Source organism: Micromonospora marincola (genome assembly GCF_056150385.1).
The window spans coordinates 55394-97495 of record NZ_JAXCFT010000021.1 but is presented as its reverse complement, the minus strand read 5'-3'; the positions used below and the strand labels follow the sequence as shown (position 1 = coordinate 97495).

The 42102-nt window shown below is 71.8% G+C and carries 40 protein-coding genes and 1 tRNA gene; 24 read left to right on the top strand and 17 right to left on the bottom strand.

What is annotated here, in order from left to right:
• Nucleotides 1-218: 218 nt before the first annotated feature.
• The 4 genes from SM450_RS27915 (at nucleotide 219) to SM450_RS27900 (ending at nucleotide 3420) form a co-directional block, all read left to right on the top strand.
• Complete coding sequence (locus SM450_RS27915) at nucleotides 219-350, top strand: hypothetical protein (protein WP_474622758.1); 132 nt, start codon at nucleotides 219-221, stop codon at nucleotides 348-350.
• A gap of 33 nt (nucleotides 351-383) precedes the next feature.
• The gene (locus tag SM450_RS27910) at nucleotides 384-590 is read left to right on the top strand and encodes a helix-turn-helix transcriptional regulator (RefSeq protein ID WP_474622757.1); all 207 of its coding nucleotides are present in this window, start codon (nucleotides 384-386) and stop codon (nucleotides 588-590) included.
• Nucleotides 587-2008 carry a tyrosine-type recombinase/integrase gene (locus SM450_RS27905; protein WP_474622756.1) on the top strand — a complete coding sequence of 474 codons (1422 nt, stop codon included), beginning with the start codon at nucleotides 587-589 and terminating at the stop codon, nucleotides 2006-2008. The genes SM450_RS27910 and SM450_RS27905 overlap by 4 nt, the downstream gene beginning before the upstream one ends.
• A 101-nt stretch (nucleotides 2009-2109) precedes the next feature.
• Nucleotides 2110-3420 (top strand): hypothetical protein, encoded by a 1311-nt coding sequence (locus tag SM450_RS27900; RefSeq protein WP_474622755.1) that lies wholly within the window; start codon nucleotides 2110-2112, stop codon nucleotides 3418-3420.
• Nucleotides 3421-3654: 234 nt separating this feature from the next.
• On the opposite strand, the gene SM450_RS27895 is transcribed toward SM450_RS27900, so the two are convergent.
• Nucleotides 3655-3741 (bottom strand) — tRNA-Ser (locus SM450_RS27895).
• Nucleotides 3742-3813: 72 nt separating this feature from the next.
• On the opposite strand from SM450_RS27895, the gene SM450_RS27890 reads away from it, so the two are divergent.
• Nucleotides 3814-4788 carry an NAD(P)H-quinone oxidoreductase gene (locus SM450_RS27890; protein ID WP_474622754.1) on the top strand — a complete coding sequence of 325 codons (975 nt, stop codon included), beginning with the start codon at nucleotides 3814-3816 and terminating at the stop codon, nucleotides 4786-4788.
• A gap of 4 nt (nucleotides 4789-4792) precedes the next feature.
• On the opposite strand, the gene soxR is transcribed toward SM450_RS27890, so the two are convergent.
• Nucleotides 4793-5236 (bottom strand): redox-sensitive transcriptional activator SoxR, encoded by a 444-nt coding sequence (soxR, locus tag SM450_RS27885; protein WP_474622753.1) that lies wholly within the window; start codon nucleotides 5234-5236, stop codon nucleotides 4793-4795.
• A 46-nt stretch (nucleotides 5237-5282) separates the two neighbouring features.
• Here soxR and SM450_RS27880 point away from each other — a divergent pair, with 46 nt between their 5' ends.
• Together SM450_RS27880 and SM450_RS27875 are read left to right on the top strand one after the other, a co-directional pair.
• Entirely contained in the window at nucleotides 5283-5981 is a 699-nt protein-coding gene (locus SM450_RS27880; protein ID WP_474622752.1) for a transketolase, read from the top strand.
• 10 nt (nucleotides 5982-5991) lie between these two features.
• A complete protein-coding gene (locus tag SM450_RS27875; protein WP_474622765.1) occupies nucleotides 5992-6876 on the top strand; it encodes a transketolase family protein in 885 nt (294 codons plus the stop codon).
• Nucleotides 6877-7015: 139 nt separating this feature from the next.
• On the opposite strand, the gene SM450_RS27870 is transcribed toward SM450_RS27875, so the two are convergent.
• The 6 genes from SM450_RS27870 to SM450_RS27845 all read right to left on the bottom strand — a co-directional run bounded on the left by SM450_RS27870 (nucleotide 7016) and on the right by SM450_RS27845 (nucleotide 12437).
• A complete protein-coding gene (locus SM450_RS27870; RefSeq protein WP_474622751.1) occupies nucleotides 7016-7726 on the bottom strand; it encodes a glycosyltransferase family 2 protein in 711 nt (236 codons plus the stop codon).
• 79 nt (nucleotides 7727-7805) lie between these two features.
• The gene (locus tag SM450_RS27865) at nucleotides 7806-8405 is read right to left on the bottom strand and encodes a hypothetical protein (protein ID WP_474622750.1); all 600 of its coding nucleotides are present in this window, start codon (nucleotides 8403-8405) and stop codon (nucleotides 7806-7808) included.
• A gap of 56 nt (nucleotides 8406-8461) precedes the next feature.
• Nucleotides 8462-9910, bottom strand: a complete 1449-nt coding sequence (locus SM450_RS27860; protein WP_474622749.1) for a sensor histidine kinase — start codon at nucleotides 9908-9910, stop codon at nucleotides 8462-8464.
• Entirely contained in the window at nucleotides 9903-10589 is a 687-nt protein-coding gene (locus tag SM450_RS27855) for a response regulator (RefSeq protein ID WP_474622748.1), read from the bottom strand. The genes SM450_RS27860 and SM450_RS27855 overlap by 8 nt, the downstream gene beginning before the upstream one ends.
• A 69-nt stretch (nucleotides 10590-10658) precedes the next feature.
• Entirely contained in the window at nucleotides 10659-11171 is a 513-nt protein-coding gene (locus SM450_RS27850) for a hypothetical protein (RefSeq protein WP_474622747.1), read from the bottom strand.
• Between the two features lie 93 nt (nucleotides 11172-11264).
• The gene (locus tag SM450_RS27845) at nucleotides 11265-12437 is read right to left on the bottom strand and encodes a thiolase family protein (protein WP_474622746.1); all 1173 of its coding nucleotides are present in this window, start codon (nucleotides 12435-12437) and stop codon (nucleotides 11265-11267) included.
• A gap of 190 nt (nucleotides 12438-12627) precedes the next feature.
• On the opposite strand from SM450_RS27845, the gene SM450_RS27840 reads away from it, so the two are divergent.
• Nucleotides 12628-13062, top strand: coding sequence for a PH domain-containing protein (locus tag SM450_RS27840; RefSeq protein WP_474622745.1), 435 nt, complete (start codon nucleotides 12628-12630; stop codon nucleotides 13060-13062).
• A gap of 587 nt (nucleotides 13063-13649) precedes the next feature.
• On the opposite strand, the gene SM450_RS27835 is transcribed toward SM450_RS27840, so the two are convergent.
• Together SM450_RS27835 and SM450_RS27830 are read right to left on the bottom strand one after the other, a co-directional pair.
• Complete coding sequence (locus SM450_RS27835; RefSeq protein WP_474622744.1) at nucleotides 13650-14591, bottom strand: rhomboid family intramembrane serine protease; 942 nt, start codon at nucleotides 14589-14591, stop codon at nucleotides 13650-13652.
• Nucleotides 14592-14616: 25 nt separating this feature from the next.
• Nucleotides 14617-15147: a peptidylprolyl isomerase gene (locus tag SM450_RS27830; RefSeq protein WP_474622743.1), complete on the bottom strand. Its 531-nt coding sequence runs from the start codon at nucleotides 15145-15147 to the stop codon at nucleotides 14617-14619.
• Between the two features lie 59 nt (nucleotides 15148-15206).
• Between SM450_RS27830 and SM450_RS27825 the strand changes: the two genes are divergently transcribed.
• Nucleotides 15207-16052: a hypothetical protein gene (locus SM450_RS27825; protein WP_474622742.1), complete on the top strand. Its 846-nt coding sequence runs from the start codon at nucleotides 15207-15209 to the stop codon at nucleotides 16050-16052.
• Between the two features lie 133 nt (nucleotides 16053-16185).
• Here the strand turns inward: SM450_RS27825 and corA are convergent, their stop codons facing one another.
• Nucleotides 16186-17334, bottom strand: coding sequence for a magnesium/cobalt transporter CorA (gene corA / locus SM450_RS27820; RefSeq protein ID WP_474622741.1), 1149 nt, complete (start codon nucleotides 17332-17334; stop codon nucleotides 16186-16188).
• Between the two features lie 297 nt (nucleotides 17335-17631).
• Entirely contained in the window at nucleotides 17632-18726 is a 1095-nt protein-coding gene (locus SM450_RS27815; RefSeq protein WP_474622740.1) for an aminotransferase-like domain-containing protein, read from the bottom strand.
• A 195-nt stretch (nucleotides 18727-18921) separates the two neighbouring features.
• On the opposite strand from SM450_RS27815, the gene SM450_RS27810 reads away from it, so the two are divergent.
• Both SM450_RS27810 and SM450_RS27805 read left to right on the top strand, forming a co-directional pair.
• Nucleotides 18922-19800, top strand: a complete 879-nt coding sequence (locus SM450_RS27810; RefSeq protein ID WP_474622739.1) for a 3'(2'),5'-bisphosphate nucleotidase CysQ — start codon at nucleotides 18922-18924, stop codon at nucleotides 19798-19800.
• 104 nt (nucleotides 19801-19904) lie between these two features.
• Nucleotides 19905-21485: a glycoside hydrolase family 26 protein gene (locus SM450_RS27805; protein WP_474622738.1), complete on the top strand. Its 1581-nt coding sequence runs from the start codon at nucleotides 19905-19907 to the stop codon at nucleotides 21483-21485.
• An 80-nt stretch (nucleotides 21486-21565) separates the two neighbouring features.
• Here the strand turns inward: SM450_RS27805 and SM450_RS27800 are convergent, their stop codons facing one another.
• From SM450_RS27800 to SM450_RS27785, 4 genes are read right to left on the bottom strand one after another with little or no spacing between them, the layout of a single operon-like run.
• Entirely contained in the window at nucleotides 21566-22480 is a 915-nt protein-coding gene (locus SM450_RS27800; RefSeq protein WP_474622737.1) for a glycosyltransferase family 2 protein, read from the bottom strand.
• Nucleotides 22477-23475, bottom strand: a complete 999-nt coding sequence (locus SM450_RS27795) for a sulfotransferase family protein (RefSeq protein WP_474622736.1) — start codon at nucleotides 23473-23475, stop codon at nucleotides 22477-22479. The genes SM450_RS27800 and SM450_RS27795 overlap by 4 nt, the downstream gene beginning before the upstream one ends.
• Entirely contained in the window at nucleotides 23472-24050 is a 579-nt protein-coding gene (locus SM450_RS27790; RefSeq protein WP_474622735.1) for a glycosyltransferase, read from the bottom strand. The genes SM450_RS27795 and SM450_RS27790 overlap by 4 nt, the downstream gene beginning before the upstream one ends.
• Nucleotides 24050-24526, bottom strand: a complete 477-nt coding sequence (locus SM450_RS27785; RefSeq protein WP_474622734.1) for a UDP-N-acetylglucosamine--LPS N-acetylglucosamine transferase — start codon at nucleotides 24524-24526, stop codon at nucleotides 24050-24052. Before SM450_RS27785 ends, SM450_RS27790 begins: the two co-directional genes overlap by 1 nt.
• 499 nt (nucleotides 24527-25025) lie before the next feature.
• On the opposite strand from SM450_RS27785, the gene SM450_RS27780 reads away from it, so the two are divergent.
• The 9 genes from SM450_RS27780 (at nucleotide 25026) to SM450_RS27740 (ending at nucleotide 38422) form a co-directional block, all read left to right on the top strand.
• Entirely contained in the window at nucleotides 25026-26840 is a 1815-nt protein-coding gene (locus SM450_RS27780) for a Wzz/FepE/Etk N-terminal domain-containing protein (RefSeq protein WP_474622733.1), read from the top strand.
• Nucleotides 26837-27844 (top strand): DUF3048 domain-containing protein, encoded by a 1008-nt coding sequence (locus tag SM450_RS27775; protein ID WP_474622732.1) that lies wholly within the window; start codon nucleotides 26837-26839, stop codon nucleotides 27842-27844. The genes SM450_RS27780 and SM450_RS27775 overlap by 4 nt, the downstream gene beginning before the upstream one ends.
• Entirely contained in the window at nucleotides 27841-29328 is a 1488-nt protein-coding gene (locus SM450_RS27770; RefSeq protein ID WP_474622731.1) for an O-antigen ligase family protein, read from the top strand. The genes SM450_RS27775 and SM450_RS27770 overlap by 4 nt, the downstream gene beginning before the upstream one ends.
• A complete protein-coding gene (locus SM450_RS27765; RefSeq protein WP_474622730.1) occupies nucleotides 29328-30536 on the top strand; it encodes a hypothetical protein in 1209 nt (402 codons plus the stop codon). The genes SM450_RS27770 and SM450_RS27765 overlap by 1 nt, the downstream gene beginning before the upstream one ends.
• Nucleotides 30537-30553: 17 nt before the next feature.
• On the top strand, nucleotides 30554-31417 hold the full coding sequence (locus tag SM450_RS27760) for a sulfotransferase family protein (RefSeq protein ID WP_474622729.1): 864 nt from the start codon (nucleotides 30554-30556) through the stop codon (nucleotides 31415-31417).
• Nucleotides 31414-32997, top strand: coding sequence for an oligosaccharide flippase family protein (locus SM450_RS27755; RefSeq protein WP_474622728.1), 1584 nt, complete (start codon nucleotides 31414-31416; stop codon nucleotides 32995-32997). Before SM450_RS27760 ends, SM450_RS27755 begins: the two co-directional genes overlap by 4 nt.
• 29 nt (nucleotides 32998-33026) lie before the next feature.
• A complete protein-coding gene (locus SM450_RS27750) occupies nucleotides 33027-33959 on the top strand; it encodes a sulfotransferase family protein (RefSeq protein WP_474622727.1) in 933 nt (310 codons plus the stop codon).
• A 143-nt stretch (nucleotides 33960-34102) separates the two neighbouring features.
• Complete coding sequence (locus tag SM450_RS27745; RefSeq protein ID WP_474622726.1) at nucleotides 34103-35149, top strand: glycoside hydrolase family 26 protein; 1047 nt, start codon at nucleotides 34103-34105, stop codon at nucleotides 35147-35149.
• A 216-nt stretch (nucleotides 35150-35365) separates the two neighbouring features.
• Nucleotides 35366-38422, top strand: coding sequence for a malectin domain-containing carbohydrate-binding protein (locus tag SM450_RS27740; RefSeq protein WP_474622725.1), 3057 nt, complete (start codon nucleotides 35366-35368; stop codon nucleotides 38420-38422).
• A gap of 69 nt (nucleotides 38423-38491) precedes the next feature.
• On the opposite strand, the gene SM450_RS27735 is transcribed toward SM450_RS27740, so the two are convergent.
• Nucleotides 38492-38884, bottom strand: coding sequence for a CBS domain-containing protein (locus SM450_RS27735; protein ID WP_474622724.1), 393 nt, complete (start codon nucleotides 38882-38884; stop codon nucleotides 38492-38494).
• Between the two features lie 113 nt (nucleotides 38885-38997).
• On the opposite strand from SM450_RS27735, the gene SM450_RS27730 reads away from it, so the two are divergent.
• From SM450_RS27730 to SM450_RS27715, 4 genes are all read left to right on the top strand, one after another.
• Nucleotides 38998-39447 (top strand): NUDIX domain-containing protein, encoded by a 450-nt coding sequence (locus SM450_RS27730; protein WP_474622723.1) that lies wholly within the window; start codon nucleotides 38998-39000, stop codon nucleotides 39445-39447.
• A gap of 85 nt (nucleotides 39448-39532) precedes the next feature.
• A complete protein-coding gene (locus SM450_RS27725; protein ID WP_474622722.1) occupies nucleotides 39533-40264 on the top strand; it encodes a phosphocholine cytidylyltransferase family protein in 732 nt (243 codons plus the stop codon).
• A complete protein-coding gene (locus SM450_RS27720) occupies nucleotides 40252-41319 on the top strand; it encodes an iron-containing alcohol dehydrogenase family protein (RefSeq protein ID WP_474622721.1) in 1068 nt (355 codons plus the stop codon). Before SM450_RS27725 ends, SM450_RS27720 begins: the two co-directional genes overlap by 13 nt.
• The gene (locus tag SM450_RS27715; protein ID WP_474622720.1) at nucleotides 41294-42013 is read left to right on the top strand and encodes a CDP-alcohol phosphatidyltransferase family protein; all 720 of its coding nucleotides are present in this window, start codon (nucleotides 41294-41296) and stop codon (nucleotides 42011-42013) included. Before SM450_RS27720 ends, SM450_RS27715 begins: the two co-directional genes overlap by 26 nt.
• Nucleotides 42014-42102: the final 89 nt, after the last annotated feature.

Sequence of the window (42102 nt, the reverse complement as noted above, 5' to 3'; positions counted from 1 at the left end):
GCCGCCCCACCCCGCGCAGCACCCACACACCGCACCGCGCGCCGACCTTCCGCAGAACCGCCCCCTGAGAGCCACAGAGACGAATCAATGCATGGCCCAACACCAACCGTGCCGAGATCTTGCCTCTACAGCGCTCTCAGCGGGCCGCCCTACGTCCTTCTGCCGCAACGCCTTCCCCACCCACGTCAGACCCGCCCGCCGACCGAGAGGACGCCAGCATGCGAATCAGGCTGCACGGCACCCCCGCCGAAACCGCCGCCACCCTCTCCGCGCTCGCCCACGTGCTCACCATCCGCCAGGTCAGCAAGCCCTACCCAGACCGACCTCCGTCGACTTGGCGCCACATCTAACTCGACGCCGCCCCGAGGGAGGACAACCCGCTCATGACCGCCCTGAAGCGCACCACCTCGACTGGGAACCTGCTCAGCCTCGCCGAAGTCTTGGACGAACTGCGGGTGCCTCGGTCGACTTTCTTCCGCTGGAAGGCGACCGGCCGCGCTCCGCGAACCATCAAGTACCCGAACGGCAGCCTGTACGTCCGCCGCCGCGACCTCGACGCCTGGCTCAACGATCACGAGGAGGCCGCTTGAGCAGTTACAGCGTACGGATTCACGCGATCCTGACGAACGAACTTGCCGGCAAAAAGAAGTCCTACACCGTCCGATGGAAGGTAGCTGACAAGCCCTTCCGGAAGACGTTCGCAACCCGGGCACTCGCTGAGAGCTTCCGATCGAAGCTGGTCGTCGCACAGCGCGAAGGAACGGCGTTCGATGAGAAGACCGGGCTGTCTGAACCGATGGCCCGGCAACTGAACAGCCGGAGTTGGTACGACCTGGCGGTTGCGTTCGTGGACATGAAATGGCCGCGTGCCGCCGCGACTCAGCGCAAGAGCATTGCCGACGCGCTCACCACCGTCACGCCCGCGCTACTCGCCACGTCACGTGGGGCACCCGACGAAGCGGAGCTACGCCATGCTCTCTACACCTGGGCCTTCAACAAGCAGCAGCGAGACCGGGATAAGGCCACGCCGCCGGACAACCTCGCGCCGATTGTCCGATGGCTCAAGGCGAACACGCTGCCGCTGACGGACGTAGCGAATCCGGCGACCATCCGGAAAACGCTCGACCTGTTGACCACCCGGATTGACGGTGGCCCGGCCGCCGCTAACACGGTGGCGAGAAAGCGCGCAGTCTTCTACAGCGCGTTGAAATACGCCGTTGAACTGCGGCATCTCGACGCGCACCCGATGGACTTCATTCAGTGGCGAGCGCCGAAGAACACCGATCAGATAGACCGGAAGGTGGTGGTGAATCCCGAGCAAGCCCGGTCGCTGCTCGCTGCGGTTCGGCAGCGGGACCCGCACTTGGAAGGCTTCTTCGCCTGCATGTACTTCGCCGCGCTGCGCCCGTCGGAGGTGATCCACCTACGCGCCGACGAATGCGAGTTGCCCGACGACGGATGGGGGTGGTTGCACCTCAGCGGGTCGACGCAGCAGGTTGGTGAGGATTGGAGCGACGGCGGCACGTCGCTCGAAGACCGGGAACTTAAGCACAGAGCGAAGAAGGCGACCCGCGACGTCCCGGTCTGTCCCGAACTAGTTCGCATCCTGCGACACCACCTACGGGAGCACTGCCGGAGCGCCAACGGTCGGATGTTCAACGCCGCTGGCGCGCGGGTGGCCCCCGTGTCGAAAAGCACCTACCTGCGCGCCTGGCGGCAGGCCCGAGAGACAGCCTTGACGCCCGCGCAATACCGGTCACCACTGGCGCACCGGCCGTACGACCTGCGGCACGCCGCCGTGTCGCTGTGGCTCAACGCTGGTGTGCCGGCGACGCAAGTAGCTCAGTGGGCCGGGCACAGCGTGCACGTGCTCTTGAAGGTTTACGCCTCGTGCATCGACGGCCAAGACGAAGCAGCCCGAAAGAGGATCGAGGGCGCGTTAGGTACCACCCAGCAAGCCGTGGGTAGGGCTGGCACTACGGCGTCATTCTTCGATCAAGAGAACTGACGGATATACGACTTAATGATTGAACCCTCGACACCACTCTCTATCCTTTCGCGACGCCATCCGGACAGATGTAACTCAGGAAGATTGGTAGACGGCGAAGCATGGAGCCTCTTGAGGTAATCAAAGTAAGAGCAGAGAAGGTGGGCTTCTCATATCAGGAGAGGATGCTCGATGTCTATTATTCGGCCGATAATCCGGTAAAAGAAAATTTCTTAGAACTGGCAATACCGAACGGCAGAAAATCGCGTACCATCACGATCGGCCATAGAGATGCCTCAATAATCAACGCGGCAGATTTTGAGAACTGGATCTTCCTTGGCGAATATGCTGCCCTGTTCGACAAAAAGACAGGCGTGATCGAAGCGCTATTGCGGAACTTTGGAAGCCCAGGCATAGGGTTCGCGATAGATCGACTGGCCCGAGCAGCTAAAGTAGAGAATTTGTCGACCGATGAAGTAATCGATGCTTCCGAAGTAAACGACGACTCCGCCGATCAGTCTATCAGCATACGATTTGTCAGTGACTCACATAGAACAAGCCGCATTACCGCCGAGATCTGTCAAGCATCTCCAAGCCTAGTAGCCGCAGAGCGAGGTGGCGCAAGAGGCTACGCACTTAGAATCACCACGAGCGGCTTGAATGGACACGACCAAGCGCTAAGGTTTCTCAAGGAATTTTCGACCGCGCTCTTCCTCGAACTGGACCTAACGCAGCAAGTCTCCCTAGGACTCCACGTTAGCCGTTACGTCACGCTAGCTCGTCGCAAAAGGGCGAAGCGGAAGCAACTCGATGAGCGCCCCTTGCGTTTACCCAAGCTCCAATACTCGCTAGAGGCGGCCTCACTTTACACGTATGGCCGGTCTGCGACCGGCATGCCTCTCCTAGAATTTCTTGCGTACTATCAGGTAATGGAGTTCCACTTTCCGATCTATGCTAAACAAGAACTTATGCGACGTGCGCGTCAGGAGCTATTGGATCCCAGATTCGATGCGACGAACGACTCTCAGCTTGTAAGAGTCTTGTCCATTATCGGCGGCGGCCCTCGCGGGCTTGCCGAATCGGAACAGTTGCGCGCGACCCTGCGGAGTTGTGCCGACGATAAGGGAATCGAAGAATTCATCAAGCAAGACCCCGAGATGGAACAATTCCTTACAGGAAAGCAAGAAATTAGAGGCGCAAAGTCGATTAACTTCAACAACACGAATCACAAGCTGACAGATCAGGTAGCTGACCGACTTTATCAGATTAGATGCCGAATTGTGCACAGCAAGGAGGACGGCGGCGGCCTAGGGGCAGAACTTCTTCTACCATTCGGGGAGGAGGCAGGAAAGCTCTCGGTCGATATCACTCTCGCGCGGTACCTGGCCCAAAAGGTCCTAATAGCGGGGGCTCACGCTGCCAGCTGGAGCTGATGGCTGACCCCGCGTTGACGCGGCCTACGCATCGACGGCGAAGGTGAAGCGGCCCGGAAGCGCATCGAGGGAGCGTTGGACACCCGGGAGGCTGGTTAGTGCCGACACGGATACGACACGACCAGTGAGACGCGGCGGCCCCCAACGGGACGAAGTGAGACTCCCTCGGAGACGCGAGAACGCTCCCTGACCGGCCTTCGCGCTGGTCAGGGAGCGTTTCTACTGCTCGGGATGCGGAGGGTGTGGGATTCGAACCCACGAAGACATCGCTGCCTTACCGGTTTTCAAGACCAGCGCCATCGGCCACTAGGCGAACCCTCCCGGCGCGCTCCCACGAGGGGTACGCGACCGCGCCTAGTCTGCCATGAACCGCGGATCGGGTAAGACTGTGCCATGCGTGCGATCACGATCAGCGAACCCGGCGGACCCGAGGCGCTCGTCTGGGCCGAGGTCCCCGATCCCGAGCCCGGCCCCGGCGAGGTGGTCGTCGACGTGCGGGCCAGCGCGGTCAACCGGGCCGACCTGCTGCAACGGCAGGGCCACTATCCGCCGCCGCCGGGCGCGCCCGCGTACCCCGGGTTGGAGTGCTCGGGGACGGTCCGGGCGCTCGGCGCGGACGTGACCGGCTGGTCGGTGGGCCAGGAGGTCTGCGCGTTGCTTGCCGGCGGCGGGTACGCCGAGCGGGTGGCCGTGCCGGCCGGGCAGTTGCTGCCGGTGCCCGAGGGGGTGGACCTGGTGGACGCGTCGGCGCTGCCGGAGGTGGCCTGCACGGTCTGGTCGAACGTGGTGGACCTGGCCCGGCTGGCCGAGGGGGACACGCTGCTTGTGCACGGCGGCGGCAGCGGCATCGGCACGTTCGCGATCCAGCTCGGGGTGGCGCTCGGCGCCACGGTGGTGGTGACCGCGCGGGCGGCGAAGCACGAGCGGCTGCGGGAGCTGGGCGCCGCGCACACCGTCGACTACCGGGAGCAGGACTTCGTGGCGGAGGTCCGCCGGGTGACCGACGGGCGCGGCGCGGACGTGATCCTGGACATCATGGGCGCGTCCTACCTGCCCCGGAACGTGGCCGCGCTGGCGACCGGCGGGCGGCTCGTGGTGATCGGCATGCAGGGCGGTCGCAAGGGTGAGCTCGACCTCGGGATGCTGCTGGCGAAGCGGGCCTCGGTGCACGCAACCGCGTTGCGGTCCCGCCCGCTCGACGAGAAGGCGGCGATCACCCGGGGCGTACGCGAGCAGGTGTGGCCGCTCGTGGCGGCGGGCCGGATCCGGCCCGTGGTGCACGCGCGGGTGGGCATGGCGGACGCCGCCGACGCGCACCGGCTGGTGGAGACCAACGACCACCTGGGCAAGGTGCTGCTGGTGCGGTGACGCCTCAGTCCCGGGGCAGCACGAGACGCGCGCCGGGTCCTTCGGCGGCGAGCGAGTCATCCGGGTTGTAGAGCGTGCAGCGCTGCAACGACAGGCAGCCGCAGCCGATGCAGCCGTCCAGGTCGTCGCGGAGCTTGCCGAGCAGCCGGATCCGCTCGTCCAGCCGGTCCCGCCAGGCCCGGGAGAGCGCCGCCCAGTCCTCGGGGGTGGGGGTACGCCCGGAGGGCAGCGAGTCGAGCGCCTCCCGGATCTCGTCGAGCGAGACGCCGACCTGCTGGGAGATCCGGATGAAGGCGACCCGGCGCAGCTCGGTGCGGGCGTAGCGGCGCTGGTTGCCGCCGGTGCGCGCGGCGTGGATCAGGCCGAGCCGCTCGTAGTAGCGCAGCGCGGAGGGGGCCACGCCGCTGCGGTCGGCGAGTTGGCCGATGGTCAGGGTTGCCTCGTGCATCACAGGACCTTGAGGTGAAGTTCGGTTGAGGTTTGAGGCTATCGGCATGACGACGACCACCGCCACCGAGTTGGCCGCGCTGCTCGACCGGGTGCGCGCCGGCCGCGAGTTCGGCGCGAACGTGTACTCGACGCTCGACGTGCTCCAGGTCCTCTACGACCGGGTACTGCGGGTCACCCCGGCCACCGTGGACGATCCCGACCGGGACCGGTTCCTGCTCTCCAAGGGGCACGCGGTCGCCGGCTACTACGCGCTGCTCGCCGCCCGGGGCTTCGTACCAGTCGAGTGGCTTGACGACCAGGGCGGCCCGGCCAGCCGGCTCGGCGACCACCCGGACCGGACGCTTGTGCCGGGCGTGGAGGTGGGCTCCGGCTCGCTCGGACACGGGCTCGGGCTGGGCGTGGGCGTCGCGCTCGGCCTGCGCGCCCAGGGCCGCGCCGACCCCCGGGTGTACGTGCTGCTCGGCGACGCCGAACTGGACGAGGGCGCCAACCACGAGGCCATCGCGTACGCGGGCGCGACCGGGCTCGGCAACCTGACCGCGATCGTGGTGGACAACGGCTCCGCCACGCACGGCTGGCCCGGCGGCGCGGCGAGCCGGTTCACCGTCAACGGGTGGACCGCCGCCACCGTCGACGGCCACGACCACGACGCCCTGCACACCGCCCTGACCGGGCACGACCATCACCGGCCGCACGTCGTCGTCGCGGCCGTCGTCGTCGCGGCCGTCGCCGCCGGGGAGTGACGCCATGACCATGCGGGACGCGTTCGTGACAAGCGCCGAGGAGGTGCTTGCGGATCCCCGGAGCGTGATCGTGCTGGCGGACATCTCCGCCGCCGCGTTCGCCCCGGCCGCCGCCAGGTACCCGGACCGGGTGGTGAACGTCGGGATCCGGGAACAGCTCATGATCGGCGTGGCCGGCGGGCTCGCGTTGACCGGGCAGCGGCCGATCGTGCACAGCTACGCCCCGTTCCTGGTCGAGCGGGCGTACGAGCAGATCAAGTTGGACCTCGACCACCAGGGGGTCGGCGCGGTGCTGGTGAGCATCGGCGCCTCGTACGACCGGGCGGCGGCCGGACGCACCCACCTCGCGCCGGCCGACGTGGCGCTTGTCGACACGCTCGACGGGTGGACCGTGCACGTGCCCGGCCACCCCGACGAGGTACGCCCGCTGCTGCGCGACGTGGTGTGCGGGCGGGACGCGGCGTACCTGCGGCTGTCCACCGCCCGCAACGCGGTCGCGTACCCGGAGGCGGGTGACCTGCGGGTGGTCCGCGACGCCGGGCCGGGCGCACCGCTGCTGGTGGCGGTCGGACCGGTGCTTGACGCGGCGCTGCACGCGGTGGCCGACCGGCCGGTCACGGTGGCCTTCACCCACCGGCCGCGGCCGTTCGACGTCGCCGGGCTGCGGACGCTTGCCGGCGCCGAGGTGGTCCTGGTCGAGCCGTACCTGGCCGGCACCTCGGCCCGGGTGGTGGCGGAGGCGCTTGCGGACCGGCCGCACCGGCTGCTCTCCCTCGGTGTGGGCCGGGCGGAGCTGCGCCGCTACGGCGCGCCGGAGGACCACGACCGCTGGCACGGGCTGGACGCGGCCGGCCTGCGGCGCTCCGTCGACGCGTTCCTCGACCCGGCCGGCTGACCGCCGACACGACGGGACCCCGCGCCGCTCCCGGCACGACGGGACCCCGCACCGCTCCCGGCACGACGGGACCCCGCACCGCTCCCGGCACGACGGGACCCCGCACCGGGAGCGGTGCGGGGTCCTCGGGTCGTGCGGGTCAGCGGGCGGCGGCGGGATCCGCAGGGCGGCGGCGGGCGCGCTCGCGGGCCAGGATCCAGATCGCCTCGACGCCGTCCTTCCAGGTGATCTTCTTGCCCTCCTCGCGGCCCCGGGCACGGTAGCTGATCGGCACCTCGTAGGGGCGGATGCGCTGGCGGAGGAGCTTGCCGGTGACCTCGGCCTCCATGCCGAAGCCCCGCGAGCGCACCTGGAGCGAACGGTAGAGCTCCAACGGCATCAGCTTGAAGCAGGTCTCCAGGTCGCCGATGTAGGAGTTGTAGAGCATGTTGGCGGCCAGCGTGACGCCCTTGTTGCCCATCACGTACCAGAAGCTGTAAGAGCTGTGGCTGCCGAAGGTGCGATTGCCGTAGACCACGGTGGCGTGCCCGTCGAGCACCGGCTGCAGCAGGCGCGGGATGTCCTGCGGGTCGTATTCGAGGTCGGCGTCGAGGATGACCATGTATTGGCCCTCGGCGTTGTCGACCGCGGTCTTGATGGCCGCGCCCTTGCCGGCGTTGCGCTGGTGGGTGATCACCCGCAGCCGGGCGTCGTCGACCCGGCCGAGAACCTCGCCGGTGCCGTCCCGGCTGCCGTCGTCCACGACGACGAGTTCGATCTCGCACGGGTAGTCGACCGCCAATGCCTGCTTGAGCGCATCCGCGATACGTTCTTCCTCGTTGTAGACCGGCATGAGGATCGAGAGCTTCACGGGTTCTCCACGGAGGCGATGGCAAGTCGGGGCTTAGCGTAGCCTGGCGGGCTCGTCAGGTCACAACAGCCCGCCCACCCTACTTCTGCTTGAGTGGCACCACGATGAGCCGCGCGTTCCCCTTGTCGCCCTCCTTCGTCCCGGCCACGCCCACCGTCGTGCCGACCTTCACGTCGGTCGACCGGATCGTGGCGCGGCGCTCGACCACCCGCAGCTTCTCGTCGAACGTCCAGGTCATGGTGAAACCGTCGGTGGACTTCACGGTCACCGACGTCGCGTCGATCGCGGTCACCGTGCCGCGCTGAACGGCGACGGTCTTCGTCCCGTTCTCCTTGGTCTGCACCACGACCTCGCCGTGCAGCTTGTTCTTCCGCAGCAGCACCCGGGCCTGGTGCCGCTTGCGCCACTCCTGGGCCCGCTCGCCCTTCCGATTCGGTCCGGACTCCGGCGTGGCGGAGCCCGACGGGGCCGGGGCCGCGACCGGGTCGACGTCCAGGTCGGCCGGGTCGACGCCGAGCGCGACGAGCGCCTGCCCGTCCACGCCCATGGCCGCGGCCACCTCGACCGCGCTCTCCCGGGCCGCGCCGGCGCCGGTCTGCGCCGCGCCGCAGCCGGCAAGGCCGAGCGCCGCGGCGGCGAGCAGTGCGGTCGCGCTGGTGACGATTCGCTGACGTGCCATCGGTGTTCCTCTCGTCGGTGGTGACGTCAGCATTCCCCGGCCGTACGCAGGCAGCGTCAGGCCGATGTTCGGGCCGGGTAAGGATCCGCGGGCAGCCGAACGGTGAAGGCGGCGCCGCCCTCCGGGGCGTGCCCGGCGGCGATGTCCCCACCCAACCGGCGCACCAGCCCGGCGGCGAGCGCCAGCCCGAGCCCGCTGCCCACCTTGCGCACCCCCCGGTACCGCTTGTGCAACGCGCCGCGTTCGAACGCCACCGCGAGGTCGTCGTCGGTGAAGCCGGGCCCGCCGTCGCGGACCTCCAGGACACCGCCGGCCGCCAGGCCCGCGCCGGCCGGCCGGACCGCGAGCACCACAGGCGCCCCCGGGGGTACGACCCGCAGCGCGTTCTCCAACAACCCGTCCACCACCTGCCGGATCCGCCCCGGATCGGTGTACGCCGGCACCGGCGCGCCAGGCGTCTCCACCCGGAACGGCACACCGACCGCCGCGCACCTGTCGAACCAGGTGCGCTCGGCGTCGGCGACGACCCGGGTCAGGTCCACCGGACCCGGGTCGAGCGGGAAGTCGGCCGCCTCCAGCCGGGCCAGCGCGAGCAGGTCACTCACCAGCCGGTCCAGATGTTCGGCCTCGGCGAGCACGGTCCGGCCGGTCGCCGGGACCGCGTCGGCGCCGATGACGCCGTCGGCAAGCGCCTCGGCGTAGCCGCGGATCGCGGTGAGCGGGGTCCGCAACTCGTGCGAGACGGAGAGCAGGAACTCCCGCTGCCGGCCCTCGCTCGTGGCAAGCGCGGCGGCCAACCCGTTGAGCGCGTACGCCAGGTCGGCCACCTCGTCGGGCGGTTCGACCGGCACCCGGACCGCCCGGTCACCGGCGCGCAGCCGGGCGGCGGCGTCGGCCGCGACCCGGATCGGCCGGGCCAGCCGGCGGGCGAGCAGCAGCCCGGCCCCCGCCCCGGCGGCGAGGCCGGCCAGCAGCGGCAACCACAGCCCGCGCAGCACCTGCCGCCAGGGGGCGGTGGTGACGGCGCGGGTGAGCACCACCCCGTCGCCGCCGGACAGCGCCCGCGCCTCGACCAGCCGGCGTTCCCCGTCGACAAGCCGCCGGCCGGAGACGTTCCCGCCGGCGGCGACCCGGGCGACGAGCGACGCGGGCAGTCCACGCCTGTCGACCTGGCCGCCCCGGAGCACGTACACCTCGACCTGCTGCTGGCGGAGTTGCCGGATGAGCCGGTCCCCGGCGCCGTCGCGCTGACGTGCCGTGCGGATCCGCAGCACGTCGGCGGCGAGCCGGGCCTGCGCCGCGAGCGCGGCCTGGTCCCGACGCTCCGCGCCGCGCACCGCCAACGGGACCGCGACCAGGGCGGTGACAAGCACCGACACCAGCGCGACCGCGCAGGTGACGAGCACCGCGCGGGCGGTCAGGGTGTTGCCGTACCGCTGCCGGGCCGGCGGCGGGACGGGGCCGGGCCGGACGATCGGCAACGCCACCGTGTGCTGTTCACGCATCGGCCGCGTACCCGACGCCACGGTGTGTGCGGATCACGCTGGCCGGGGCGAGCTTGGCCCGGACCTGCGCCACGTGCACGTCGACGGTCCGGGTGCCGCCGTGCGCCGCGTAGCCCCAGACGGCGGCCAGCAGCTCCTCCCGGGTGAACACCCGCCCGGGACGGGCCATCAGATGGGCCAGCAGGTCGAACTCGGTGGAGGTGAGCTGCACCGGAGCCCCACCGGCGGTCACCGCCCGGCGCGCCGGGTCGAGCGTGACCGCGCCGAGCACCCGCGGCTGCTCGGGCGGCGTGCCGGCGCTGCGGCGCAGCACGGCCCGCACCCGGGCGACCAGCTCGCGCGGGCTGAACGGCTTGGTGACGTAGTCGTCCGCGCCCAGCTCCAGGCCGACCACGCGGTCCACCTCGTCGTCGCGTGCGGTGAGGAAGATGACAGGCGTCCAGTCACCCGCCGCGCGCAGCCGCCGGCAGATCTCGGTGCCGGCCAGGCCGGGCAGCGCGATGTCGAGCACGCAGGCCACCGGGCGCAGCCGCCGCGCGGCGGCCAGCCCGGCCGTGCCGTCCCGTTCCAGGTGTACGCCGAAGCCGTCCCGGGTCAGGTAGAGCCGGACCAGGTCGGCGATGGCGGGTTCGTCCTCGACCACGAGGACGAGCCCGCGCTGCGCGTCGGCGGCGGTCACCGGCCCATGATGACCGACCGGCCGCCCGCCGGGCGGTCAGGGACATGTTCGGATTCGGTAAGGAGAACGTCAGCGGGCCGGCGCCGGGCGGAACACGGCGGGCCGGTTGCCGGCCGGCGCGTCACCGATGGTGGCGACAAGTCGTTCCGCCGGAGCCCGCAGCCGGGTCCGGAAGGCGTGGTTGAGCAGCGCGTCGAGCTGCCACACCGCCTTCGGATGGTGGGTCCGGATGAGAAACCGCTCGCGCACCCCGTCGATGGCGGTGGCCGCCAGCTCCAGGCGGTGGGCCCGCGGGTCCGGGCTCCACGTGACGTTGCTGAGTTCCCGCAGCTCGGTGTTGAGGTGCAGGCGCAGCCGGTGCAGCACCCGGGTCTGCCGGGTCACCACCAGCCGGCGGTGGGTGAGGAGCATCAGGTATTCGCCACCGACCGGATGGGTCGGGCGGCTGCACCGGGTGACCAGGATGGTCGCGTCACCGGAGCCGACGCACCGACGGAACACCGGCATGTGTCGGGTGGCGGTCTGGATCGCCAGGCCGGTCTCGGCGGCGGCCGGAAGGAACGTTCGCGAGAACACGTCCATACCTGGTGCAACGAGCGGTTGACCTAGGGTGATATGGGTCACGCCCGATTTCTGGAACTTCCACCCGGCCCAGCGGGTTGTCGGCTCCCCCGCTCAGAGCAACTCGACGATTGTCGCGTTGGCCATGCCGCCGCCCTCGCACATGGTCTGCAGGCCGTAGCGGATGCCGTTGTCCCGCATGTGCTGGAGCATCGTCGTCATGATCCGCGCGCCGGACCCACCGAGCGGGTGGCCGAGCGCGATCGCCCCACCACGCGGGTTGAGCCGCTCCGGGTCCGCCTCGGTCTCCGCCAGCCAGGCCAGCGGCACCGGGGCGAACGCCTCGTTCACCTCGTACACCCCGATCTCCTCGATGCCCAGCCCGGCGCGGCGCAGCGCCTTCGCGGTGGCCGGAATCGGGGCGGTGAGCATGGTGACCGGATCATCGGCGGCGACCACGGCGGTGTGCACCCGGGCGAGCGGGCGCAGACCGTGCCGGCTGGCCCACTCGGCTGTGGTCACCGCGAGCGCGGCGGCGCCGTCGGAGATCTGCGACGCGGACCCGGCGGTCACCACGCCGTCGGCGCGGAACGGCGTGGCCAACTCGCCGAGCTTCGCAAGCGACGTGTCCCGGCGGATGCCCTCGTCGGCGGCGAACTTGCCGCCGTCGGCGAGCGCCACCGGCGCCAGCTCGGGGTCGAACGCCCCGGCGTCCTGCGCGGCAGCCGCCTTCTCGTGGCTGGCCAGCGCGAACTCGTCGAGCTGGGTGCGGGAGAAGCGCCACCGCTGCGCGATCAGCTCCGCCCCGACGCCCTGGTTGAACGGCAGCGCCGAGTCGTCGGCGACACCCTCCACCCCGCGATAACGCTCCAGGATCGCGGCACTGAACGGCATCCCGCCGGCCACGCTGGAACCCATCGGCACCCGGGTCATCGACTCGACGCCGCCGGCCACGACCAGGTCGGCCTGCCCGGAGAGAACGGTCGCGGCGGCGAAGTGCAGCGCCTGCTGACTCGACCCGCACTGCCTGTCGATCGTGGTGCCGGGGACCGACTCCGGCCAGCCGGCGGCGAGCACGGCGTTGCGGGCCACGTTCCAGGACTGCTCGCCGACCTGCGACACGCAGCCCCACACCACGTCGTCGACCTGACCGGGATCGATGCCGGTGCGCTCGGCAAGCGCGCGCAGCACGTGCGCCGACAGGTCGACCGGGTGCACTCCGGCGAGGCTCCCCTTGCGCCGCCCGACCGGGGTACGAACCGCGCCGACGATGACCGCGTCACTCATGTCTACTCCCGGGTAACCTCGCTTGCTCCGATCCTACGTGCTGACCGACCGGTCGTCCTCCCCCGCGCTCCCGCGCCCCGGCAGTCGCGGCCGGGCCTGACCGGCCGTCATCCCGCCGGGCGGCGGTCACGGCTTGACCTGACCGGTCTCCTCCCCGCACCCCGGCGGTCGCGGCTGGCATGCTGGGCGGATGGATCCACAGCCGTCACCGGCCCGGCAGTGGCGGGTGCCGCGGGCGCTTCCGCTGGTCAAGGCGCTCGGCGCGCTGGCCCTGGCCGCCCTGGGCCTGCTCCTGGCCGCCGGAGACCCGGTCCGGCCGGCGCTGGCCGGGGCGGTCGCCGTCGGCCTGCTCGCCTGGGCGCTGCGCGACATCGTCGCGCCGGTCCGACTCGCCGTCGACCCGGACGGGCTCATCGTGATCCGCGGATACGCCGGCCGGCGCCGACTGCCGTGGGCCACCGTGGAGTCGATCCGGCTGGACCGGCGCAGCCGTCGCGGGGTGACCGCCGAGACGCTGGAGATCGACGCGGGCGAGTCGCTGCACCTGTTCGGCCGCCGCGACCTGGACGCGCCACTGGACGAGGTGGCCGCCGAACTCACCGCCGCCCGCCCCGCCGCGCGCTGACTCCCGCCCCCGCCGGAGCGCGCCGTTCCGCCCGCCCGCCGCGCACGCCTCGTCCCCCTCTGCCGCCGCCAACGTCATGAACGCCAGGCCGGGCCGAAACGACGCCGGAGACCGCGTACGTGATCCGCCACCGGCCATCCACCACTGCTCCCCACACGGCGGACAACCCTCTCACCCGCAGAGATCTTGGAAGTCCAGTGCCCCTCCAGGGGCCACAGCCCTCCAAGATCTCGCACGCTAACGCCGACCTTGGACTTGTGGCACCTCCGATACCAGTCCGAAACCGACATGTCATGGCACCACAACTCCATGATCGAGGAAACGACCAACCCAGCTTCGCCCGCCCCCGCCCACCCTTCCGGAAGCCAAGCCGACGATCATGAGGTTGGCGACGGTGTTGATCTCCTTCAATGCCGCCAACCTCATGATCACCCCCGGTCCCGGCACCCCGGCAGTCGCAGGGGCGGCCCTCGCCCGGGCGTGATCAAGGAGTTTGCGTCGGATTTCGCCGACTCCGCGACGACGGAAACTTCTTGATCACCTGCCGACGGGGTAACCCGGATCGCGGGGCGTGCCGGGCGCGGGGATCAGCCGGTCAACGCGGCCGTGCGGACCAGGGCCAGGCCGATCAGGGCGACGAGCACGATCGCGCCGCCCGCGACCTGGAACGCGGTCCGTCGGGACCGTGGGGCGTACGCCAGGACCAGCGCAACCACCGCGCCGACCACCAGCCCACCGAGGTGCCCGGCCACCGAGATGCTCGGCACGGTGAACGTGAAGATCAGGTTGATCACCAGGATCGGCACGATCGCCGAGGTGTCCCGGCCCATCCGGCGCATGATCACGAAGATCGCGGCGAACAGGCCGAAGATGGCTGTCGACGCGCCGGCCGTGAACCGGTTCGGCGCGGTGAACACGTAGGCCGCCACGTTGCCGCCGATCCCGGCGAGCAGATAGAGCGCGAGGAAACGCAGCGGCCCGAGCACCGCCTCCAGCGTCCGGCCGAGCACCCAGAGCGCCCACATGTTCAACAGCAGGTGCAGCACGCCGTAGTGCAGGAACATGGCAGTGACCAGTCGATACCACTGGCCGTCGGCCACACCGCCGACGCTGTCGTCGGGGAAACGCGCCAGGCCGAGCACCGCGCCCCACTCGGTAAGCGGCGTCCCGCCGCCCATCAGGCCGCCGAGGCCGCCGCCGGCGATCGCGTTCCCGCTCCGGGCCGAGATGACCGAGAGCACCATCACCAGCACGTTCAGCCCGATCAGGGCCTTGGTGACGTAGCCCTCGCGGCCGGCGGCACCGCCACCGAAGGCGGTACGCGCCGGCCGCACGCTGCGGCGTCCCTCGGCGACGCACTCCGGGCACTGGTGGCCGACGGAGGCGTCGCGCATGCACTCGGGGCAGATCGGCCGATCGCATCGGGTGCACCGGAGGTAGGTCTCCCGGTCGGGATGCCGGTAGCAGACCGGGTTGGTCGGCACCGGCCCCTCGGTGGCGTCGCCTGCCGGCCCGAAGCGCTCAGTCATGCGAGCAAAGGTACCCGCGCGACGCTCAGGACTGCTGCCGCTCGATCTCGACCCGCTCGATCACCACGTCCTGGAGCGGCCGGTCGCTCGGCCCGGTCGGAGTGTTCGCGATCGAGTCGACCACCTTCACCGACTGCTCGTCGGCGACCTGACCGAAGATGGTGTGCCTGTTGTTCAGGTGTGGCGTCGGCGACACGGTGATGAAGAACTGCGAGCCGTTCGTGCCGGGCCCGGCGTTCGCCATGGCGAGCAGGTACGGCCGGTCGAAGCGCAGCTCCGGGTGGAACTCGTCGGCGAACTTGTAGCCCGGGCCACCGCGACCGGTGCCGGTCGGGTCGCCCATCTGGACCATGAATCCGCTGATCACGCGGTGCGAGATGGTGCCGTCGAAGTATGGCCCGCTACCCGGCTGGCCGGTACGCGGGTCGGTGTATTCACGGTTGCCCTCGGCCAGTTCCACGAAGTTGCGGACGGTCTTCGGCGCGTGGTTCGGGAAGAGCTCCAGCCGGATCGGGCCGGCGTTGGTGTGCAGGGTGGCGTAGACAGCCTCGGCCACGGGTACTCCTCACTCGTTGGTCAGTTCCTTGCGGATCCTCCCATGTGCCCGATCTGGCCATGCGGAGGCATCCGAAGGTGGAGGATGACGAAGGACAACTCCCAGGAGGTGGGACCGTGTTTCGAATCGGGCGGCGCAAGACCCAGGGCCAGCTCGCCAGGACCGAGCTGAACCAGGGCATCGATCACCTGAGGCAGGCCGCCTCGTACGCGGCGAAGGGTGCCGGTGCCACGGTCGGCCCGCGGGTCCAGGCAGCCCGGGTCGCCGTCGCGCCCACCGCGGTCCTGGTCCGGGACCGGGCGTCAAGCGGCGTCGCGTCGAGCGCCGCCGCACTCGCCCCGGTGCTCCTGGCCGTGCGCAACGCACGGACCGAGGCTGCGGGCAAGGCGCTCACCGGTCGTAAGGCAGCGGCGGCGAAGCAGGCCGCGATCACGAAGAAGGCGAAGAACATGAAGGCCGGAAAGAAGAAGCAGCGCAGGTCGCGGGGGATGACCACCGGCCTGCTGGTCGCCGGCGCCGTCGCCGGCCTGGCCGGCGCGATGGCCATGCGTCGCCGCCGTGAGCAGCAGGAGTGGGCCGAGTACGACCCGACCGGCACGCTCGGCGCGACCGGGCAGGACACGTTGGAGCCGATGCGGGAGGACGTGGACACGATCGTGGTGGAGACCCCGGACCCGAGCGCGAAGGTGACTCAGGCCGGTCCGACCGGCGCCGGCAGCTCGTCCGTGGCCGACGGCAGCAGCTCGTCGACCACCCCGCCGGCCGGTGACCCGGTGATCCACCCGAACAGCCAGGTCCCCTCGGTCGCCGAGGGTGCCCGGGACGTCACCGGCCGCCCGGCCGACGACGTCACCAAGGCCGCGCAGAACGGCCGGAACGCCGCGAAGGCCAGCGGGCGCCGCTGAGCCGGCACCGGCCGTCGGAGCAGCGCCGGCACGCGGGTACGCCCCGCGTGACCGGCGCTTCCGCGTCCCGGCCGGGTCCGGCTCGATCGGGTCCGGTCAGGTCCGGGCCGGCCCGGTCAGGCCGGTCTCGCGGTCAGAGCCAGCCGTTGCGGCGGAACCAGCGGTAGAGCACGAACGACAGGGCCAGGTTCACGGCCCAGATGCCCGGATAGCCGTACGTCCATTTCAGCTCCGGCATGTTGTCGAAGTTCATGCCGTAGATGCCGGCGATCGCGGTCCACACCGCGCCGATCGCGGCCCAGGCGGCGATCTTGCGCATGTCGTTGTTCTGGTCGACGGTGACCTGGGCCAGCCGGGCCTGGAGGATCGAGTTGAGCAGGTCGTCGTAGGAGTTCACCTGCTCGACCGAGCGGCTGAGGTGGTCCTGCACGTCCCGGAAGTAGCGCCGCACCTCCTGCGGCACGGCGCGGTTGGCCTGGGAGGTGAGGGTGAGCAGCGGTCGCTGCAACGGCACCACCGCGCGCTTGAACTCAACCAGTTCCCGCTTCATCTGGTAGATCCGCTGGATCCGGCCGCTGCTCTGCCTGTCGAAGACGTCCGCCTCCAGCACGTCGAGGTCGTCCTCCAGCCGGTCGGCGACCTCCAGGTAGAGGTCGACCACCCGGTCGGTGATCGCGTACGCGACGGCCCACGGTCCCTGCCGCAGCAGGTCCCGCTTCTCCTCCAGGTCGGCTCGGACCGGCGACAGCCGGCAGGCGTCCCCGTGCCGGACGCTGATCACGAAGTTCGGCCCGATGAAGAGCATCACCTGGCCGGTCTCCACCACCTCGGAGTTCTCCGTCAGCTCGGTGTGCTCGCAGTAGCGGGCGGTGCGCACCGCCAGGAAGGCGATCTCGCCGAAGTGTTCCAGCTTGGGGCGCTGCTCGGCCTTGACCGCGTCCTCCACGGCCAGCTCGTGCAGGCCGAACGTGGCGGCGATCTCGGTCATCTCGGCCAGGTCGGGCTCGTGCAGGCCGAGCCATACGAACCCGTCCCGCTCCCGGCGGGCGGCGGCGAGGGCTTCGGCGTACTGCGCGCGGCCGGGCCGACGCTCGCCGTCGACGTAGAGCCCGCAGTCGACGATCCCGCTGCGGCCGGGGCGGGCCGGCTGGGGTGTGCGGGGGGAGCCGTCGGCGTTGAGGATGCGGGACATGGCGCGTACCGGCGCGGCCCAGGCGCGTGGCCTGGGTGCCCGGTCGCCGTTCCGCCCGGCGCCGCGGTCGCGTGCCACCCGGTCCGTCATCTCTCGCCCCCTCCCCACGAAGCTGCGGCTTGCAGGCTACGCCGGTCCGGAACGAGCGCCGGGCGGGCCGGCCGCGTCAGGGGGGGTGAGGGGCGACGCGGCCCACCCGGCACCCCTGGGGGGGGCGGGAGTGATGCTGGGCACGCCGCCGGCCCGACCGGGGCGGCTCGGGCCACCCGGCGTGCGGGCCGAACACCGGAAAGGTGAGCGGCGCTCGCAGCATTGTGGGCCGCGGGCCGGCCGGGCGGGAGACTTCAGCCGGCCCACAGGGCCGTTCTGTCGGAAACCCGACAAAAATCAGCCGCGGACGGCCGCCATCGCCTCCGCGAACCGCCGGACGCCCTCATCGATCCGGTCCGCCGTCACCGCGGAGTACGCCAACCGCAGCGCGTGCCGGCCACCGTCGACCATGAAGTCGCTGCCCTTCACCACCGCGACGCCACGCTCGGCGGCGGCCGGCGCCAGCCGGTCCACCTCGACGTCCTCCGGCAGCTCGACCCAGAGGAAGTAGCCGCCGTCCGGCTCGACGAACCGGGCCTCCGGGATGTGCCGGCGCAGCGACTCGGCCAGCACCCCGGCGCGCTCGCCCAACGCCGTGCGGACCGTCTGGATCGACCGCTCGATCGACCCGGATACGCAGAACTGGTGCACGATCGCCTGCGCCACCATGCCCGGCGAGATGTAGAGGTTGGTGGCCCGCTTGGCGATCGCGGCGATCAGCTCGGCCGGACCCACCAGGTAACCGACCCGGACTCCCGGGCAGACCGTCTTGGTGAAGCTGGAGGCGTGCACCACCACGCCCCGGCTGTCCATCGACAGCATCGAGGGCAGCGGCTCGCCCCGGAACCGGATGTCCGCGTACGGGTCGTCCTCGAAGATCGTGAACTCGTGTTCCGCGGCGAGGTCCAGCAGCTCACGGCGCTTCTCCAGGGAGAGCGTCACGCCGGCCGGGTTCTGGTAGTTCGGGATCACGTGGGCCAGCCGCGGCCGGACCCCGGACTCCAGCAGCTTGCGCAGCTCGGCGGTGTCCAGACCGTCCGGCTGGATGGTCACGCCGTGCACCTCACCGCCCATCTGCTGAAGGTTGAGCAGCGTGCGGTCGTACGTCGGACGCTCGACGACCACCGCGTCGCCGCGCCGGACCAGGTGGTCGAAGAGGAACGCGTCGGCCTGCAGCGAGCCGTTCGTGACAAGCACCTGGTCGGCCTCGACGCCGTGCTTCTCGGCGATCCACTTCCGAAGGGGCGGGTAGCCGACGGAGGTGCCGTACGCCGTGACCCCGGCGGGGTCGGCGTCGAAGGCGTGGACGGCGGCGGCCTTGAGCCCCTCGACATCGACGATGTCCAACGAGGGAGCCCCACGGGCAAAGGAGATCAGCTGCTCGGCGGTCATGCGCAGAGCCTAGGGCCTGGCCCGGCGGGTCCGACCGCGATACACGGGAAGTTCAACATGCGGGCGGTCACCGGTGTCGACCAGGGTCGACGGGGAAACCGAGGCCGACTCGCGGCTGTCTACGATCCGACCGGACGCTGGCGCCGGTGACACCGCCGCCGAAGGATGACGGGTCGGCAGACCCGCGACACAGGGATGGGGCTCGTGACCGAGGACGAGACGGGACGACTCGACGACCAGCGGTTCGCGCAGTGGCTGGCCGCCGAGGCCGGGGTGGCGCTCACCGCGCTGCGGGACCGGCAGGGCTTCGCCGACCCGAAAGCGCTCAAGGACGCCGGTGACCGCGCGTCGCATGAGCTGATGACCGCGGCGCTGGCCCGCTGGCGGCCGGCGGACGCGGTCCTCTCCGAGGAGGAGGCCGACGCGCGCCGGGCCTGGGCGGACGGGGAGCGCGCGCCCCGGCACGAGGCGGACCGGGTCTGGATCATCGACCCGTTGGACGGCACCCGCGAGTTCTCCGAGGCGGGGCGGGACGACTGGGCGGTGCACGTGGCGCTCTGGCAGCGGTCCGCCGGGCCGGACGGCGCGCTCGTCGCCGGGGCGGTCGGCATGCCGGCCCGGACCACGGTGGACGGTGTCCCGGTCGTCCTCGGCACCACCTGCCCGACGCCGAAGGCGACCGAGGGGCCGATCCGGATCGCGGTGAGCCGCAGCCGGCCGCCGGCGTTCGTGGGTGAGCTGGTGGAGATGCTCGGGGCCCGGGCCGTGCCGATGGGCTCGGCCGGGGTCAAGGTCTGCGCGGTGGTGACGGGCGAGGTGGACGCGTACGTCCACGCGGGCGGACAGTACGAGTGGGACAGTGCCGCACCGGTGGCGGTGGCGCTGGGCGCGGGCATGCACGCGTCCCGGATCGACGGCTCGCCGCTGCGCTACAACCGGGCCGACCCGCGCCTGCCCGATCTGCTGGTCTGCCGCCCCGAGTTGGCCGACCGACTGCTCGACGCAATTGCCCGGACCGGAGTCGAGATGCCCGCTTCGGCCGTCACCGGTGACCGGGGTGAGGCGTTCGGCTGAGAGTGACGGTACGTACGGCCGGGGTGGATGCGGGTTATCGTCGGACGGGAATGCGCGTCCGACCTGAGCCCGACCACCCGGGCCGCCGACAGCCAGGGAGGGCCATGCCGGCCGACCGAGACCCGCACAATGCCTTCGGGCAGCCGACCGGCCTGTGGCCGGGTCAGGACATTTCGCGCCAGTCAGGCAGCCCCGCGCTGCCCTGGCCCGACGCCGAGGCTCCGCCACCGGCCCAGGCCGATTTCCGCGGTGACCTGCCCTGGCCGCAGCGGGAGCTGCCCGGCCACAACGGCCCGGAGCCGTCCTGGTCGGACGCCGACCAGGGTTGGCCGGGGCCCGACCGGGCCGGCGCCGACTGGGCGCCGGACGGCCCCGCGTCCGACTGGGGCCCGCCGTCCGGGCCGACGCACCGAGACGGCACCGCCTGGGCCGGACCCACCAACGGCACCGGCTGGGCCGGACCGAGCGACGGCACCGGCTGGGCGCAGGGAGCGACGGCGACCGCCACGCTCACCGGGCCGCCGCTCGCGGACGCCCCGGCCGAGCTGCGGCCGGCCGGCGGCGGCCCCGGCCGTCCACCGCACCCACCTGTCGCCTCGGGCCCGCCGCCCGGTGGTTCCCGGCCGCGCTGGCGCATGATGGTCGCGGCGGCCGTGACGCTGGCCGTGGCGAGCGGCGGGGTCGCGGTGGCCGCGCTGCGGCCCGACGCGACGAACCCGCAGGCCGGCGAGGTGCCGGCATCTGGCGGGCCGGCACCGTCGGCCGGCCTGGGCGCCCCGGCCAAGCCCGGGTCCGCGCCCCCGAGCGCCGCGCAGGGCCTCGGCGGCAAGCCCGACGCGAAGGCGTCGGCCTCCGCCGCCCCGGGTGCCGGCAAGGGCTTCGCCGGTACGCGGCTGACCCTGCCCGGCGCGTCGATCGGCGTGCAGAACGGGGAGAACTTCGGGCAGGCGCTGAGCCGTTCCGACCGGACCTTCGGCAAGCTCCAGATGGCCCGGATCTTCTACCCCGGCCTGCCGCCGGCCTGGTCGGGCAGCCGCTCCGACGTGGTGGACCGCACCGTGGTGGTGTCGTTCAAGGCCGCGCCCCAGGAGATCAACTCCGGCAAGCACGACTCCCGCCTGGCCTCCTGGTTCGCCTCGATCCCGCGCGACCACAACGTGTACTGGTCCTACTTCCACGAGCCGGAGGACGACGTCGAGCGCGGCGCGTTCACGCCTGACGCGTACCGGGCCGCGTGGAAGCGGGTCGCGGGCCTCGCCGCCCGGGCGAACAACCCGAAGCTGATCAACACGCTGATCCTGATGTGTTGGACGCTCGACCCGAAGTCCAAGCGCAGCTTCGACTCGTACTACCCGGGTGGCGACGTGATCGAGACGCTCGGTTGGGACTGCTACAACTGGGGCGTCAAGTGGAAGCGGTACGCCCCGCCGCAGGAGATCTACGGCGCGATGATCAGCAAGTCCAAGGCGCTCGGCAAGCCGTGGGGTGTCGCGGAAACCGGCAGCGACCTGGTGCCCGGTGACTCGGGCGCCGGGCGGGCCACCTGGATCCGCTCCATGAGCGGCTTCCTCAACGGCCAGCGGCCGGAGTTCGTGGCGTACTACAACCAGACCGTCAGTCAGGGCGACTTCCGGCTGCTCGACCAACCGAGCATCCAGGCGTGGAAGGCGTTCTGCATGGCCTGAGACGGGCCGGCGGAACCGCGACGGGCGGGCGACCGAGGTCGCCCGCCCGTTGTCGTCGTCACCGCTCGGACGACCGGCGGTCAGATACCCCGGCCGCGCTTGTGCAGCGTGCGCAGCACCCGGTCGGCCTGCACCGCCCGACTCGCCACGGCCAGTGCCAGGTAGGCGCGTGGTTCCTTCGGATTGCGCGCCAGCGTGCGCCGGGCCCAGCGGACCGCGTCACGTCGGTTGCCCATGGCCGCCTGCGCGAAGGCGATCTGGCCGGCCACCCGCGCCTCGCCGTGCGGGACGGTGGCGAACTCGGGGTAGCGGCGGAGCAGCCACTGCAACGCGGTCGAGATCGTCTCCCAGCGCTGCGCGAAGTAGGACCGCTTGTGCCAGCGGACCAGCACGTACGGGCTCTCCACGTTGACCAGCGGGGCGTAGCGGGCGGCCCGGAGCAGGAACTCGTAGTCCTCCGCGTAGCTGCCCGGGATCTGCTCGTCGACCAGGCCGATCGCGTCGACGAGCGCGGCCCGGCGGATCAGGAAGGTGGACGGGTGCAGCTCGGTGAGCCGGTCGCGGAGCAGCGCCTCGAGCGAGATCCGCGACCGGTCCAGCGAACGGTCCACGGTGCGGTCGTCGTAGCTGACCCGGATGCCACAGCTCACGAGCGCGCCGTCCGGGTGCGCGTCGAGCGCGCCGAACTGGGCGGCCAACTTGCCCGGCAGCCACTCGTCGTCGTCGTCGCAGAACGCCACCCAGTCGCCGGTGGCCGCCTCGATGCCGGTGTTGCGCGCCCCCGCCAGCCCGGCGGTGTGGGTGTTGGTGATGACCCGGATCCGCCGGTCGCCACGATCCGTCTCCAGCGACCGGTCCGGCTCGGACTGGTCGTAGACCACGATCGCCTCGATCAGGCCCGGATGCGCCTGGCTGAGGATGGCGTCAAGCGCCGCGCGCAGCAGCTCCGGACGGTCCCGCGTCGGTACGACCACCGAGATGCTCGGCCCACTCATGATCTCTCCACGGAATCGTCGGAACCCCGCTGGCCCAGGTAGCCGTAGCGGACTCGGAGGGGCAGCGTGGCCAGGCTGACCACGGCCCGGCTGCGGCGCGGCAGGCGGTCCCGCCACGCCTCGTCCCGCCGTACCGTCAGCGGGCCGCCGCTGAACCGCAGCGGGTTGCCCGCGACGCTGTGCGCCCGGAACGGCGCGGCCGGCTGGGCGGCGGTGTCCGCCGGGCCGCCGGCCAGGATGCGCAACGCCGCCGGGTCGTCCGGCAGGTCGGTGAACTCACGCAGCCGGCGTACGGTGCCGGCCGGGTCGGCGGTGAAGTCCTCGTAGCGCAGCCGCAGCACCTTCGCCCGCGCGGCCAGCAGGTGGAACGCGGCGTTCTGCGCGGTCCACAGCTTGCTCACCTCGAACGGTGAGAAGGTCGGCATGAAGTCCTCGCCGTCCACCACCTCGGGCCGGCGCACCTGCTTGCCCCAGGAGTAGGCGACCGCCCGGCTGTCCCGGACCAGGTGCAGCACCCGCAGGTCGAGCCCTTCGGCCCAGCTCAGCGCGAACGCGAGCGAGGCGTGCTTGCTGGAGTCGACCACCACCCGCGCCCCGGTCACCGCGAGCGCGGCGCGGTAGATCCGGGTGTAGAGGTCGCCGTAGCGGCGGACGTCGGCGAGTTGCTCCGGGGGGAGCGCGTTCTTCGCCAGCCGGGGGATGTGCCGGGTCCGGTCGACCCGGTCCTTGAGCGCCAGCACGTCGTCCCGGTCGACCGCGGACCAGCCGCCGAAGGCCTGCTCGCCGACCTCGCGCCAGAACGGGCAGGCGGTGAACCGCTCGCCGCAGCCGCACCGCTCGTCGGCGCCGAGCGCCCGTTCCCAGAGGTGCACCACCTCACCGACCGCGCACACGTCGGGGCTCTGTGCGAGCAACAGCTCCAGCAGGGTGGAGCCGCTGCGGCCGAGACCGCCGACGAACAGGACCCGCGGCTGTGCCGGTGCGGGGGCGCTCATCCGCGCCGCCCGCCGGCCCGTTGGCGGACCCGGCGGGCCACCAGCTCGTCGATCACGGCGCCGACCCGGGCGACCGCCTCGGCACGCGGGTCCGGGCGGCCCGGGTCGGCGGCCAGGGCGAACCGGCTCGGATCGGCCAGCCCCTCGTCGAGGGCGGCGAGCAGCTCGGCCTCCGACTCGCAGAGGCGGACCATCCCGGCCGCGCCCAGCCGCCTGGAGAAGAGCTGCTGGTGGTTGTCGACGTGCTCGTCGTGGGCCGGGTCGCGGGGCACCACGATGGGCAGGTGGCCGGTGCGCCGGGCCTCGGTGATGGTGGCCGGGCCGCCGTGGCTGACCACGAGCGTGGACTCGGCCATGGCGCGTTGCAGCTCCTCGTGGCCGAGGAACGGGGTCGCCTCGGGCAGGGCCGGCGTGCGGCTGTGCCCGTACTGGAGGACCAGCCGGACCTCGGGCCGGGCGGCGTGCCAGCGCTCCAGCCAGCCCACCAGGCGGTCGAAGCGGTGCACGTCGGTGCCGACCACGACAAGCACGTAGGGCGCGGACCGCCGGTCTCGCTGCCGCGGAATGTGCCCCATCAGAGGAGGTTCCCCACGACTGTCGCCTCCGGGTACATCCGGCGCTGCTCCTCCCACTGGACGAGCATCGCGCTGAGGAAGGGCCGGCAGAGCCGGGCGGTGAGCGTCGCGCTGTCGATCCGGTCGTACACCTCGATGTAGACCGTCGGGATCCGGCGCAGCCGGGCCGCCACCACGAACGGCAGGGCGACCCCGGCGCCGGTGGTGACCACCGCGTCCACCCCGCGTCGACGGATCACCTTCAGCGCGAGGAACGCGTTGCGGACCAGGTTCTTGACGTTGCGGGTGGTGGGGTGGTGGGCCCAGACCACCTCCTCGCCGTCGAGCAGCGACCGGGCATCAGGTGTGTCGAACGTGACCCACGCCCGGCGCCGGTCCCGGTACCAGGGCTCCAGGGCCAGGAGTTGGGCCAGATGCCCGCCACTGGATCCGACCAGCAGGACCTGCCCCGAGCCTTCGGTTGACCCGCTCACCACAACGTTTCCTCCCGTACGGCTGCGACCGCGTCCGGATTTACGTGAATGACCCTCGGACGCGCCATGACAACCTACTGGCGCGCCCATGGACAACTGAAGGGCCTGTTGGACGGATCCCGGCCGCCGGTCGGTTCACCACGGGAATCCCGTCGCCGGGATCCGATCCGCGGTGCGACTCGGCAGGTCAACACCTGTGACACCGCCGGGACGGGCCGGGCCGACCACGCCGCGAGGGATGTGTCAGGATTCCGTCACCGCTCCGCACGTGAGCCGGCGGCGACGTCGACCACCGGAGGCAAGGTCGGGCCCGCTGCCGGGAACCCGCCGAATGGCCAGCTCCAATCGGCCATCTCTACGCGGGCTGCCCACACCCGGGCAGGCTTACCGGAACGTGAGCAGACTTTCCCTCAACGTTCGGATCGGGGACACTCGAAGTCACGGTCAGTTCCAGCTGTGCCGTGGACTGCCCGGCTCGGTCGAAAGGGAGCGACAGACTCTGATGCCCTCACCCCATTTGGCCGAGAGCGACGCCGACGGTCTTGCCCTGATGGCCTACCTGGGCTGGCTGCGCCGCCGCTGGTGGATCCTGCTGCTCGCCGCCGTCCTCGGCCTGGCCGGCGGCCTGGCGGTGAGCCAGCTCCAGGAGTCGCGCTACACCTCGACCACGTCGCTGCTGGTGCGCCCGCTCGGCTCCGGCGCGGAGAGCAACCCGAACGCCAAGGTCAACCTCGACACCGAGGCGCAGGTGGTCCGCTCGCTCGTGGTCGCCGAGCGGGCCAAGGGCCTGATGAAGGTCGACACCGGCGGCGACGTGCTCGTCAAGTCGGTGACCGTCAACGTGCCGCCGAACAGCCAGATCCTCCAGGTGGCATACGAGGCGGGCAGCCCGGCCCAGGCGCAGGCGGGCTCGCACGCCTTCGCCCAGGCCTACCTCGACCTGCGCAAGGCCACCGCGCAGAAGACGCTTGAGAACGAGACAAACGCGCTCAAGCAGCAGATCGCCGACGTGCAGAAGCAGCTCAGCACGGTCGCCGGCCGGATCGCCGCGGCCCCGTCCAACTCGCCGGAGCGGGAGCGCGCCGAGGCCGACCGCAACGTGTTGACAAATCAGCTCAGCGGGCTCAACAACCGGCTCAGCCCGCTGGTCTCCACCGACTCCGACCCCGGCGAGATCATCTCCGACGCCCGGCTGCCCGAGCGGCCCAGCTCGCCGAACCGCACCCTGAACCTGGCCAGCGGCATGGGGGCCGGCCTGCTGCTCGGCATCGTGCTGGCGCTGGTGCTGGACCGGCTCGACACCCGGATCCGGCGCGGGCGCGACATCTCCGACCGGGTCGGCCTGCCGTTGCTGCTCGAGCTGAACTCCCGGGTGCCGTCGCTCTCCGTCCTCCCCGCCACCCACCGGGTCTCCCGCGAGCTGGGCCGGCTACGCAACGTGCTGCTCTCCGCCGTCCCCGAGCCGGCCCAGGCCGGGCGCGGTCGTCAGCTCCTGCTCTGCGACGGCTCGGCCGGCACCGCCGCCGGGTTCGTGGCGGCCAACCTGGCCGCCGCGTACGCCCGCACCGGCGCGCAGGTCGCACTTGTCACCACCAAGCCGGACTCGGCGTTGAGCGGCATCACCGGGGTGGCCGAGGGCCGGCACAGCCTCGCCTCGGTGCTCCGCCGCGACGTGCCGGCGCTCAAGGCGCTGGCCCCGGTGCCGGGTCTCGGCCAGCTCCGGGTGCTCGTCCCGGGCGACCTGGACGCGGAGGTCGAGCTGCCGGTCGCCGGCCTGCTGGAGATCCTGCACGAGTTGACCGCGCGCTTCGACCACGTGCTGATCGAGACGGCGCAGCCGACCCACGCCGTGGAGGCCCAGGCCCTGGGCCGCTACGTCGACGCGGTGATCGTGGTGGCCGAGGCCGGCAAGACCCGCAGCGGTGAGATCACCGCGGCTCTTCAGCAGTTCGAGCAGGTCAACGCGCCGGTGATCGGCGCCGTGCTGGCGCCGCGCCTGCCCGCGCCAACCGGCGGCGCCACCCGTCCGTCGACGCCGGCCGCGTCGGCCGGCTCGACCGCTCCGGCGACCCCGCCCGACCGAAGCAAGCCCCGCCCGAGTCCCGGCCCGTCCGCCGAGTCGACGATGGTGCTGCCGCGCATGCAGTCGTCCCGCTCCGGCCCGGCCGCCGGCTCGGCGAAGCCGGCGGCCCCCGGCAAGGGCGCCGCTCCGGGCAAGCCGATGCCTGTCAACGGCGCCGGCGGCACCTACCGTTCCCGAGGCGACGGCGGCGACGGCCGCAGCTACGCCATCGACTCCGGCGAGGATCTGGGGTGAACCGCAGGCAGATGCTCCGCGCCACCCTCGCACCGGCCGTCGTCCTCGGCGTCGGCGCGGGGTGCAGCGAGCCGCAGCCCAAGCCGGGCGGCGCCAACGTGGTGGACCCGGGCGACGTGACCACGTCGTCGGCCGCGCCCAGCCCGACGTCGAGCCTGCCGGCGGGCCCGTTGACCGGGGCGCCTGTGGGTACGGCGGCGGCGGCGACCCGCCAGGCGGTCGCGGTGCCGCTGCGGGTGAGCCCCGCCACCACCCCGGCCGGCCTGGACGCCGCCGACCTGGTCTACGCCGAGTTCGCCGAGTCGGACACGCTGCACCTGACCGCGGTGTTCCACTCCAAGGACGCTGTCAAGATCGGGCCGGTCACCGAGATCCGGCCGGTCGACATCCGGTCGGTGTCGGTGCTGCGCCCGTTCGTCGGCTACGACGGCGGCCCGACCGGCTTCCTCAGCCAGTTCGAGAACTCCGACCTCGACGGCGTGACCCCGGACGACGGGGGCAAGGTCTTCAGCGGCGACTACACCTCCACGGCCGCGCTGCTCAAGGCCGCCCCGAAGGGTGGCCAGCCGCCCACGCCGGCGCTGGACCACGCCACGAACGGCGACGCGCTCGCCGCCCGGGACCTCGCACCCGCCGCCGAACTGTCCGTCACCGTCTCCGGCGGCCCGCCGATGACCTGGCGGTACGACAAGCAGAAGTCGCTCTGGTCGAGCAAGGTCGGCACCGCGACGGTGACCGCCGCCTCGGTGATCGTGCTGACCATGGAATACCGCACGCTCGAGGTGCGGAAGCCGTCGTTCCGCTCGCTGCCGTCGGCGAACGTCTTCGGCGAGGGCGCGGTGGTGGCGGTGTCCGGCCCGAACAGCGCCAAGGGCCGGTGGCGCAAGCCCGGCCTGGGGATGGTCTGCACGCTCGCGGACGCCGGCGGTGACCTGCTGCACCCGCAGCCCGGCAACGCCTGGGTGATCTACGCGCCGACCACCGCCAAGGTAACCGTGAAATGAGCACCGTCACCCCACCCCGCCCGGCGCGGGGGTCGGTGCCGCTCGGCGCGGTGACGCCGCCGGAGGGGAGCCGTCTCCCGCCGGTCCGGCTCCGGCCGAAGGGGTGGTCGTGGCGGCTGCCGACCGCGTGGCCGCTGATCTCGCTCTTCCTGCTCTGGCCGGTGTGGTGGGCGCTCGGGGTGTCCAGTTTCGTCTTCATCATCTTCGCGGTGCCGATGATGGTGCAGATGGCCCGGCGAGGTCCGGTCCGGGTGCCGCCCGGCTTCGGCATCTGGCTGATCCTGCTGCTCTGGTTGTTCCTGTCCGCGTCGACGCTCGGGCTCACCGCCCCGGACACGCTGCCGCCAGATGGTGGCGGCGGCCGTTACCTCGGCTGGGGCATCCGACTGGCCAACTTCGTCGCCATGACCGTGACGATGCTCTACGTCTACAACCTCAGCGAGCGGGAGCTGTCCCAGCGTCGGATGATCCGGCTCTTCGGGTTCATGGGCGTGGTGGTGGTGATCGGCGGCTGGCTCGGCTCGCTGTTCCCGACGTTCGGGTTCGTCGCGCCGCTGCGTTTCGTCCTGCCGCACTCGATCGCCACCCACCCCTTCGTCGCCTCGCTGATGGACGTCAAGTTCGCCCAGGTCCAGCAGGTGATCGAGGGAGAGGCCAGCTCACCCCGACCGTCCGCGCCGTTCACCTACACGAACTCGTGGGGGGAGAACACCGCGATCCTGCTGGTCTGGTTGGTCGTCGGCTGGGTGGTGCTGGGAAGGCCGCTGCGCCGCACGGCCGGGGTGGCGATCGCCCTGGCCGCGATCTTCCCGATCATCTACTCGCTCAATCGCGGGCTCTGGATCGGCGTCGGCATCGCCGCGGCGTACGTGGCGCTGCGGCTCGCGCTGCGCGGCCGGATGGTGGTGCTCGGCGGGCTCGCCCTGGCGGTGGGGCTGATCGGCGTGCTGATCGTCGCCACCCCGCTCGGCCGCACCTTCGACGAACGGCTCCAGAACGGGCACAGCGACGACATCCGCACCACTCTGTCCGAGGGCGCGGTCACCGCGGCCAACCACTCGCCGATCCTCGGCTACGGCGGCAACCGGGCGCTGATCGGCAGCAACCGCTCGATCGCGATCGGCAAGTCCGACGACTGCAAGCAGTGCGGCAACCGGGAGCTGGGCAGCAACGGCCAGCTCTGGGCGCTGCTCGTCGGTCAGGGCTGGGTCGGCGCGCTCGCCTACAACGGCTTCTTCCTCTACTGCCTCTGGCGATATCGGCGCGACCACAGCGCGATCGGGATCGCCGGCACGCTCGTGATCATTTTGATGCTCTTCTTCCAGTTCACCTACGGGGCACTGGAAGCCACCCTCGCCTACGCCCTGATCTCGGTAGCCCTGCTGGCCCGCAACGACCGGCACCGCCGGGCGCTCGCGCCGACGCCACCTCAGGGCACGATCGCCGGGCTACGGGCCCGACTGGAAGCTGCCGGTGACCGCTGATGGTGTTCCTCGTACCCCCGGACGGCGACGGCCGTTCCGCCTACCTCGGTGAGCTGGCCGGCCTGATCTGGCCCGAACCGGCCGAACCGGCCCTGCGCCGGGGTGGCGCCGGCTGGGTCGTGGTGCCCTCGGCCGCCCGTCCGCGACTGCTGGTGCCCACCGGCTCGGGCCGGGCCGCGGCCGGCGCCGTGCGGCACTCCACCGAGGCGGTCGGCCGCAAGGCCAAGCTGGTCCGGCAGGGGCTGGCCACCGCGTTCCGGTTCGGGTTGGGGCCGTTGGTGTTCCGCGACCGGCTGGTGGTCGACGGCGGCGGCGGGCTGGACGCCTACCTGACCGAGGTGCTTGGCGAACCGGCGCTTGTCAGCCTGCACATCGGGCCGGCGCGGGCCAACCGCAAGCCGGTGCTGCAACTGCTCGCGCCGGACGGCCGCGCCCTCGGGTACGCGAAGCTCGGCGTCGACCCGCTGACCCGCGCCCTGGTCCACGCGGAGGCCGCCGCGCTGCGCCGCCTCGCCGGCCTGCCGCTCGGCCCGGTCGTGCTGGCCGGGGTACGCCACCACGGCGAGTGGCACGGGCATGCGCTGCTGGTGCAGGAGGCGCTGCCGGTGCGGCTGCCCCGGGCCACCCCGGCCGCCGCGGAAGCCGCCGAACTGGCCGCCATGGTGGCGGTCGCCGGCTGCCTCGGCGTACGCCGGGAGTCGTGGGCGGGTAGCGGGCACGCGGCGCGGCTCGGTGCGGCGGTGGACGCGCTCGGTGACCGGCCGGAGGCCGGGCGGCTGCGCGCGGTGCTGGCCTCGGTCGCCGAGGCCGACCCGGTGGTGGCCTTCGGCGCCTGGCACGGGGACTGGAACGGCGGCAACAGCGCGGTGCTCGCCGACGGCCGGGTGCTGGTGTGGGACTGGGAGCGGTTCGAGTCGGACGTGCCGGCCGGCTACGACGCGCTGCACCTGGCGGTGCAGGGCGCGATGAGCCACGACGGGGTGGAGCCGGTCGAGGCCGCCCGGGCGCTGATCGCCGGCGCCGACCGGACGCTCGCGCCGTTCGACTCCGACGGCGGGAGCGCCGACCTGGTCGCCGTGCTCTATCTGGTGGAGTTGGCGGCGCGTTATCTGCGGGACCGGCAGGCGGAGGCGGGTGCGCGACTGGGGCATGTCGACACCTGGCTGCTGCCCGCCGTGGAGGAGCACCTGGCCCGCCGGGCCGGGTGAGAGTGAGGGGTGGGGACGTGACGGTGGCCAGGGAGCAGGCGCTCCGCGCGGTGAAGTCGGTGAGCCGGACGGTGGGTCGGTTGACCGCGGGTTCACGGATGGTGCCGGGATTCCTGATCGTGGGGGCGCAGCGGTGTGGCACCACCTCGCTGTTCAAGACGCTGTCGCAGCACCCAGGTGTGCTGCCGCCCGCGTACCACAAGGGCGTGCACTACTTCGACATGGACTACCGCCGGGGGATGAGCTGGTATCTCGGGCACTTCCCCACCACCGGCAAGGCGGAGGCGGTGAAGGCGCAGCTCGGCGTACGCGGGATCACCGGCGAGTCGAGCCCCTACTACATGTTCCACCCGCTGGCCGGGCAGCGGATCGCCAAGGACCTGCCGTCGGTGAAGCTGCTGGTGCTGCTGCGTGACCCGGTGGAGCGGGCCTATTCGGCGCACTCGCACGAGCTGGCCCGCGGCTACGAGACCGAGGCGGACTTCGAGCGGGCGCTGGCGCTTGAGGAGCAGCGGACGGCGGGCGAGCGGGAGCGGATGACCGCCGACCCGACGTACAACAGCGAGCACCTGCAACACAACGCCTACCTGGCCCGGGGCCGCTACATCGAGCAGGTGGAGCGGCTGGAGGCGCTTGTCGGCCGGGACCGGCTGCACGTCATCGACAGCGACGACTTCTTCGCCGACCCGCGGCCGTCCTTCGATGCGGTCTGCGACTTCCTTGAGCTGCCCCGCTGGGCGGACATCGCCTTCGGCAAGCACAACTCGCGGTCCCGGTCGCCGATGTCGGCCGAGCTGCGGGCCCGGCTGGAGGGCCACTTCGCCCCGTACGACGAGCGGCTGGCCACCTGGTGGGGACGCGAGCCGTCGTGGCGGCGGTGAGCCGGACGGACGCCGACGCCACGGTCGTCCTACCGGCGGTCCGGCCGGCTCCGGGCGCGGGCCTGGGCGGCGTGGCCCGGCAGGGCTTCGCCAACCTGGTCGGGGTGGGCCTGGCCGCGGTGGCCGGGTTCGGCCTCAACATCGTCATCGCCCGGGGCTGGTCGGTCCGCGAAGCAGGCATGTTCTTCGCGGCCACGAGCGCCTTCATGATCGCCGCGTCGGCGGCCCGGCTCGGCACCGACGTGGGCACCGTCTACTTCGTCAGCCGGCAGCGGACCCTCGACCGGCGGGACCAGATCCGCGGCACGATCCTGGCCGGGCTGCTGCCGGTGCTGGCGGTCGGCGTCCTGCTCGGCGCGGCCGGCTGGCTGGCCGCCCCGGCGCTGGCCCGGGCGACCATGCCGGAGGCCGGCCCGGACGCGGTGACCGCGCTGCGCATCCTGCTGGCGTTCGTGCCGCTGGCGGCGTTGAACGACTACGCGCTCGCGGCCTGCCGCGGCTTCGGCCAGATGCGCCCGTTGCTGACCGTGGAGCGGCTCGGCCGCACCCTGGTGCAGTTCCTGGCCGTGGCGGTCGCCGCGTGGCTCGGGCTCTCCGCCACCGTCGCGCTGCCGCTGGCCTGGGTGGTGCCCTACCTGCTCGCCGCCGTGGTCGCGCTGGTGTGGCTGGGCCGGCTGGTCGGCCGGGCCGGGCGGCAGGTGACCCGACCGGTCCCGGCGGGCGAGATGCTTGTGCCGTTCTGGCGGTTCACCGGGCCCCGCGCGGTCAGCAGCGTGGCCGCGATCGTGGTGCAGCGGCTGGACATCGTGCTGCTCAGCGCGCTGCGCGGGCCGGCGGACGCGGCGATCTACACGGCCGCGACCCGCTTCCTGGCGTTGGGGCAGCTCTCCAGCGTCGCGCTCTCCAGCTCGGTGCAGCACCGGCTGGCCGCCGCCTTCGCCCGCGACGACCGGGCCGAGGCCCGGCAGCTCTACCAGGCCGCCACCGGCTGGTTGGTGCTGCTCTCCTGGCCGGCATACCTGATCTTCGCGGCCTTCGCCGTGCCCATGCTGGCGTTGTTCGGCGAAGGCTACGCCGACGGCCGCCGGGTCGTCGTCCTGCTCGCGCTGACCATGTTGGTGGCGACCGGGTGCGGCATGGTGGACATGGTGCTCAACATGGCCGGCCGCACCGCGTGGACGTTCTACAACGCGATGGGCGGCACGGTGCTCAACGTGGTCGCGAACCTGGTGCTCATCCCGCGCTACGGCATCCTCGGCGCCGCCCTGGCCTGGACCGTCTCCATCCTGGTCACCAACCTGGTGCCGCTGACCCAGCTCTGGTGGTCGATGCGGCTGCACCCGTTCGGCGCCGGCTCCCGGGCCGCGATGGCGCTCGCGGTCGTCGCGCTTGGCCTGCCGCTCGGGGTGGCCAGCCTGCTCGGCGCCACGCCTGTGGTGCTCGCGCTGGTGACGGCCGTCGGCACGGGGGCCTACCTGGCCGGCGTGTGGCGCTGGCGGCGCACCCTGCACCTCGACGCGCTGCGGGCGTTGCGCCGTGGCCGCAACCGGGCCGGGGCGGACCCGGCCGCCCAGTCCTGACCCGTTCCTGCGTACCGATGGGACCTTCGATGACAAGCGACTCCCCCCGCGCCCCGCACGCCGGGCTGTCCACTGTGAAGGCGGCGAAGCTCGCCGCGGTCGGCCTGCTCGCCGACCGCAAGGAACGCCGGGATCTGGAACGCCCGGTGGAGGCCGGCAACCGGAGGTTCACCCTGAAGGTGGAGCGGCCGATCTTCATCCTCGGCGCCCCGCGCTCCGGCACCACGTTCCTGGGCAGTTGCGTGGGGGCCCTGCCGGATGTGTCCTACCACTACGAGCCCCGGCTGACCAAGGCGGTCGCCCGCTGCGTCTACGAGGGAAGCTGGACGCCGCAGCGCGCCGCGCGCTACTTCCGCGGCTACTACGGCGCGCTGCTCGCCGCGTCCGGTCACGGTGGGCTGCGGTTCGCCGAGAAGGACCCGGAGAACTGCTTCATCGTGCCGTTCCTGGCCGAGATCTTCCCGGACGCGGTCTTCCTGCACGTCTACCGGGACGGTCGGGACGTGGCCGTGTCACACGCGGAGCAGCCCTGGTTGAACGCCGCGTCGACGGGCACCGGACGCAGCGGCCGGGGCGGCACGCCGTGGGGCGCGGCACCCCGGTTCTGGGTGGAGCCCGACCGGCGCGACGAGTTCACCCGGGTCTCCGACCTGGGCCGGTCCGCCTGGATGTGGCGGCGCTTCACCGGCAGCGCGCTGACCCAGCTCGCCGAGCTGCCCGCCGACCGGGTCCGGCACCTGCGCTACGAGGACGTCGTCCACCGTCCGGCCGAGGCGGCCGAGGTCGTCGCCGACTTCCTGGAGGTGGGCGACCCGGCCGGGCGGGAGGCGTTGCACGCCCGGTTCGCGAAGGCCCGGCCCAACTCGGTGGGGCGGTGGCGGCAGCGACTGACCGAAGAGGACCTGGCCGACGTGCTGGCCCAGGCGGGTCCGCTGCTTACCGAACTCGACTACCACCCGTGAGGGCACGTCCACGGGTAGAGTGCCAGAGGTCGCCCGCCCGACCCGGCGTGCCGCTCCGCTGACGCGGAGACCTCGGGTCGTCGACCGTGCGCCGGCGACCATCCTGGGGAGAGGTTGCGGTGGTACGACGGTTTCGACGGACGATGGCGACCCTGATCGCACTGGCCCTTCTGGCACCTGTGGTCGCGGCGTGCGACTCCGGTCCGCCGGACCCGGCGGACCGGACGACGTCGGCGGCGCCACCCCCGCCCACGGTGACGCCCCGCAAAGGTGACGTCCAGACCACCGGGCGCGGGCCGGAGCTGCCCGAGAAGGGCGCCTGGGTGGGCGCCTGGGTGAAGCCCGATTTCCACAACGCCACCGGCCGCGCGTCGGCGTGGGACGACTTCAACCAGGCTGCCGGCGGCCAGCTCGCCATCGCGCACATGTTCCACGAGTGGAACGAGCCGTTCCCGGGCGGGACCGAGCGGGCGTTCCAGGCCCAGGGCAAGCTCCAGATGATCTCCTGGCAGGGCACCGACACCCGGTCGACGGTCAGCGGCGTCTACGACGCGCTGATCCGCCAGCGGGCGCAGGACGTCAAGGCGTTCGGCGTGCCGGTGCTGCTGCGCTACCGGTGGGAGATGGACCGGCCGAACCTGGCCGCGAGCATGCACTCGCCGGAGGACTACGTCGCCGCCTGGAAGCACGTGCGCGGCATCTTCACCGAGGCCGGGGTCACGAACGCGGCCTGGGTCTGGTGCCCGCACGCGGACGGGTTCGCCGAGCCCAGCCGACGGGCCGCCGACTACTACCCGGGCGACGACCAGGTCGACTGGCTCTGCGCCGACGTCTACCCCAGCCCGGAGTGGAACAGCTTCCCCGACCGGATGGACCGCTTCATGGCGTTCGCCAAGAAACACCCGCGGCCGGTGGTGATCGGCGAGTTCGGGTTGACCCAGGACGGCCGGCCGGGGCAGCGGGCCGCGTGGATGCGCGAGGTCGGTCCTTACCTGAAGAAGCACCCGCAGATCAAGGCGGCCATCTATTTCGCGGCCCGGCAGACCGAGAAGCCGTTGTACGACAGCACGTTCGGCGACGACCCGGAGAGCGAGGCGGTGTTCCGGGAGATGGCCACCGACCCGTACTTCGCCCCGCCGATGCCTGACCTCAACGTTTCCGCTGCGCCACCCTCCGTAAGCAATCGGTGATCTTTCCTCGTCTTTTCGTGCGACCCGGTCCGCTTCCTCGGCCAAAAAGACCGATCCCGGGTGGACGCGGGGCGGCCGGATGCGAGAAAGTGTTGCTCTCACGTCTGCGGTCGGCCGGGTTATCCCACCTCACGTCGGCACCGGCCACGACCGCAGCGCCTCCGACGTTTCCCCCCGGAGCAGCCTGTGCCTTCCTCGTTCCTGAGACACCGCTCGGTGTCCGCCTTCGGCGCCGCCGTGCTCGGCATCGCCGCCCTGTTCACACCGGTGCCGGCACTCGCCGCGCCCGCGGCTGCGGTCGCACCCGACCACAGCACGCTTGTCAGTGAGATGACGTCGGACAAGACGCCGAACATCAACGACGGCAACGTCGTGGCCATCTACGACGCCGGCAGCAAGGTGATCGTCGGCGGTTCGTTCACCAACGCGCAGAACCGCGGCTCGTCGCCCACCCCGGTCGACCGTCGGGGCGTGCTCGCCTTCGACAAGGCGACCGGCAAGATCGATAATGCCTTCGCGCCGGTGCTCGACGGTGACGTGGCGGCGGTGATCGCCGGCCCGACCCCGGGCACGGTCTACCTCGCCGGTGGGTTCAACAAGGTCGACGGCAAGAACTTCCGCAAGCTCGTGCTGCTGAACGTCGCCGACGGCACCCCGGTCGACAGCTTCAAGGGCCCGGCGTTCAACGGCGCGGTAAGCGACCTCGCGCTCGTCGACAACCACCTGCTCGTCGGCGGCATCTTCAGCACGGTCACCGCGACCACCAACCGGGCCGGGCTCGCCTCGCTCAACCCGACCACCGGCGCGGTGGACGACTACCTCACGGTATCGCTCACCGAGCACCACAACTGGACGGCGACGAACGGCGGCGCCTCGGCCGGCATCGGCGTCGAGAAGATGACCGTCTCGCCGAACGGCAAGCACCTCGTGGTGATCGGCAACTTCAAGAAGGCCGACGGCGTCGTGCACGACCAGATCGTGCGGATCGACCTGGGCGCGAGTTCGGCCACCGTCGCCGACTGGAACACCGACAGCTACTCGGGCGCCTGCAAGTACAGCGCGTTCGACTCGTGGGTGCGCGACGTGCAGTTCTCGCCGGACGGCAAGTACTTCGTGGTGGGCACCACAGGCGCCTCCTTCCCGGGCACGCTCTGCGACTCGGCGGCCCGCTGGGAGACCGACGCCACAGGCGCCGGCCAGAAGCCGACCTGGACCAACTTCAGCGGCGGCGACACTTTCCTCTCCGTCGGCATCAGCGAGAAGGCCGTCTACGTCGGCGGTCACTTCCGCTGGTCGAACAACCCGCTCGGCCGCGACAAGGCCGGGCCGGGCGCGGTGCCCCGGGCCAGCATCGCGGCCCTCGACCCGGCCAGCGGCCTGCCGCTGTCCTGGAACCCGGGCCGGCACCCGCGCGGCTACGGCGTCACCGAGATGCTTGTGACGCCGCAGGGCCTCTGGCTGGGCAGCGACCAGGAATACATCGGCAACCGCGAATACCAGCGGAAGCGGCTGGCGTTCTTCCCGCTCGACGGCGGCAACGCGCCGCACTCGACAAGCACGAAGGGCCTGCCCGGCGACATCTACCAGGCCGGTCGGGCAGCGCAGACCGAGGTGCTCTACCGGGTCAACGCCGGTGGTCCGGCCATCCCGGCGACCGACGGCGGGCCGGACTGGGCCGCCGACAGCACTACCGCGCCCAGCCCGCACCACAACAGCGGCAACAGCGTGTCGACGTACACCACGAACGCCACGTTCGACGCCACCGTCCCGGCGAGCACCCCGACGACGCTGTTCAACAGCGAGCGGTGGGACGAAGCCGCCGCGCCGGACATGCAGTGGGACATCCCGGTCGCGGCCGGCACCCGGGTCGACGTCCGCCTCTACCTGGCCAACCGCTACTCCCGGACGGGCACGGTCGGCAAGCGCAAGTTCGACGTCAGCATCGACGGCGTGCTCAAGCTGAACGACTTCGACCCGGTCGCCGTCGCCGGTGGCACCGACCGCGGCACGATGCAGTCCTTCTCGGTGGTAAGCGACGGCGTGGTCGACATCGACTTCGGCCGTGAGCTGGAGAATCCGCTGATCCAGGGCATCGAGATCGTCAAGACCGCGCCGACGCCTGATGCCTCGGACGTGCTCTACCGGGTCAACGCGGGCGGCGCCGAGCTGGCCGCTCCGAGCGGGCCGGCCTGGGCCGGTGACACTCCGACCGCGCCGAGCACCCACCACAACGCCGGCAGCCAGGTCCTGACGTACACCACGAACGCCTCGCTCGACGCCACCGTCCCGGCGGGCACGCCGGTCGAGGTGTTCAACAGCGAGCGCTGGGACGAGGCGCCCGCACCGGACATGCAGTGGGACTTCCCGGTTCCGGCCGGCACCCCGGTGCAGGTGCGGCTCTATCTCGCCAACCGCTACAACGGGACCTCCACCGCCGGGAAGCGCAAGTTCAACGTCAGCATCGACGGCGTGCAGAAGCTGAGCAACTTCGACCCGATCGCCGCGATCGGCGCCACCAACCGGGGCACCATGCGCGCCTTCGCGGTCACCAGCGACGGCAACATCGACATCGACTTCGGTCGGGTCCTGGAGAACCCGCTGGTGCAGGGCATCGAGATCGTCAAGCTGCCGCCGGTGCCGCCGGCCACCACTGTCGACAGCATCACCAAGCGGTCGTACGACGGCGCGAGCAACGTCGGCACCGCGATGTCGGTGCCCAACCCGGACGACACCCGCTGGTCGGGCGTCAAGGGCGCGTTCTGGGTCGGCGGTGACCTGTTCTACGGCGTCGGCGGCGACCTCTACAAGCGCTCGTTCGACGGCACCGAGTTCGGCACCCCGAAGAAGCTGGACCCGTACCACGACGAGAAGTGGGACCTGATCGAGACCGGTTCCGCGCCCGAGGGCTCGACGTACGCGGGCATGACCGTCAACTTCTCCGCCGAACTGCCGAACGTGACGGCCATGGTCTACTCCAAGGGCCGGGTCTACTACACGCTCGCCGGCCAGCGCACCCTGTTCTGGCGTGGGTTCGCACCGGACACCGGCACCGTCGGCGCCGAGCGGAACACGGTCGCCGGGACCACCACCTTCGCCGACGCGGGCGGCCTGATCCTGGACGGCGACAAGCTCTACGTCGTCTCCCGGAGCAACGGCAGCCTGTCCTCGACGGCGTGGTCGGACGGCGCGCCGACCGGCACCGCCACGGTGCTCAGCGGTCCGAGCGTCGACGACGTGGACTGGCGCGGCACCGCGGTCTTCGTCGGCCCCTGACGGGGCGGGCACGACCGCGACACACCGCACGACGATGGCCCGGCCGGTATCGGCCGGGCCATCGCCCGTTCAGACCTGGGTCGGGGCGTGCTGCCGCGCCCACACCCGCATCAGGTCCCGCACCGAGATCACGCCGGCCACCTCCCGGCCGTCGAGCACCACCAGGTGGCGGAAGCCGCCCCGGGCCATCGCCGCCGCCGCCTCCTCGACGGTCCAGTCCGGGCCGGCGTAGACGACGTCCCAGGTCAGGTGGGCGCCGGTACGCTCGACGTCCGGGTCGAGCCCGGCTCCGATCGCCTTCAACACGTCGCGTTCGGTCATGATCCCGACCCCCTCGGAGTCCGGGTCGATCACGACCGCCGACCCGACACCGCGGGCCGACATCATCCGGGCCGCCTGGCGGAGCGTGTGCTCCGGGCCGACCACGAGAACCTCGTTGGACATCGCTTCCCGTACCTGCATCACACATCACTCCTGTGGGACGGCGACTGGGTACGGACATGGTGCGCCATCGATGCGTACCGGGACAAGAAGGGGCATCGCCCGCCGACGGCGCGGATGGCTACTGTCGGAGGGTGCCCACCGACCCCCTCCGCTGCGCCGGCGCGCTGATAGTCGACGACGACTGCCGCATCTTCGTGCAGCGCCGCGCCCCCGGGCGACGCCTCTTCCCCAACTGCTGGGACATCGCGGGCGGCCACCTGGAGCCGGGTGAGGAGATCGACGACGCGCTGCGCCGGGAGGTCACCGAGGAGACCGGTTGGGCGGTGTCGCACGTGCTGGGCCTGGTCGGCGAATACCGCTACACCGCTGACGACGGGCTGACCCGGGTGGAGACCGACTTCCTGGTCCGGGTGGACGGCGACCTGAGCCGGCCCCGCCTGGAGCCGACCGAGCACACTGAGTTCCGCTGGCTTGCGGAGCGGGACATCGCCCTGCTCGACGAGCACCGGGACGTGAACGACGGGATGATCCGGCGGATCGTGGCGGACGGCTTCGCCGCGCTGCGGTCGATCGGACTGTAGGGCGATCACGGGCTGCACCCGGGCAGCCGGGCCGCCGACGTTATCCTCGCCTCGTGGAATCGGTCGAGAAGAGGAGCGTGTCGGCATGATCGGGATGGTGCTCGCCGCGGGTGCGGGGCGCCGGCTGCGGCCGTACACGGACACCCTGCCCAAGGCCCTGGTGCCGGTCGACGGGGAGATCACCATCCTCGACATCGCGTTGCGCAACCTCGCCGCGGTGGGGCTGACCGAGGTCGTGATCGTGGTCGGCTACGCGGCCGACGCGATCCGCGAACGCCAGGCCGCCCTGGCGGAGAAGTACGGCGTCACGCTCACCCTCGTCGACAACGACAAGGCCGAGGAGTGGAACAACGCCTACTCGCTCTGGCTGGCCCGGGAGCACTTCTCCCGGGGCGTGCTGCTCGTCAACGGCGACACCGTGCACCCGGTGAGCGTGGAGAAGACGCTGCTGGCCGAGCGTGGGCCGGGCGTCCTGCTGGCCGTGGACACGCTCAAGCCGCTGGCCGAGGAGGAGATGAAGACCACCTTCGACGCCGCCGGCCAGCTCACCCGGATCACCAAGCTGATGGACCCGGGCGAGGCGTACGGCGAGTACATCGGCGCGACGCTCATCGAGCCGCAGGTGGCCGACGCGCTCGCCGACGCGCTGGAGGCGACCTGGCGGCGTGACCCGAACCTCTACTACGAGGACGGCTACCAGGAGTTCGCCGACCGGGGCGGCGAGGTGCGGGCGGCCCCGATCGGTGACGTCTCCTGGGTCGAGGTCGACAACCACGACGACCTGGCCCGGGCACGGGAGATCGCGTGCCGCTACTAGCCCGTAGCGTCCTCACCCCGCTGCACATCGACGTGCGGCGGGGTGCGGTGGCGGACCTGGCGTCGATCCTGTCCGACGGCCGGATCTCGGCCGGCGGTGACGTCGCCGTCGTGGTCGGGCCGGGGCAGGGCGAGAAGATCGCCGAGCTGATCCGGCCGTCGCTGCGGTCGGCGGACGTGTTCACCGTCGCCGGGGGCACCCTGGACGCCGCCGACGAGTTGGGCGGCAAGCTGCGCGCCCGGTCGTACGACGCGGTGGTCGGCATCGGCGGCGGGAAGACCATCGACGTGGCGAAGTACGCGGCGACCCGGCGCGGGCTGCCGATGGTGACGGTGGCGACCGCGCTCGCCAACGACGGGATCGCCTCGCCGGTGGCCAGCCTGATCACCGAGGGCCTGAAGGGCTCCTACGGGGTGCACATACCGATCGCGGTGATCGTCGACCTGGACTTCGTGGAGGCCGGGCCGGAGCGGCACAACCGCGCCGGCATCGGCGACGTGGTCAGCAACATCAGCGCGCTCGCCGACTGGGAGCTGGCCCGCCAGGTACGCGGCGAGCCGGTCGACGGGCTGGCCGCCTCGCTGGCCCGGGCAGGCGCCGAGGCGGTGCTCAACCACCCGGGCGACATGACCGACGACGCGTTCGTCACGGTGCTGGCCGAGGCGCTGATCTCCAGCGGCCTGGCGATGGCGGTCTGCGGCACCAGCCGTCCGTCGAGCGGCGGCTGCCACGAGATCATGCACGCGATCGACGCGCTCTTCCCCGGCACCGCCTCGCACGGCGAGCTTGCCGGGCTGGGCGCGTTGTTCTGCACGTTCCTGCGCGGCGACGAGCGCCGGTTCGCCGAGATGTCCGCCTGCCTGGCCCGCCACGGGCTGCCCCGGCTGCCGGCCGAGGTGAACCTGACCGACCACCAGTTCGTCGAGGCGGTGCAGTTCGCGCCGGCCACCCGACCGGACCGCTACACCATCCTCGAACACCTGGCGATGTCGGCTTCCGAGACCCGGGAGCGGCTGGCAGACTACGCCGGTGCCCTCCGCGACCACCTTGGCTGAGCCCCGTCCCACCGTCGCCGACTTCCACCGGGTCAACCGGGGCGGCGGCCTGTTCAGCGAGTCGATCAGCCAGTGGATCGGGGCGGCGTTCGCGCTCGTCGCCGAGCGACTGGGGCTGCGCCCGACCGCGTTGACGCTTGCCAACCTGGTGCTGGGGCTGGCCGCCTCGGTGACCGTGGTGGCGCTCGCCGACGACGTGGCCGCCGGCACCGTGCCGGCCTGGGTGGTCGGCACGGTCGCCCTGGTCGGCTGGCAGATCGCGTACGCGCTGGACTGCGCCGACGGGCAGCTCGCCCGGGTGACCGGGCAGGGCAGCGCGGCCGGCGCCCGGATCGACGTGCTCTGCGACGTGGCCGCCCAGATCGCGTTGGTGGCTGCGCTGTCCGCCACGGCGGTGGCGCAGCGCCCGTCCACGCCGGTGTGGCTGGTGGCGGTCTTCGCCGGCACCTGGATGGTCAACCTGGTGACGTCGGTGATGCAGTCCGGCCCGAACGCGGCGAGCATGGTCACCTCCACGTCGTTCCCGGTCCGGGTGGTGAAGCTGGTCCGCGACTACGGCGCGGTGATCTTCCTGGCCGGGTTGGTGCTGGTGTTCGCGCCCGCGCTGGCGTTCTGGGTGATGGTGGCGTTCACGGTGGTCAACGGCGGCTTCCTGCTCGCGAGCATCGCCTTCTCCGCCCGCGCCGCGATGTAAGGCGGGGGCCCCGGTTAACGCTTTCGGTATAGGTGGGGCCCCTTCTTAACGCCGCCGGGCGGGGCGGCGCGGCCTGTCACCGATCGGCA

Excerpts from the sequence above, each read along its gene's own strand:
- corA (WP_474622741.1), bottom strand. The coding sequence starts at position 17,334 with ATGACGGACCGGGTGGCACGCGACCGCGGCGCCGGGCGGAACGGCGAC.
- SM450_RS27735 (WP_474622724.1), bottom strand. The coding sequence starts at position 38,884 with ATGCAGGTACGGGAAGCGATGTCCAACGAGGTTCTCGTGGTCGGCCCG.
- SM450_RS27810 (WP_474622739.1), top strand. The coding sequence starts at position 18,922 with ATGGGGCTCGTGACCGAGGACGAGACGGGACGACTCGACGACCAGCGG.
- SM450_RS27840 (WP_474622745.1), top strand. The coding sequence starts at position 12,628 with ATGGATCCACAGCCGTCACCGGCCCGGCAGTGGCGGGTGCCGCGGGCG.
- SM450_RS27770 (WP_474622731.1), top strand. The coding sequence starts at position 27,841 with ATGAGCACCGTCACCCCACCCCGCCCGGCGCGGGGGTCGGTGCCGCTC.
- SM450_RS27725 (WP_474622722.1), top strand. The coding sequence starts at position 39,533 with ATGATCGGGATGGTGCTCGCCGCGGGTGCGGGGCGCCGGCTGCGGCCG.
- SM450_RS27790 (WP_474622735.1), bottom strand. The coding sequence starts at position 24,050 with ATGGGGCACATTCCGCGGCAGCGAGACCGGCGGTCCGCGCCCTACGTG.
- SM450_RS27815 (WP_474622740.1), bottom strand. The coding sequence starts at position 18,726 with ATGACCGCCGAGCAGCTGATCTCCTTTGCCCGTGGGGCTCCCTCGTTG.
- SM450_RS27865 (WP_474622750.1), bottom strand. The coding sequence starts at position 8,405 with ATGGCACGTCAGCGAATCGTCACCAGCGCGACCGCACTGCTCGCCGCC.
- SM450_RS27850 (WP_474622747.1), bottom strand. The coding sequence starts at position 11,171 with ATGGACGTGTTCTCGCGAACGTTCCTTCCGGCCGCCGCCGAGACCGGC.
- SM450_RS27910 (WP_474622757.1), top strand. The coding sequence starts at position 384 with ATGACCGCCCTGAAGCGCACCACCTCGACTGGGAACCTGCTCAGCCTC.
- SM450_RS27900 (WP_474622755.1), top strand. The coding sequence starts at position 2,110 with ATGGAGCCTCTTGAGGTAATCAAAGTAAGAGCAGAGAAGGTGGGCTTC.
- SM450_RS27750 (WP_474622727.1), top strand. The coding sequence starts at position 33,027 with ATGACAAGCGACTCCCCCCGCGCCCCGCACGCCGGGCTGTCCACTGTG.
- SM450_RS27800 (WP_474622737.1), bottom strand. The coding sequence starts at position 22,480 with ATGAGTGGGCCGAGCATCTCGGTGGTCGTACCGACGCGGGACCGTCCG.
- SM450_RS27875 (WP_474622765.1), top strand. The coding sequence starts at position 5,992 with ATGCGGGACGCGTTCGTGACAAGCGCCGAGGAGGTGCTTGCGGATCCC.
- SM450_RS27795 (WP_474622736.1), bottom strand. The coding sequence starts at position 23,475 with ATGAGCGCCCCCGCACCGGCACAGCCGCGGGTCCTGTTCGTCGGCGGT.
- SM450_RS27845 (WP_474622746.1), bottom strand. The coding sequence starts at position 12,437 with ATGAGTGACGCGGTCATCGTCGGCGCGGTTCGTACCCCGGTCGGGCGG.
- SM450_RS27835 (WP_474622744.1), bottom strand. The coding sequence starts at position 14,591 with ATGACTGAGCGCTTCGGGCCGGCAGGCGACGCCACCGAGGGGCCGGTG.
- SM450_RS27780 (WP_474622733.1), top strand. The coding sequence starts at position 25,026 with ATGCCCTCACCCCATTTGGCCGAGAGCGACGCCGACGGTCTTGCCCTG.
- SM450_RS27805 (WP_474622738.1), top strand. The coding sequence starts at position 19,905 with ATGCCGGCCGACCGAGACCCGCACAATGCCTTCGGGCAGCCGACCGGC.
- soxR (WP_474622753.1), bottom strand. The coding sequence starts at position 5,236 with ATGCACGAGGCAACCCTGACCATCGGCCAACTCGCCGACCGCAGCGGC.
- SM450_RS27765 (WP_474622730.1), top strand. The coding sequence starts at position 29,328 with ATGGTGTTCCTCGTACCCCCGGACGGCGACGGCCGTTCCGCCTACCTC.
- SM450_RS27745 (WP_474622726.1), top strand. The coding sequence starts at position 34,103 with ATGGCGACCCTGATCGCACTGGCCCTTCTGGCACCTGTGGTCGCGGCG.
- SM450_RS27825 (WP_474622742.1), top strand. The coding sequence starts at position 15,207 with ATGCGGAGGCATCCGAAGGTGGAGGATGACGAAGGACAACTCCCAGGA.
- SM450_RS27880 (WP_474622752.1), top strand. The coding sequence starts at position 5,283 with ATGACGACGACCACCGCCACCGAGTTGGCCGCGCTGCTCGACCGGGTG.
- SM450_RS27915 (WP_474622758.1), top strand. The coding sequence starts at position 219 with ATGCGAATCAGGCTGCACGGCACCCCCGCCGAAACCGCCGCCACCCTC.
- SM450_RS27860 (WP_474622749.1), bottom strand. The coding sequence starts at position 9,910 with ATGCGTGAACAGCACACGGTGGCGTTGCCGATCGTCCGGCCCGGCCCC.
- SM450_RS27890 (WP_474622754.1), top strand. The coding sequence starts at position 3,814 with ATGCGTGCGATCACGATCAGCGAACCCGGCGGACCCGAGGCGCTCGTC.